Raw genomic sequence first — 43,156 nt, forward strand, 5'->3', positions numbered from 1 at the left:
GAACAGCTCATCAGCCGGCACCTGCTGCACCGGACACCCGAGTTGCCGCACCCGGCGGAGCTGCCCGAGTACGACTGGAACCAGGTCGACGTCACGGACGCCGGCGCACGCCGGACGCCTGACGCGCGCTCCCGGGCGGGACTTCTTCCGGCGCCGGACGAGGACCCGTGGGAGCGCACCCTCGGGCGCCTCCCGGCGACGGCCCCGGCCCCGGTCACGCTCAGCGAGGTCACCCGCAAGCTCGTTCACAGCCGCCTGACCGAGAGCAGCGCCCTGTCCCGCCAGCGGGAGGCGGTCGGCCTGGTCCTGCGGGGCGAGCTCCAGGAAGCCGCCCAACTGCTCTCCGGCGTCACCCGGTTCTGTGAGGAGACCTTGGGCCCGGCCCATCCGACCACGCTCGCCTGCCAGTACTGGCAGGCTGTGTGCCTGGCCCGGCTCGGGAACGCGAAGAAGGCGCTGGAGCTGTTCGCGCGGGTCAGCGCACACCACGGACACGGGAGGGGTACGGCGGATGCGTGACTACGAGCTACAGGTGGATCCGTACAGACCGGGACTGGGAGCGGAGAGCGAACTGCGGTCGCTGCTCCTCTGGTTGGGCGAGGACGAGACGCTGCGCCGCGAGGCACGCGGACGGATCCGCAGCAGCGCGGCGCCCCCGGCAGCGGAGGGCACGCCCATGGGGTCGCCCGGTTTCGACCTCCTCCAATTAGCCGTCGCCAGCGGCCTGTCCACCGGGTCCCTGGTCGTCTCCGTCCTCCAGTGGCAGGCGTCGCGCCGCCGGGCTCCCGCCCTCACCGTGCGCCGGGGCCCGTACGAGGTCACCCTCACCGGCGAGGAGGCGGACGACCCAGAGACCCTGCGCCGCATCGTCGCGGTGCTGGAGAACGGAAGCGGGGACGCGGACGGGGACCATGACGGGACTGCCTGACCCGGCGGCCTCGCGGGCGGTCCTCATCGGCAGCGCCGGATACCGGCACCTGGCAGCCCTCCCGGCCGTCGAGACCAATGTGAAGGACCTGGCCGCCGAGCTGTGCGACGCGACCATCTGGGGACTGCCCGAGCAGCACTGCACGCTCGTACTCGATCCCCAGTACCCCGCCGAGCTGCTCGACCCGGTCCACCGCGCGGGGGAGGAGGCCACCGACACGCTGCTGGTCTACTACGCCGGGCACGGCATGCGGGACGCGGCGACGGCCGACCTGTACCTCGCCCTCCAAGGCTCCCGCGAGCACATCGGCTACACCGCCGTCGCCTACCAGCACCTGCGGTCCGCCCTGCGCGACTCCCAGGCCCGGCGCAAGGTGGTGATCCTCGACTGCTGCTTCAGCGGCCGCGCCGCCAGCACCCTCGCCGGCGGGGAGGACGCCCTCGCCACGCAGGCCGCCGTCGAAGGCGCGTACGTCCTGACCGCCTCCCCGCGCGACCGGGTGGCCCTCGCCCCCGACGGCGAACGGCACACCGCGTTCACCGGCGAGCTGCTGACCATCCTGCGCGACGGGATCCACGAGGGACCCGAACTGATCGACCTGGACACCCTCTGCCGCACCATGGAGAACCGGCTGCGCGGCAAGAACCGCCCCCTGCCCCAGCACGCCCAGGAAATGGGCGTGGGCAGGCTGCAGCTCGTACGCAACCGGGCACGCGCCGCGCGCGGCACTCCGGCCGGTCCCGTCCTGCCCGCCGACGTCCGCTCCGCCATGGTCGTCGCCGGGCTCGGGCTCGCCCGCACGCTGCGCTCCGCGGGCCGCACCCGCGACGCGCTGCCCGTGCTGCGCCTCGCACTCCAGGAACGGGCGCCCGACGGGGAGGGAGACCTGCTCGCCGTGCAGCTCGAACTCTCCGACATGCTGGAGGAGACCGGACAGACCCGCGAGGCCATCGAGGTGCTGGAACAGGCCTTCCAGCAGGTGCACCGGTTCTACGGGCCCGAGGCCGTCCAGGTGTGCCGCCGGCTGGCCGCGCTGCTCCAGGAGTCCGGCAACCACATCCAGGCGTGCGAGGTCCTCGAACACGCGCTGGACCTGCTCCAGGACGGCAGCCGGGCGCTCCCGTGACGCGAAAACGGGCGGGCACCACCGGAAAGCCGGTGGTACCCGCCCGCACGCCGTCCGGGTGCACCCTGAGCGGCGAAGCCGCCCTGGCCTCAGCGGCCTCAGCGGCCTCAGCGGCCTCAGCGGCCTCAGCGGCCTCAGCCGCTCCGGCCGCTCCCGCCTCAGCGGTCTCAGCCGCTCCCGTCTCAGCCGCCGAACTCCTCCAGGCCCTTCAGCGCCTGGTCCAGCAGGGCCTGGCGGCCCTCCAGCTCACGCGCCAGCTTGTCGGCCTTCGCGTTGTTGCCCGCCGCGCGCGCCGCGTCGATCTGCTCGCGCAGCTTGTCGACCGCCGCCTGGAGCTGGCCCGTCAGACCGGCCGCGCGCGCCCGCGCCTCCGGGTTCGTACGGCGCCACTCGCCCTCCTCGGCCTCCTGCAGGGCCCGCTCCACCGCGTGCATCCGGCCCTCGACCTTCGGCCGGGCGTCCCGCGGCACGTGGCCGATGGCCTCCCAGCGCTCGTTGAGGGAGCGGAACGCGGCACGGGCGGCCTTCAGGTCCGTGATCGGGACGAGCTTCTCGGCCTCCTCGGCCAGCTCCTCCTTCAGCTTCAGGTTCTCCACCTGCTCGGCGTCGCGCTCCGCGAAGACCTCGCTGCGGGCCGCGAAGAACACGTCCTGCGCACCGCGGAAACGGTTCCACAGATCGTCCTCGGCCTCGCGCTGCGCCCGGCCCGCCGCCTTCCAGTCCGCCATCAGCTCGCGGTAGCGGGCGGCCGTCGGACCCCAGTCGGTCGACTTCGACAGCGACTCGGCCTCCGCGACCAGGTTCTCCTTCACCTTGCGGGCGTCCTCGCGCTGCGCGTCCAGCGAGGCGAAGTGCGCCTTGCGGCGCTTGGAGAAGGCCGAGCGGGCGTGGGAGAAGCGGTGCCACAGCTCGTCGTCCGACTTGCGGTCCAGCCGGGGCAGACCCTTCCAGATGTCCACCAGGGCACGCAGCCGCTCGCCGGCGCTGCGCCACTGGTCGCTCTGCGCCAGCTGCTCGGCCTCGACGACCAGCGCGTCCTTGGCCGCGCGGGCCTCGTCCGTCTGCTTCGCCTTCTGGGCCTTGCGCTCCTCGCGCCGCGACTCCACGGTCTGGACCAGCTTGTCCAGCCGCACGCGCAGTGCGTCGAGGTCGCCCACGGCATGGTGCTCGTCGACCTGCGTACGCAGGTGGGCGATCGCCGTCTGCGCGTCCTTGGCGGACAGATCGGTGGTCCGCACCCGCTTTTCGAGGAGGCCGATCTCGACCACCAGGCCCTCGTACTTGCGCTCGAAATAGGCCAGGGCCTCCTCAGGGGTGCCCGCCTGCCACGAGCCGACGACCTTCTCGCCATCGGCAGTACGCACGTACACGGTGCCCGTCTCGTCGACTCGGCCCCACGGGTCGCTGCTCACAGCGCCTCCTCCACCTGATGCCTGCGAGGGGTTCACCCCCTGGGCATCGTCCACAGTTTCCCGGGGCGGGCAGCGCCCGCCCTCCACAACGCCAACATAGGCGACCGCCGGGCCGGCTGTCCGCATCCCGCACGACGGAATATCGCCGCACGGGCGGGTGGCCGGCCGGGCCCGGGGGCCGCCTGCCCTTCCCGTCAGTTCTGCGTGACGGTGCCCTTCTCGATCTTGACCTCGGTCTTCGGGGCCCCGTCCTGGCCGCCGTCGGCCGTTCCGGCCTTGGCGACGTCCTCCAGGACCTTCAGGCCGGCCGCGTCGATCTTGCCGAACGGCGTGTACGAGGGGGCCAGCGGGCTGTCCTTGTAGACGAGGAAGAACTGGCTGCCGCCCGAGCCCGGCTGGCCGGTGTTGGCCATCGCCACCGTGCCCGCCGGGTAGACGACCTGCCCCTGCTCGTTCGGCTTGCCCAGCGAGTCCAAGTTCTCGTCCGCGATGGTGTAGCCGGGGCCGCCCATGCCGGTGCCCTCGGGGTCGCCGCACTGGAGGACGTGGATCCCGCCGGTCGTCAGGCGGTGGCACTTCGTGTTGTCGAAGAACTTCTTGTCGGCGAGCGACTTGAAGGAGTTCACCGTCTGCGGGGTCTTCGCCGCGTCCATCGCGAAGCTGATGTCGCCCGCGCTGGTCTTCAGGGCGAAGGTGTACTTCGCCTTCTGGTCGATGGCCATCTCCGGCGACGGGGACTGCTTGGGCGTGGGCGAGGCCGACGGGCTCGCGGCCGGGTCCGCCGCCTGGTCCTTCTTGTCCTTGTCGAAGACGCCGCCCACGATGAGGCCGACCAGCGTCGCCACGACCACGGCCACCGCCGCACCGATCACCGCCATGCGCCGGCGGGCCTTCCGGCGGGCCTCCTCACGGCGCTTCTGCTGCCGCTCGTACTTCTCCCTGGCGAGCTGTCGCCGTCGCTGATCGCTCGTGACCACCGGGTCGTCTCCTTGTGCGTGTCTGATACCGCTGTCCGGGCTGGGTTAGGCCGTACCGTATATGGGTTCGCTGTGTAATGAGCGGCGCCGGTAGGCTCTGAGCAGCAGCATTCCGATCTGCAGCCTCCCGCCGGACGACGATTGAGGACGAACGTGCTGATTGCCGGGTTCCCCGCTGGGGCTTGGGGTACCAACTGTTACGTGGTCGCCCCCGCCGCCGGCGAGGAGTGCGTCATCATCGACCCGGGCCACCAGGCCGTCCAGGGTGTCGAGGAGACGCTGAAGAAGCACCGGCTCAAGCCCGTCGCGGTCGTCCTGACCCATGGCCACCTCGATCATGTGGCCTCGGTCGTCCCGGTGTGCGGAGCACACGGCGTACCGGCCTGGATCCACCCCGAGGACCGCTACATGATGAGCGACCCGGAGAAGGCGCTGGGCCGCTCCATCGGGATGCCGCTCATGGGCGAGCTCACCGTGGGCGAACCGGACGACGTCCGCGAGCTGACCGACGGCGCCGCCCTGAAGCTGGCCGGCATGGACTTCTCCGTCGCGCACGCCCCGGGCCATACAAAGGGGTCGGTGACCTTCCGGATGCCTGAGCTGGCGGACGTCCCGCCGGTCTTCTTCTCGGGTGACCTGCTCTTCGCCGGCTCCATCGGACGCACCGACCTGCCCGGCGGCTCCCACGCCGAGATCCTCGAGTCGCTGGCCCGCGTGTGCCTGCCGCTCGACGACTCGACCGTGGTGCTGTCCGGCCACGGTCCCCAGACCACCATCGGCCGCGAGCGCGCGACCAACCCGTACCTGCGGGAGGTCGCCGCCGGGCTGGGAGACGGCACCGCCGCTCCACGACGAGGAATGTGACGAGAGTTTCGTGAGCACCTTCAAGGCCCCCAAGGGCACGTACGACCTGATCCCGCCCTACTCGGCCAAGTACCTGGCGGTCCGCGAGGCGATCTCCGGCCCGCTGCGGAAGTCCGGCTACGGATACGTCGAAACGCCCGGCTTCGAGGACGTCGACCTCTTCGCCCGCGGTGTCGGTGAGTCCACCGACATCGTGACGAAGGAGATGTACACCCTCACGACCAAGGGCGGCGCGAACCTCGCGCTGCGCCCCGAGGGCACCGCCTCCGTGCTGCGCGCGGCGCTGGAGGCGAACCTGCACAAGGCCGGCGGCCTGCCGGTCAAGCTCTGGTACTCCGGCTCGTACTACCGCTACGAGCGCCCGCAGAAGGGCCGCTACCGCCACTTCTCGCAGGTCGGTGCCGAGGCCATCGGCGCCGAGGACCCGGCGCTGGACGCCGAGCTGATCATCCTCGCCGACCAGGCGTACCGCGCGCTCGGCCTGCGCGACTTCCGCATCCTGCTGAACTCGCTCGGGGACAAGGAGTGCCGTCCCGTCTACCGGGAGGCGCTCCAGACCTTCCTCGGCGGTCTCGACCTCGACGAGGAGACCGTCCGCCGCGCCGGGATCAACCCGCTGCGGGTGCTCGACGACAAGCGGGCCGACGTACAGAAGCAGCTGGTCGGCGCGCCGATGCTGCGCGACTACCTGTGCGACGCGTGCAAGGCGTACCACGAGGAGGTCCGCGAGCTGATCACGGCCGCCGGTGTGGCCTTCGAGGACGACGAGAAGCTGGTGCGCGGACTGGACTACTACACCCGCACCACCTTCGAGTTCGTCCACGACGGCCTGGGCTCGCAGTCCGCGGTGGGCGGCGGCGGCCGCTACGACGGCCTGTCCGAGATGATCGGCGGACCGGCGCTGCCGTCGGTCGGCTGGGCGCTGGGCGTCGACCGTACGGTCCTGGCCCTCGAGGCCGAGGGCGTCGAGCTGGACATCCCGGCCACGACGGAGGTCTTCGCCGTGGCGATCGGCGCCGAGGCGCGGCGCCTGCTGTTCGGCGCGGTCACCGAGCTGCGCAAGGCCGGGGTCGCGGCGGACTTCTCGTACGGGGGCAAGGGCCTCAAGGGTGCGATGAAGGACGCCAACCGCTCGGGCGCGCGGTTCACGGTGGTCGCCGGTGAGCGCGACCTCGCCGACGGTGTCGTGCAGCTGAAGGACATGGAGTCCGGGGAGCAGGCGGCCGTGCCGGTCGCGGACCTGGTCGCCACCGTCCGGGCCCGCCTGGGCTGACCGGCAGCCGCCCCGCCCACCGGACCCGCAAACGCCGGGGAGATTCCGCAGTGCGGAGCTCCCCGGCGTTCGCGTCCGGCCGGTCGGCCCGGGCGATTCCGAGGAGGATCCGGCGCGCGTCCTTATCTCCGTCGAACGGTGGCCACACAGCCCGGTACGGCACAATGGCCCGTGCTTGATGACCTTGCAGATGTGGAGCGGGCGGGATGACGACACGAGGCACGGACGGGGACACCGCCCCGAGGACGATCGGGGGCAGCCGCGCGCTGGCCCTGCTGCTGGTGATCACGGGGGCGGCGGGACTCCTCGCCGCCTGGGTGATCACGCTCGACAAGTTCAAGCTGCTGGAGGACCCGAACTTCGTTCCGGGCTGCAGCCTGAACCCGGTCGTCTCCTGCGGCAACATCATGAAGAGCGACCAGGCGGCCGTCTTCGGCTTCCCGAACCCCATGCTGGGGCTGGTCGCCTACGGGATCGTGGTCTGCGTCGGCATGAGCCTGCTGGCCGGGGCCCGGTTCCGCCGCTGGTACTGGCTCACCTTCAACGCGGGCACCCTCTTCGGCGTCGTCTTCTGTGCCTGGCTGATGTACCAGTCGCTGTACAACATCAACTCCCTGTGCCTGTGGTGCTGCCTGGCCTGGGTCGGCACGATCCTCATGTTCTGGTACGTCACCTCGCACAACGTGCGCCAGGGCCTGCTGCCCGCTCCCGGCTGGCTCAAGGGCTTCCTCGACGAGTTCACCTGGGTGCTTCCGGTGCTGCACATCGGGATCATCGGGATGCTGATCCTGACGCGCTGGTGGGACTTCTGGACCTCGTAGGGGCGGCGGGGACTGTCGGTGGGCTCGCTTAGGCTTCCAGTGTGGAACCAGACCTGTTCACCGCCGCTGCCGAAGACCGCCGGGAGAAGGATCCCGCGAGCTCCCCGCTCGCCGTGCGGATGCGCCCGCGCACCCTGGACGAGGTGGTCGGCCAGCAGCACCTGCTGAAGCCGGGCTCACCGCTGCGGCGGCTGGTGGAGGAGGGTTCCGGAGGACCGGCCGGCGCCTCGTCGGTGATCCTCTGGGGGCCGCCGGGCATCGGGAAGACCACCCTCGCCTACGTGGTCAGCCAGGCCACGCAGAAGCGGTTCGTGGAGCTGTCGGCCATCACGGCGGGCGTCAAAGAGGTACGGGCGGTCATCGAGGGCGCCAAGCGGGCGGCCGGCGGCTACGGCAAGGAGACCGTCCTCTTCCTCGACGAGATCCACCGCTTCAGCAAGGCGCAGCAGGACTCGCTGCTCCCGGCCGTCGAGAACCGCTGGGTCACGCTGATCGCGGCGACCACGGAGAACCCGTACTTCTCGATCATCTCCCCGCTGCTGTCGCGTTCCCTGCTGCTGACGCTGGAGCCGCTGACCGACGAAGACCTGAGCGCGCTGATGCGCCGGGCGCTGACGGAGGAGCGGGGCCTCGGCGAGACGGTGACCCTGCCGGCGGACGCGGAGGCGCACCTGCTGCGGATCGCCGGCGGCGACGCCCGGCGGGCGCTGACGGCGCTGGAGGCCGGTGCCGGTTCGGCGATCGCCAAGGGGGAGTCCGAGATCACCCTCCAGACGGTGGAGGAGGCGGTCGACCGGGCGGCGGTCAAGTACGACCGGGACGGCGACCAGCACTACGACGTGGCGAGCGCGCTGATCAAGTCGATCCGCGGCTCGGACGTGGACGCGGCGCTGCACTACCTGGCCCGGATGATCGAGGCGGGGGAGGACCCCCGGTTCATCGCGCGGCGCCTGATGATCTCGGCGAGCGAGGACATCGGGCTGGCGGACCCCACGGCTCTGCCGCTCGCGGTGGCCGCGGCCCAGGCGGTGGCGATGATCGGCTTCCCGGAGGCGGCGCTGACGCTTTCGCACGCCACCATCGCGCTGGCGCTGGCCCCGAAGTCGAACACCGCCACGACCGCGATCGGCGCGGCGCTGGCCGATGTCCGGGCGGGGCTGGCGGGGTCGGTGCCGGCGCACCTGCGGGACGGGCACTACAAGGGCGCCGCGAAGCTGGGGCATGCCGTGGGGTACGTGTACCCGCACGATGTGCCGGGGGCGATCGCGGCTCAGCAGTACGCACCGGACGAGGTGCACGGGAAGCGGTATTACGAGCCGACCCGGTACGGCGCCGAGGCCCGCTACGCGGACGTGGTGGAAAAGGTCCGCGAGCGGCTCCGAGGCATGGGCGCCTGACCTGCGGTCCGCCGCCGGGGCGCCGGATTCCCGCCGGTCACAGCACTAGCGGCCCGCCGCCGCGAACAGGGTGTGCATCGCGCGGCGCAGGCCGCAGATGTCCGCCACCGGCTCCGGGAAGTCGAAGCGGGCGTCGAAGGAGCCGGCCGGGTCGCCGCTGAAGCGGATGCGCAGGCCCAGCCGGTCCAGCGCGAGCGGCACGGCCGTGAGCCCGTCGGCCTCGCGGGGGCCCAGCAGGCCGCACAGCTCGCCGATGCGGTCGCCATGCGCGGCGTGCAGGTGCTGGAGCAGCTCCGTCTCGTGCGCGACCATCGGGTCCGGCTCGGCGGCGGCCAAGTCCTCGGGGTCCACGTGCTCCGCGCCCCACAGGTCGTCCACCGAGATCTCGCCGACCTCCAGGCGCAGCAGCCTCCACCGGGCGTCGGCCGGCCGCGGCAGCTCACCCACCGGCCGGCGCTCCGCAAGCAGCGCGGCGCAGGCCGCGCGGTCGGCCCCGCGGACCGGCGTCAGCCACCCGGCCAGCCACGCACGGCCTCGGATACGATGGGGCACGGACACCGGCGCCACATCCGTGATCTCGATCACGGCGGTGAGGTCGTCGTCCTGGGCGTAAGCGGCTGCCCTGGCAGCTGCGGATTCCCCTGACACCAGGAGAATCACGTCCCCGTCCGGGGTGACGGTCCGTGCGGCCGGCATCCCTGTCCCGAACTCTCCCTGGTCACGAGACCGCATCTGGTCGAAAGCACCTGGCAGCGTGAGGGATACTGAGGCGTTGGACTCTACGAGGGTTCGTACGCGTTCGGCTCCGGTGAGCTGCCGAACGCCTTCCCTGGGACGCGGCTGACCTTGCTTATCGTCGTCGAAAGCAGATCCTGTTTCGTTTGGATCTGAACTTCGACGCGCACTGGGCAGGGGGATCCCATGTGGTCGAGACATTACGTCCTCCTCGCTAAGGTAAGCCTCACCTAACTTACATGGAGGTAGGTTCCACGTGAACCAGAAGCGACCCAAGGTCAAGAAGTCGCGTGCCCTCGGCATTGCGCTGACCCCGAAGGCCGTCAAGTACTTCGAGGCCCGCCCCTACCCGCCGGGCGAGCACGGCCGTGGCCGCAAGCAGAACTCGGACTACAAGGTTCGTCTGCTGGAGAAGCAGCGTCTGCGCGCTCAGTACGACATCTCTGAGCGTCAGATGGCCCGCGCGTACGACCGCGCCAAGAAGGCCGAGGGCAAGACGGGCGAGGCGCTGGTCGTCGAGCTCGAGCGTCGCCTCGACGCCCTGGTTCTGCGTTCGGGCATCGCCCGCACCATCTACCAGGCCCGCCAGATGGTCGTTCACGGCCACATCGAGGTCAACGGTGGCAAGGTCGACAAGCCGTCGTTCCGTGTCCGTCCGGACGACGTCGTGACCGTGCGCGAGCGCAGCCGCGAGAAGGTTCCGTTCCAGGTTGCCCGCGAGGGTGGCTACGCAGGCGAGGGCGAGACCCCGCGCTACCTGCAGGTCAACCTGAAGGCCCTGGCCTTCCGCCTGGACCGCGACCCGAACCGCAAGGAAATCCCGGTCATCTGCGACGAGCAGCTCGTCGTCGAGTACTACGCCCGCTGATGCAGGCGTAGCCCTCACAGGCTGGTGGAAACCCGCCGTCCCCTTCGGGGGGCGGCGGGTTTCCACGTTCCACGGCCCCGAAAGCGAACGGCGGAATCCGGCTGCGCGCGCCCCCGCTACGCCGGATCCGGCTGGTCCGCCGCCGCAGCCGCTCCGCGCCGCCCGTCGACTCCAGCCACCCTGCCCCGTACATCCGTACGGTCTCCAGCATCCGGTAGCCCACTCCGGCCGCCGTCTCCTCCTTGAGGAGCAGGGACTGCGCCAGGAGCTCCCCGACCAGGTCCAGCACCTCCGCCACCGGCAGGCCGTGCCCCGCGCACACGTACTCGGCGGCGTCGAGGTCGAACTGCCCGGCGAACACCGACAGCCGCGCCCGCAGCAGCCGCTCCGCCGCCGTGCACAGCTCGTGGCTCCAGTCGATCGCCGTACGCAGCGTCCGGTGCCGGGGGAGCACCCCGCGCGCGCCGCCCGTCAGCAGCGCGAAGCGGTCCAGGACCAGGAGCAGCCGCCGCCCCGCCAGATGCTCCGCCAGCACCGTCCGCGGCGGCCGGGTGGTGTGGTCGGTCCGCCCGAACGCCTCCGCGAGCGCCGGCTCCAGCAGCGCCGGATCGCGTACGGTCGCCAGCTCGGCCAGCCATACCCCGTCGCAGTAGCGTTCCTGCGCCCGCTCCGCGGCCGACCGGGCCGCCGCGAGCACCAGCCGGGATTTGCCCGCTCCGCCCACGCCGGTCACCGTGACCAGCCGGGAGGACTCCAGGAGCCGCCAGCCCGGCCGGTTCGGCACCCCGCCCGACGAACGCGCCCAGCTCCGAGGGAAGATTGCCGAGGTCGGCGGATCGAGGCGGTCTCTGTCACACGGGTCACGGAGGGTACTGGTCCGGAAGTGCTGCGTACAAGGCGGTCAGATCCGTCCCCGAATTCGGGTACGGCCGGGGATCTCCGGCGCGATAGGGTCGGAGGACGAATCTTCAGTGCAGTCCAAGTACAGACAGAGAGCGGTGTGACGTGTCCGGTGGAGAGGTGGCCGGGATCCTCGTGGCCGTCTTCTGGGCCATTCTGGTCTCCTTCCTCGCCGTGGTGCTGGTGAGGCTGGCCCAGGTGCTCAAGGCGACCACCAAGCTGGTGGCGGATGTGACCGACCAGGCCGTCCCGCTGCTCGCCGACGCCTCCACCACCGTCCGCTCCGCGCGCACCCAGCTCGACCGGGTCGACGCCATCGCGAGCGACGTCCAAGAGGTCACCTCCAACGCCTCCGCGCTCTCCTCCACCGTGGCCTCCACCTTCGGGGGACCGCTGGTCAAGGTCGCGGCCTTCGGCTACGGCGTCCGCAAGGCGCTGGGCAAGGCCGATGAGGCGCCCGCGAAGACCACCCGGCGCAGCGTGATCGTCGGCCGTACGGTGCCGGCGGCCAGGCGCCGGAAGCAGAAGGGCTGAGACCACCGATGTTCCGCCGAGCCTTCTGGTTCACCGCAGGCGCCGCCGCAGGCGTGTGGGCCACCACCAAGGTCAACCGGCAGCTGAAGAAGCTGACGCCGGAGAGCCTCGCCGCCCAGGCCGCCGACAAGGCCGTGGAGGCGGGCCACCGCCTCAAGGATTTCGCCCTCGACGTCAAAGCGGGAATGACGCAGCGCGAGGACGAGCTGAACGATGCACTGGGACTCCACCAGGACCCCGACCGGCCCGACAACGTCACCGCTCTTCCCGGGGCGCGGCGGCCGCGGGCCATCGAGCACGACCAGCACGACAAGACCACCCCCCGACCGAAGTTTTCGTACAACCGGAATGAGGACCACTGATGGAGTCGGCTGAAATCCGCCGCCGCTGGCTGAGCTTCTTCGAGGAGCGCGGTCATGCCGTTGTCCCTTCGGCGTCGCTCATCGCGGACGACCCGACTCTGCTGCTGGTCAACGCGGGCATGGTGCCCTTCAAGCCGTACTTCCTCGGCGAGACCAAGCCGCCGGCCCCCCGCGCCACCAGCGTGCAGAAGTGCGTCCGCACGCCGGACATCGAAGAGGTCGGCAAGACCACCCGCCACGGCACGTTCTTCCAGATGTGCGGCAACTTCTCCTTCGGCGACTACTTCAAGGAAGGCGCCATCAAGTACGCCTGGGAGCTGCTTACCAGCTCCGTGGCGGACGGCGGCTACGGTCTTGAGCCCGAGAAGCTCTGGATCACCGTCTACCTCGACGACGACGAGGCCGAGCAGATCTGGCGCGAGAAGATCGGCGTCCCCGCCGAGCGCATCCAGCGCCTGGGCAAGAAGGACAACTTCTGGTCCATGGGCGTCCCCGGCCCCTGCGGCCCGTGCTCGGAGATCAACTACGACCGCGGCCCCGAATTCGGCGTCGAGGGCGGCCCCGCCGTCAACGACGAGCGGTACGTGGAGATCTGGAACCTGGTCTTCATGCAGTACGAGCGGGGCGCCGGCGACGGGAAGGAAGACTTCCCGATCCTCGGCGACCTTCCGTCGAAGAACATCGACACCGGTCTCGGCCTCGAGCGCCTCGCCATGATCCTGCAGGGCGTGCAGAACATGTACGAGACCGACACCCTGCGCGTGGTCATGGACAAGGCCACCGAGCTGACCGGCGTGCAGTACGGCGCGGCCCAGGGCACCGACGTGTCCATGCGCGTGGTCGCCGACCACATCCGCACCTCCGTCATGCTCATCGGCGACGGCGTCACCCCCGGCAACGAGGGCCGCGGCTACGTGCTGCGCCGCATCATGCGCCGCGCCATCCGCAACATGCGCCTCATGGGGGCCACCGGCCCGGTCGTCCAGGAACTCGTCGACGTCGTGATCAACACGATGGGGCAGCAGTACCCGGAGCTCGTCACCGACCGCGCCCGCATCGAGACCGTCGCCCTCGCCGAGGAGGCCGCCTTCCTCAAGGCCCTGCGCGGCGGCACGAACATCCTCGACACCGCCATCACCGAGACCAAGGCCACCGGTGGCACGGTCCTCGCCGGCGACAAGGCGTTCCTGCTCCACGACACCTGGGGCTTCCCGATCGACCTCACCCTGGAGATGGCCGCCGAGCAGGGCCTCTCCGTGGACGAGGACGGCTTCCGCCGCCTCATGAAGCAGCAGCGGGACCAGGCCAAGGCCGATGCCAAGGCCAAGAAGACCGGTCACGCGGACATGTCCGCCTACCGCGAGATCGCCGACGGCTCCGGCGCCACCGAGTTCACCGGCTACGCCACCACGCAGGGCGAGTCCACCATCGTCGGCCTCCTGGTCAACGGCGTCTCCTCGCCCGCCGCCTCCGAGGGCGACGAGGTGGAGGTCGTCCTCGACCGCACCCCCTTCTACGCCGAGGGCGGCGGCCAGCTCGCCGACCAGGGCCGCATCAAGCTCGACTCCGGCGCCGTCATCGTCGTCCGCGACGTGCAGCAGCCGGTCCCCGGTGTCTCCGTGCACAAGGGCTCCGTCCAGGTCGGCGAGGTGACGGTGGGCGCCTCCGCGTACGCCGCCATCGACGTGCACCGCCGCCGGGCCATCGCCCGCGCCCACTCGGCCACGCACCTGACCCACCAGGCGCTGCGCGACGCGCTGGGACCGACGGCCGCCCAGGCCGGTTCCGAGAACTCCCCCGGCCGCTTCCGCTTCGACTTCGGTTCCCCGAACGCCGTCCCCGGCACGGTCCTCACCGACGTCGAGCAGAAGATCAACGACGTGCTCGCGCGCGAGCTGGACGTCACCGCCGAGATCATGAGCATCGACGAGGCGAAGAAGCAGGGCGCCATCGCCGAGTTCGGTGAGAAGTACGGCGAGCGCGTGCGCGTCGTCACCATCGGCGACTTCTCCAAGGAGCTGTGCGGCGGCACCCACGTCGGCAACACCGCCCAGCTGGGTCTGGTGAAGCTGCTCGGCGAGTCCTCCATCGGCTCCGGCGTGCGCCGCGTCGAGGCCCTCGTCGGCGTGGACGCCTACAACTTCCTCGCCAAGGAGCACACGGTCGTCGCCCAGCTCCAGGAGCTGGTCAAGGGCCGTCCGGAGGAGCTGCCGGACAAGATCGCCTCCATGCTCGGCAAGCTGAAGGACGCCGAGAAGGAGATCGAGAAGTTCCGTGCGGAGAAGGTCCTCCAGGCCGCCGCCGGTCTCGCCTCCAACGCCCAGGACATCCACGGCGTCGCCCTCGTCGTGGGTACGGTGCCGGACGGCACCGGCGCCGACGACCTGCGCAAGCTGGTCCTCGACGTCCGCGGCCGCATCCAGGGCGACCGCCCGGCCGTCGTGGCCCTCTTCACCGTGGCGAACGACCGCCCGCTGACCGTCATCGCCACCAACGAGGCGGCCCGCGAGCGCGGCCTCAAGGCCGGCGACCTGGTCCGTACGGCCGCCAAGACCCTCGGTGGCGGCGGTGGCGGCAAGCCGGACGTGGCTCAGGGCGGTGGCCAGAACCCGGCCGCCATCCCCGAGGCCATCGCCGCGGTCGAGCGCCTCGTCGTAGAGACGGCCTGACAGATGACACTGCGCCGCGGCCGCCGGCTCGCCATCGACGTGGGGGACGCCCGGATCGGAGTCGCCTCGTGCGACCCCGACGGGGTGTTGGCCACACCGGTGGAGACCGTTCCGGGACGGGACATTCCGTTCGCCCACCGGCGGCTGCGGCAGCTCGTCGAGGAGTACGAGCCCCTCGAAGTCGTGGTCGGCCTGCCCCGCTCGCTCAGCGGGCGGGAGGGGCCGGCCGCGGTCAAGGTGCGCGCCTTCGCGAACGAACTCGCGAAGGGCATCAAGCCCGTGACGGTCCGTCTGGTGGACGAGCGGATGACCACGGTCACCGCGGCCCAGGGACTGCGGGCCTCCGGCAGGAACGCGAAGAAGGGCCGCTCGGTCATCGACCAGGCAGCCGCAGTGGTCATCCTTCAGAACGCTCTTGAGACCGAACGGGTATCAGGTAATCCGCCCGGTGAGTGCGTCGAAGTGGTTGTCTGATCGCGATACGGTAACGTTCCGCGCGATGAGACGGCATTCGAACAGCCGTCGCCCACGGAAGCCGGAATCCGTGGCCTTCGTCTCGCGGCTCTAGGGGACCAATGACTGAGTATGGCCGGGGCCGAGGCTCCGAACCGTGGCACCCCGAGGACCCCCTGTACGGGGACCAGGGGTGGACCGGGCACCAGACCCAGCAGGGCCAGGCGCCCTACGGCGGCGATCAGCAGCAGTACCCGCAGGAGCAGCAGTACCCGCAGGAGCCGCAGTACCAGCAGCAGCCGCAGCAGCCGCAGCCGCAGTACCCCCAGCACCCGCAGTACGTCGAGCAGCAGCACCAGGGCTACGCCCCGCAACAGCCGGTGTACGACAGCCAGGGCTGGGACACCGGCCAGGGCCAGTACATGGGAGCGGTGCAGACCGACCCGTACGTCGCCGCGGACGCGTACGCCTCGCAGCCCATCCCCGTGTACCCCGGCGATGCCCCGGACCTGTACACCACTGAGGACGCCTACCCGCCTCCGCAGCCCCCGGGCCGGCGCCACCTGGAGCCGGAACCGGTCGAGGAAGTGGACGAGGAGTCCGAGGACTCGTTCTTCGCCGGCGGCGGCGGCGGCGGTGGCCGCGGCGACGACGACGGCGACGGCGACGAGCCCGGTGGCGGCCGCCGCTCCGGCCGCTCGAAGGGCGGCAAGCCCAAGAAGCGCAGCGGCACGGCCTGCCTCCTCGCCGCCGTCGTGATCATCGGCGTGGTCGGCGGTGGCGGCTACTACGGCTACAGCTACCTCAAGGCGAGGTTCGGCGCCGCGGAGGACTTCGCGGGCGAGGGCACCGACGAGATGGTCGACGTGGAGATCCCCAAGGGCGCGGGCCTGGGGCAGATGGGCCGGATCCTCAAGGACGCCGGCGTGGTCGCCAGTGCCCAGGCCTTCGTCGATGCCGCGAACGCCAATCCCAAGGGCAAGTCCATCCAGCCGGGTGTCTACCCGATGAAGAAGAAGATGTCGGGCGCGGCCGCCGTCGCACTGATGATCGACCCCAGCAAGCTGAACGTCATCACCATCGGCGAAGGCTGGCGCAACGCCAAGGTGTACGAGGCGATCGACAAGAAGCTGGGCAAGCCGGAGGGCACCACCCGGGACATCGCCCAGCGCGACGCCAAGAACCTCGGACTGCCCGCTTGGGCCGGGAACAACCCGAAGCTCATCGACCCGCTCGAGGGCTTCCTGTACCCGGCGCGCTACGACCTCAGCAAGGACAGCACCCCCGAGTCCCTGCTCAAGCAGATGGTCAAGAACGCGACCGACAAGTACACGGAGCTCGGCATCGAGACCAAGGCCAAGGAGCTGGGCCTGGAGAACCCCCTCCAGGTGGTCACGGTCGCCAGCCTCGTCAACGCCGAGGGCAAGAACCACGAGGACTTCCGGAAGATGTCCGAGGTCGTCTACAACCGCCTGAAGAAGACCAACGACGTCACGAACCAGAAGATCGAATTCGACTCGACGTACAACTACATCAAGGGCAAGAGCGACATCAACTTCTCCATCAAGGAGGCGAGGGCGCTCGACCACCCCTACAACACGCACTACGTCAAGGGCCTGCCTCCCGGCCCGATCGGGAACCCCGGCGCGGACGCGCTGAGCGCTACGCTCAACCCCGACCACGGCGGCTGGATGTTCTTCGTGTCGGTCGACGGCGACAAGACGACCTTCACCAAGACCTACGAAGAGCACCAGACGCTGGTCGCGGAGTTCCTCGAGCGGCAGAAGCAGAAGAACGGCGGGTAGCAGGACATGTCACGGATACGGGCCGCGGTGCTGGGTTCGCCCATCGAGCACTCCCTCTCACCGGTGCTGCACCGCGCCGCCTACCGTGAGCTCGGCCTCGACGACTGGTCGTACGACCGCTTCGAGATCGACGAGGCCGCGCTTCCGGGGTTCGTCGGCGGCCTCGGCCCCGAGTGGGCCGGGCTGTCGCTGACCATGCCGCTGAAGCGGGCGATCATCCCGCTGCTCGACGGCATCAGCGACACGGCCGCCTCCGTCGAGGCGGTCAACACGGTCGTCCTCACCGAGGACGGCCGCCGCCTGGGCGACAACACCGACATCCCCGGCATCGTCTCCGCGCTCCACGAGCGCGGCGTGGAGAAGGTGGCGTCCGCCGCCATCCTCGGCGCCGGCGCCACCGCCTCCTCGGCGCTCGCCGCGCTCTCGCGGATCTGCACCGGCGAGGTCACCGCGTACGTCCGCTCGCGCGCCCGCGCCGACGAGATGCGGCAGTGGGGCGAGCGGCTCGGCGTCGCCGTCCGGACGGCCGACTGGTCCGAGGCGGCCGCGGCGCTGGCCGCGCCGCTGGTGATCGCGACCACCCCGGCCGGTACGACGGACGCCCTGGCCCCTTCCGTGCCGGACGCTGCGGGCACCCTCTTCGACGTCCTCTACGACCCGTGGCCGACCGCCCTCGCCGCGGCCTGGGGCCGGCAGGGCGGCAAGGTCGTCGGCGGACTGGACCTGCTGGTCCACCAGGCCGTGCTCCAGGTCGAGCAGATGACCGGCCGCACCCCGGGCCCGCTGTCCGCCATGAGGGCCGCCGGAGAGCGGGCACTGGCCGCCCGTTAGGCTTCCCGCCTGCGGATTCGATCACGGGGGCGGCATGGAACAGACGGGTACCGACCAGATGCTCGCGTCGAAGTGGGACCTCCCCTTCGTGCTCGGCGGCATGCTGCGACTGGCGTTCGCCAACCTGCCCGACTGGGTCAAGCTGACCGTCTTCGGAATCATCGGTTCCGTCGCCGTGTGGACGGCGGTCACCTGGCTCCGAGAGCGCGGCCGAAGGGGCACCTGACGGACAAGGCGTCCGATAGCTGGACCGGGGCCCGGTATACCGGTCCGGACATGGGAGGATCAGGTACGGCGGGTCCGGGCCGCGCACTCCCCCAGCTACCGCTGGGAGGTGCCCCCAGATCGCGCCGTGGCTTTAGCAGGCGCGAGCATGAGGAGCATCGTTGAGCAGGTTGCGTTGGCTGACCGCCGGGGAGTCGCACGGACCGGCGCTGGTAGCGACGCTGGAGGGCCTTCCCGCCGGCGTCCCGGTCACCACCGAGCTGGTGGCCGACCACCTGGCCCGGCGCCGGCTCGGCTACGGCCGCGGTGCCCGGATGAAGTTCGAGCAGGACGAGATCACCTTCCTCGGCGGCGTCCGGCACGGGCTGTCGCTGGGTTCGCCCGTGGCCGTCATGGTCGGCAACAGTGAGTGGCCCAAGTGGGAGACCGTCATGTCGGCCGACCCGGTCGACCCCTCGCTGCTGAAGGACACCGGCCGCAACGCGCCGCTGACCCGTCCCCGCCCCGGCCACGCCGACCTCGCCGGGATGCAGAAGTACGGCTTCGACGAGGCCCGGCCGATCCTGGAGCGCGCCAGCGCCCGTGAGACCGCCGCCCGTGTCGCCCTCGGCGCCATCGCCCGGTCCTTCATCAAGGAGGTCGCGGGCATCGAGATCGTCTCTCACGTGGTGGAACTGGCCGCGGCCAAGGCGCCGTACGGCGTCTACCCCACCCCCGCCGATGTCGACAAGCTCGACGCGGACCCGGTGCGCTGCCTCGACGCCGACGCGAGCAAGGCGATGGTCGCCGAGATCGACCAGGCCCACAAGGACGGCGACACCCTGGGCGGTGTGGTCGAGGTGCTCGCCTACGGCGTGCCCGTCGGCCTCGGCTCCCACGTCCACTGGGACCGGCGCCTCGACGCCCGCTTGGCCGCCGCGCTCATGGGCATCCAGGCCATCAAGGGAGTCGAGGTCGGCGACGGCTTCGAGCTCGCCCGCGTGCCCGGCTCCAAGGCGCACGACGAGATCGTCTCCACCCCCGAGGGCCTCAAGCGGACCTCCGGCCGTTCCGGCGGCACCGAGGGCGGTCTGACCACCGGCGAACTGCTGCGCGTACGGGCCGCGATGAAGCCCATCGCGACCGTGCCGCGCGCGCTGGCGACCGTGGACGTGGCGACCGGTGAGGCGACGGTGGCCCACCACCAGCGCTCCGACGTCTGTGCCGTCCCGGCCGCGGGCATCGTCGCCGAGGCCATGGTGGCCCTGGTCCTGGCCGACGCGGTCGTCGAGAAGTTCGGCGGCGACTCCGTCCCCGAGACCCGGCGCAACGTCCAGTCGTACCTCGACAACCTGCAGATCCGGTGACGGGCGGACCTCTGGTCGTCCTCGTCGGCCCCATGGGGTCCGGCAAGTCCACGGTGGGGGCGCTGCTCGCCGAGCGGCTCGGCGTCCCCTACCGGGACACGGACGCGGACATCATCGCGGCCCAGGGCCGGGAGATCTCCGACATCTTCATCGACGAGGGCGAGCCGTACTTCCGTGAGCTGGAGCGGCAGGCGGTCGCCACCGCCGTCGCCGAGCACACCGGAGTCCTCGCCCTCGGCGGCGGCGCCGTCCTCGACGAGGGCACCCGCACGCTGCTCACCGGCCTCCCCGTCGCCTATCTGTCGATGGACGTCGAGGAAGCCGTACGGCGCGTGGGCCTCGGCGCCGCGCGCCCGCTGCTCGCCGTCAACCCGCGCCGCCAGTGGCGCGAGCTGATGGACGCCCGGCGCCCCCTGTACACCGAAGTCGCGCGCGTCGTGGTGGCCACCGACGACCGCACCCCCGAAGAGGTCGCCCAGGCGGTCCTCGACGCTCTGGAGTTGAAGGACGTATGACAGACCAGGTGACGCGGATCCACGTCGGCGCGAGCGCCGGCCATGACGCGTACGACGTGCTCGTCGGCCGGCAGCTGCTCGGCGAGCTCGGCTCCCTGATCGGTACAAAGGCCCAGCGGGTCGCCGTGATCCACCCCGAGGCGCTGGCCTCGACCGGTGAGGCACTGCGCGGCGACCTGGCCGAGCAGGGCTTCGAGGCGGTCGCCATCCAGGTGCCGAACGCCGAGGAGGCCAAGACGGCCGAGGTGGCCGCGTACTGCTGGAAGGCGCTCGGCCAGTCCGGCTTCACCCGCACCGACGTCATCGTCGGAGTCGGCGGGGGAGCCACGACCGACCTCGCGGGCTTCGTCGCCGCCACCTGGCTGCGCGGGGTGCGCTGGATCGCCGTACCGACCACCGTCCTGGCGATGGTGGACGCGGCCGTCGGCGGCAAGACCGGCATCAACACCGCCGAGGGCAAGAACCTGGTGGGCTCCTTCCACCCGCCGGCCGGCGTGCTCTGCGACCTGGCCGCGCTGGAGTCGCTGCCGGTCAACGACTACGTCAGCGGCCTCGCCGAGATCATCAAGGCCGGATTCATCGCCGACCCGGAGATCCTCGACCTGATCGAGGCCGACCCGGCGGCCGCGCGCACGCCCGAGGGCCCGCACACGGCCGAGCTGATCTGCCGCTCCATTCAGGTCAAGGCCGACGTGGTCTCCAGCGACCTCAAGGAATCGGGCCTGCGGGAGATCCTCAACTACGGCCACACCCTCGCGCACGCCATCGAGAAGAACGAGCGCTACAAGTGGCGGCACGGAGCGGCCGTGTCCGTCGGCATGGTCTTCGCCGCCGAACTCGGCCGCCTCGCGGGCCGCCTCGACGACGCCACCGCAGACCGCCACAAGGAGATCCTCGCCGCCGTCGGCCTGCCGCTGACCTACCGCGGCGACCAGTGGCCCAAGCTGCTCCAGACCATGCAGGTCGACAAGAAGTCGCGCGGCAACCTGCTGCGCTTCATCGTCCTGGACGGGCTGGGCAAGCCCACCGTCCTGGAGGGCCCCGACCCGGCGCACCTGATCGCCGCGTACGGCGAGGTGTCCGCGTGAGCCGCAAGGTGCTCGTCCTCAACGGCCCTAACCTGGGGCGGCTGGGGTCGCGCGAGCCCGATGTGTACGGGGCCACCTCGTACGCCGGGCTGGTGGAGAGCTGCCGTGCGCTGGGCGAGGAGCTCGGCTTCGACGTCGAGGTCCGCGAGACCAACGACGAGGGCGAGCTGATCCGCTGGCTGCACGAGGCGGCGGACGGCAAGATCCCCGTGGTCATCAACCCGGGGGCCTTCACGCACTACTCGTACGGGATGCGGGACGCGGCCGCGCAGCGCACCGCGCCGCTCATCGAGGTGCACATCTCGAACCCGTACGCCCGCGAGGAGTTCCGGCACACCTCGGTCATCGCCTCGGTGGCGACCGGGACGGTGGCGGGCTTCGGCATCGGTTCGTACCGGCTGGCGCTGCGCGCGCTGGCGGACGAGATCTCCCTCTGACGCCTGGGCCGACGCCCTGCCCGGCGGTGCTGGTGGACCGCCGGGCCTCCGGGGTCATATAACGTTCTCGCATCAGTCGCCGGAACGAGACGGAGTGGCAGCGGATGCAGCAAGGAGTGGGAGGCGGGAGCGCGGGCTGGGGGCAGTCGGGACCCCGTCCGGCGGCGCCTCCGCAACCGCCGATACCTCCGGCGCAGGGCTGGCCGGGGACGCCGCCGCCCGGGCACCAGGCCGGGCCGCCGTCCCACGCGGTGACGCCCGTACCGGAGGCCACCGGCCACATTCCGCTGCCGCCCGCGGTGCCGGGCACCGGGGCGGCCACCCTCGCGGTCCTGCTGATCGGCCCGGCCGGTGCGGGGAAGACCACCGTGGCCCGGCACTGGGCCGGCACCCGGCCGGTGCCGACCGCCCACATCAGCCTGGACGACGTCCGCGAGTGGGTGTGCTCGGGCTTCGCCGACCCGCAGGCGGGCTGGAACGAGCACTCCGAGGCGCAATACCGCCTCGCCCGCCGCACCTGCGGCTTCGCCGCCCGCAACTACCTGGCGAACGGGATCTCCTGCATCCTCGACGACGCCGTCTTCCCGGACCGGCCGGTGGTCGGCCTGGGCGGCTGGAAACGGCACGTGGGCCCCACGCTGTTGCCGGTGGTCCTCCTGCCCGGCCTTGAGATCGTCCTGGAACGCAACGCGGCCCGCTCCGGCAACCGGCGGCTCTCCGACGAGGAGGTCGCCCGGATCCACGGGCGGATGGCGGGCTGGTACGGCTCCGGCCTGCCGATCATCGACAACTCGCACCTGGACGTCGAGGGCACGGCGCGGGCCCTCGACGAAACGCTGGCGCGGGCGCTGGCCTAGCGGGGCCCCGCCGCTGCTGGGGCTTCGCCCCGGACCCCGCGCCTCAAACGCCGGCGGGGCTGCGGTGGTGTCCCCGGGGCGGGGTCTTGGCCGCCGGTCCGGTCCGCGGGGTCCCTCCGGGACGTCTCCTCGGCTCGCGCACCAAGCCCGGCTTCGACATGTTCAGGGTGGTTGCGCGCTCGTCCTGCGGGGACGTCCCTGCGCGCCCCCGCTCCCCCCGCGGGCAAATATCCCGGCCCGGCGTACGGGGGAGTCGATGTACACCCGCGCCCGGGCGGGGACGGAGTGGGGTTTGGGGTGGGGACACGTAGGAGGGTCCCCGCAGGACGAGCGCGTAACCACCCTGCACAGCCGGGACGGCCTTGGTGCGCGAGCCGAGGAGACACTCCGGAGGGGCACCGCCCCGAGCCCCACTCCGTCCCCGCCCGGGGACACCACCCCAGCCCCGTCGGCGATTGAGGCGAAACGGTGCGCGGCGGAGACCCGGCGCCGGCCTCGTCCGGACGCGCTCACCAGGACGGATGCGCGAGGCACTCGTACGCTCGAAGACATGTCAGACGTGTACGCCGCCCGCCGGGACATGCTTCGCGACCGCTGTGCCGCCGCGGGGAACGCCGCCGCGCTGATCACGCGTCCGGCGAACGTCCGCTACCTCTCCGGGGCCTCCCCGCTCGGCGCCGTCCTGTTCGTCGGGCCCTCCGAGGACGTCATGTTCTGCGGCAGCGCACCCACCGGCGAAGCCGAGGAGGGGCGCCTCGACGACCGGCTCAGGGTCTCCGTGCTGGCGAGCCCCGGCGGGGACCCGGCCGTCGCGGCCGGGGACATGGCCGCCGCGCTGCGGGCCGACTCCCTCGCGGTGGAGGAGCACCACCTCACCGTGGCCCGGCACCGGGCCCTGCGCTCCGTGGCACCCAAGCTCCGCCTCGCGGACCTCGGCACCGCCGTGGAGCAGCAGCGCCTCGTCAAGGACGAGGAGGAGATCGCCTGCCTCCGGATCGCCGCCGAGATCGCCGACCAGGCCCTCGGTGAGCTGCTGGAGTCCATCCTCGTCGGGCGCACCGAACGCCACCTGGCGCTGGAGCTGGAGCGGCGCCTCGTCGACCACGGGGCGGACGGGCCCGCCTTCCCGACCTCCGTGGGAACCGGCCCGCATTCCGGCCGCTCGCGGCACCGGCCCTCCGACCGGCGGGTCGAGGAGGGCGACTTCCTCTCCGTCTGCCTCGGCGCCAACTACCGCGGCTACCGGTGCGAGATCGGCCGGACCTTCGTGATCGGCACCACCCCCGCAGGCTGGCAGATCGAGCTGTACGACCTCGTCTTCAACGCCCAGCGGGCCGGGCGGGAAGCCCTGCTGCCCGGGGCCGCCTACCGGGACGTGGACCACGCGGCGCGGTCCGTACTGGACTCCGCAGGCCACGGGGAAGCCCTCGCTCCGTCGACCGGACACGGCGTCGGTCTCGAAATCGACGAGGACCCGCAGCTTGCACCTACGGCAATGGGTAAACTGGACGCTTGCGTGCCGGTCACCGTCGAACCGGGGGTTCACCTCCCGGGCCGGGGAGGTGTCCGGATCGATGACACGCTCGTCGTGCGCCCCGAGGCGGACGGCGGTCCCGAGCTACTCACCATTACGACCAAGGAGCTGCTCGCGCTCTAGTCCGCTCCGCCGGACTGTGCGCGCACCCGTGGTCTTCCAGTGCAGGAGATTCCGCAACCGTGGCTTCCACGAACGACCTCAAGAACGGCATGGTGCTGAAGCTCGACGGGGGCCAGCTCTGGTCCGTCGTCGAGTTCCAGCACGTCAAGCCCGGCAAGGGCCCGGCCTTCGTGCGTACCAAGCTGAAGAGCGTCATGTCCGGCAAGGTCGTCGACAAGACCTTCAACGCCGGCACGAAGGTTGAGACTGCCACGATCGACCGGCGTGACATGCAGTTCTCGTACATGGACGGCGAGTACTTCGTCTTCATGGACATGACCACCTTCGAGCAGCTGATGGTCGACAAGAAGGCAGTCGGCGACGCCGCGAACTTCCTGATCGAGGGCTTCACCGCCTCCGTCGCCCAGCACGAGGGCGAGGTGCTCTACGTCGAGCTCCCGGCCGCCGTCGAGCTGAAGATCGAGCACACCGACCCGGGCGTCCAGGGCGACCGCTCCACCGGTGGCACCAAGCCCGCCACGCTGGAGACGGGTTACGAGATCCAGGTCCCGCTCTTCGTCACCACCGGCGAGACGGTCAAGGTCGACACCCGCACCAGCGACTACCTCGGCCGGAAGAGCAACTAACCCGTGGCTGCTCGGAGCAATGCGCGCAAGCGCGCTTTCCAGATCCTGTTCGAGGCCGACCAGCGCGGGGTGCCCGTGCGCGAGGTCCTCGCGGACTGGATCCGCCACGCCCGGTCGGACGACCGGCAGCCGCCGGTCAGCGCCTTCACGATGGATCTCGTCGAGGGTTATGCCGACAAGGTGAACCGGATCGACGACCTGATCGTCACCTACGCCGTGGACTGGGAACTCGACCGGATGCCGGTCGTGGACCGCAACATCCTGCGGCTCGGTGCCTACGAGCTGATCTGGGTGGACGACACCCCGGACGCCGTGGCCATCGACGAGGCCGTGCAGCTGGCCAAGGAGTTCTCGACGGACGAGTCCCCCTCGTTCGTGAACGGGCTGCTGGCCCGGTTCAAGGACCTGAAGCCGAGCCTGCGCCGGGGCGAGTAGCCCCCGGCCGTTCGGCGCGTACGGAGGGCCCGCAGCGCACGAAGAACCCAAGATGCGCTGCGGGCCCTCCGTTTGCGTCCGGCCGCGCGGCCCGGCGGCCGCACGGCGTCGGAACGCGAAACGGCGGGTGCCGGGAAGCCTCTTGGGCTCCCGGCACCCGCCGGTAACGTTTCTGCTGATCCTGGGACCGGGGACTAGATGTCCTCGTGGGCCACGGCGCGACGCGCATCCGCGTCCAGCACGCCCCAGTTGATCAGCTGCTCGGTCAGGACCGAGGGGGACTGGTCATAGATGACGGCCAGGGTGCGCAGGTCGTCCTGGCGGATCGACAGCACCTTGCCGTTGTAGTCGCCTCGCTGGCTCTGGATCGTCGCCGCGTACCGCTGGAGCGGGCCGGCCTTCTCGGCGGGCACGCCCGCCAGGCGCTCCAGGTCGAGGCGCAGCTTCGGCGGCGGCTCGGCCGCCCCGCCGGGCGTCGTACCCGGCAGCAGCTCCTGCACCGGAACCCCGTAGAAGTCCGCCAGCTCGGCGAGGCGCTGGACGGTCACGGCGCGGTCCCCGCGCTCGTAGGAACCGACCACCACGGCCTTCCAACGGCCCTGCGACTTCTCCTCGACACCGTGGAGGGAGAGGCCCTGCTGGGTGCGGATGGCGCGGAGCTTGGCCCCGAGCTGTTTGGCGTATTCGCTGGACATAACGCTCCCGGACGCTGTGACGCTGTGACTACATGGCTGACATGCGGCTCCGCCGCGCGGCTGGTAACTCACTGTGAGGTTACGCAGCGTTACTTGGATGCGTCAAGCCGAATGGTCACCATCGCCCCCTCGGGAACGGCCTCCACAGCCCCGTGGGGAGTCCGCGCGCACCAGGCGGGTTCGGGCTCACCGGCATCCCCTGGTACCGTGTGAGACGTACATCAGACGTCCTTTAAGGTCCGTCCCGTGAGGCGGAGAAGGAGGTCCTTTTCATGGACACCCAGCAGAACACCGATGCCGCGCGCTCCGTTCTCGAAGCGCAGGACATCGCCCGGGTCCTGACCCGGATCGCCCACGAGATCGTCGAACGCGCCAAGGGCGCCGACGACGTGGTGCTCCTCGGCATCCCCACCCGCGGTGTGTACCTCGCCCGCCGGCTGGCCGCCAAGCTCGAAGAGATCACCGGTACGAAGATCCCGGTCGGCTCCCTCGACATCACCATGTACCGCGACGACCTGCGGATGAAGCCCGCCCGCGCGATCGGCCGCACCGAGATCCCCGGTGACGACCTCGACGGCCGCCTCGTCGTCCTCGTCGACGACGTCCTCTTCTCCGGCCGCACCATCCGCGCCGCCCTCGACGCCCTCGGCGACCTCGGCCGCCCCCGCGCCGTGCAGCTCGCCGTCCTCGTCGACCGCGGCCACCGGGAACTGCCGATCCGCGCCGACTACGTCGGCAAGAACCTCCCCACATCGCTGCGGGAGACCGTGAAGGTCCAGCTTCAGGAGGAGGACGGCCGTGACGCCGTGCTGCTCGGCCAGCGGACCGCCCAGGCAGCCGGGCAGTAGCCCCTACGCACCACCGGGCCCCCGCGGGGTCCGCGCCGAAGCCTGCCCCGCCCGACGCGGCCGCCCCCTGTCGGCGCCCTGTCCGGCTGCCCCGTTCGAAGCCCTGCCAGCCAGCCTGCCCTCCTGACCTACGGAGCCATCCAGATGAAGCGCCACCTCATCTCGGCCGCCGATCTCACGCGCGACGACGCCGTCCTGATCCTCGACACCGCCGAGGAGATGGCCCGGGTCGCGGACCGGCCGATCAAGAAGCTGCCCACGCTGCGCGGGCTCACCGTCGTCAACCTCTTCTTCGAGGACTCGACCCGCACGCGGATCTCCTTCGAGGCGGCCGCCAAGCGGCTCTCCGCCGACGTCATCAACTTCTCCGCCAAGGGCTCCTCCGTTTCCAAGGGCGAATCCCTGAAGGACACCGCGCTGACCCTGGAGGCCATGGGCGCCGACGCGGTCGTCATCCGCCACCACGCCTCCGGCGCCCCCTACCGGCTCGCGACCTCCGGCTGGATCGACTCCGCCGTGGTCAATGCCGGCGACGGCACCCACGAGCACCCCACCCAGGCCCTGCTGGACGCCTTCACCATGCGCCGCCGCCTCGTCGGCCGCGACGCCGGCCTCGGCAAGGACCTGAACGGCCGCCGGATCACCATCGTCGGCGACGTCCTGCATAGTCGCGTCGCCCGCTCCAACGTCCAGCTGCTCCACACCCTCGGCGCCGAGGTCACCGTCGTGGCCCCGCCGACCCTGGTCCCGATCGGCGTCGAGAGCTGGCCTTGCGAGGTCTCGTACCACCTCGACGAGGTGCTGCCGAAGTCCGATGCGGTGATGATGTTGCGTGTGCAGCGCGAACGCATGAACGCCGCCTTCTTCCCGACCGAGCGCGAGTACTCCCGCCGGTACGGGCTCGACGGCGACCGCATGGCGAAGATGCCCGAGCACGCCATCGTGATGCACCCCGGCCCGATGAACCGCGGCATGGAGATCACCGCCCAGGTCGCCGACTCCGACCGCTGCACGGCCGTCGAACAGGTCGCCAACGGCGTGTCCACCCGGATGGCCGTCCTGTACCTGCTGCTCGGAGGCTCCGAGCCCGCCGTCACCACCGCCCCCGCCGCCGCCCGTACCGAGGAGAGCAAGTAACCATGAGCAAGATCCTTATCCGTGGCGCGAAGGTACTCGGCGGCGAGGCGCAGGACGTCCTGATCGACGGCGAGACCATCGCCGAGGTGGGGCAGAACCTGTCCGCCGAGGACGCGACCGTCATCGAGGCCGAGGGCCAGACCCTCCTCCCCGGCCTCGTCGACCTCCACACCCACCTGCGCGAGCCCGGCCGCGAGGACTCCGAGACCGTCCTCACCGGCACCCGCGCCGCCGCCTCCGGCGGCTACACCGCCGTATTCGCCATGGCGAACACCTTCCCCGTCGCCGACACCGCCGGCGTCGTCGAGCAGGTGTGGCGCCTGGGCAAGGAATCCGGCTACTGCGACGTGCAGCCCATCGGCGCCGTCACCGTCGGCCTGGAGGGCAAGCAGCTCTCCGAGCTGGGCGCCATGCACGACTCCGCCGCCCGCGTCACCGTCTTCTCCGACGACGGCAAGTGCGTCGACGACGCCGTGATCATGCGCCGCGCCTTGGAGTACGTGAAGGCCTTCGGCGGCGTCGTCGCCCAGCACGCCCAGGAGCCCCGCCTCACCGAGGGCGCCCAGATGAACGAGGGCGTCGTCTCCGCCGAGCTGGGGCTGGGCGGCTGGCCGGCCGTCGCCGAGGAGTCGATCATCGCCCGCGACGTCCTCCTCGCCGAGCACGTCGGCTCCCGCGTCCACATCTGCCACCTCTCCACCGCCGGCTCCGTCGAGATCGTCCGCTGGGCCAAGTCCCGCGGCATCGACGTCACCGCCGAGGTCACCCCCCACCACCTCCTCCTCACCGACGAGCTCGTGCGCTCGTACAACGCGGTCTACAAGGTCAACCCGCCGCTGCGCACCGAGAAGGACGTGCTGGCCCTGCGCGAGGCGCTGGCGGACGGCACGATCGACATCGTCGCCACCGACCACGCCCCGCACCCGCATGAGGACAAGGACTGCGAGTGGGCCGCCGCCGCCATGGGCATGGTCGGCCTGGAGACCGCCCTCTCCGTCGTCCAGCAGACGATGGTCGAGACCGGACTGCTCGACTGGGCGGGCGTCGCCGAGCGGATGTCCTTCGCCCCGGCGCGCATCGGCGGCCTGGAGAACCACGGCCGTCCCGTCTCGGCAGGTGAACCCGCGAACCTGACCTTGGTCGATACCTCGTACCGTGGTGTCGTGGACCCCGCGCACTTCGCCTCCCGCAGCCGCAACACGCCTTACGAGGGCCGTGAGCTGCCGGGGCGCGTCACTCACACCTTCCTGCGGGGCCGGGCAACGGTCGTGGACGGGACGCTGGCGTGACACCTGCAGTAATCCAACTGGCCGCCGAGGCCGCCGAGCGACAGTCGGCGGAGGTGACCAGCTTCGGCGCCCGCATCGCGTGGGTGATCGGCCTGGCCGTCTTCATCGCCTTCGTGTACTGGCTGATGCGGCAGGGCTGGAAATGGCGCGGTGCCCTGCAGAGCGACCTGCCGGAGCTCCCCGCCGCCCCCGACGGTCTCCCCGAGCACCGGCTGGCCCTGACCGGCCGGTACCACGGGTCCACCACCGCCGGGCAGTGGCTCGACCGGATCGTCGCCCACGGTCTGGGGGTGCGCAGCCGGGTGGAGCTCACGCTCACCGACGCGGGCCTCGACGTGGTCCGACCGGGTGCCACCGACTTCTTCGTACCGGCCGCGCAGCTGCGCGGCGCCCGCCTCGACAAGGGAATCGCGGGCAAGGTACTCACCGAGGGCGGTCTGCTCGTCGTCACATGGGCGCACGGCGACAAGCTGATCGACTCCGGATTCCGCTCGGACCGCGCGGCCGAACACGCCGCCTGGGTCGAAGCCATCAACCTCATGAACCAATCCATCACGACGGAAGGCGCCGAACGATGACGACCTCCACCAGGGGAGCAGACAAAACTCCCGCCGTACTCGTCCTGGAGGACGGTCGGATTTTCCGTGGCCGCGCCTACGGCGCCCACGGGGAGACCTTTGGAGAGGCTGTGTTCTCCACCGGCATGACCGGCTACCAGGAGACCCTCACCGACCCGTCGTACCACCGCCAGGTCGTCGTGATGACCGCCCCGCACGTGGGCAACACCGGCGTCAACGACGAGGACCCCGAGTCCTCCCGCATCTGGGTGTCCGGCTACGTCGTACGCGACCCCGCCCGCGTCCCCTCCAACTGGCGCTCCCAGCGCTCGCTGGACGAGGAGCTCGTCAAGCAGGGCGTCGTCGGCATCTGCGGCATCGACACCCGCGCCCTGACCCGCCACCTGCGCGAGCGCGGCGCCATGCGCGTCGGCATCTTCTCCGGCAACGCCATCTCCGACGACGGCATGCTGCTCGCCAAGGTGCGCCAGTCCGCCGAGATGGAGGGCGCCGACCTCGCCGCCGAGGTCGCCACCAAGGAGACGTACGTCGTCCCCGCCATCGGCGAGAAGAAGTTCACCGTCGCGGCCGTGGACCTCGGCATCAAGGGCATGACCCCGCACCGCATGGCCGAGCGCGGCATCGAGGTGCACGTGCTGCCCGCGACCGCCACCGTCGAGGACGTGTACGCGGTCAACCCGGACGGCGTGTTCTTCTCCAACGGCCCGGGCGACCCGGCCACCGCCGACGGCCCCGTCTCCGTCATGCAGGGCGTCCTGGAGCGCAAGACGCCGCTCTTCGGCATCTGCTTCGGCAACCAGATCCTGGGCCGCGCGCTCGGCTTCGGCACCTACAAGCTGAAGTACGGCCACCGCGGCATCAACCAGCCGGTCCAGGACCGCACCACCGGCAAGGTCGAGATCACCGCGCACAACCACGGCTTCGCCGTCGACGCGCCCCTCGACAAGGTCTCGGAGACCCCCTTCGGCCGCGCCGAGGTCTCCCACGTCTGCCTGAACGACCAGGTCGTCGAGGGGCTCCAGCTGCTCGACCAGCCGGCCTTCAGCGTCCAGTACCACCCCGAGGCGGCTGCCGGCCCGCACGACGCCGCGTACCTCTTCGACCGCTTCACGTCTTTGATGGAAACCGCCCTGATGGAGGCCGAGCGTGCCTAAGCGCACCGATATCCAGTCCGTCCTGGTCATCGGCTCCGGCCCGATCGTCATCGGCCAGGCCGCCGAGTTCGACTACTCCGGTACCCAGGCCTGCCGCATCCTCAAGGCCGAGGGCCTGCGAGTCATCCTGGTCAACTCCAACCCCGCGACGATCATGACCGACCCGGAGATCGCCGACGCCACGTACGTCGAGCCGATCACCCCCGAGTTCGTCGAGAAGATCATCGCGAAGGAGCGCCCCGACGCGCTGCTCCCCACCCTCGGCGGCCAGACCGCGCTCAACACCGCGATCTCCATGCACGAGCAGGGTGTGCTGGAGAAGTACGGCGTCGAGCTCATCGGCGCCAACGTCGAGGCCATCAACAAGGGCGAGGACCGCGACCTCTTCAAGGGCGTCGTCGAGGCCGTCAAGGCCAAGATCGGCTACGGCGAGTCCGCCCGCTCGGTCATCTGCCACTCGATGGACGACGTGATCGCGGGCGTCGAGACCCTCGGCGGCTACCCCGTCGTCGTGCGCCCCTCCTTCACCATGGGCGGCGCCGGCTCCGGCTTCGCCCACAACGAGGAAGAGCTGCGCCGCATCGCCGGCCAGGGCCTCACGCTCTCCCCGACCACCGAGGTGCTCCTGGAGGAGTCCATCCTCGGCTGGAAGGAGTACGAGCTGGAGCTGATGCGCGACACCAAGGACAACGTGGTCGTCGTCTGCTCCATCGAGAACTTCGACCCGATGGGCGTCCACACCGGTGACTCGATCACCGTCGCCCCGGCGATGACGCTCACCGACCGCGAGTACCAGCGGCTGCGCGACATCGGCATCGCGATCATCCGCGAGGTCGGCGTCGACACCGGCGGCTGCAACATCCAGTTCGCGATCGACCCGGCCGACGGCCGCGTCATCGTCATCGAGATGAACCCCCGCGTCTCGCGGTCCTCGGCGCTCGCCTCGAAGGCCACCGGCTTCCCGATCGCCAAGATCGCCGCCAAGCTGGCCATCGGCTACACGCTCGACGAGGTCCCCAACGACATCACCGAGAAGACGCCGGCCTCCTTCGAGCCGTCCCTCGACTACGTCGTCGTCAAGGCCCCGCGCTTCGCCTTCGAGAAGTTCCCGCTCGCCGACGCCACCCTCACCACCACCATGAAGTCGGTGGGCGAGGCCATGGCCATCGGCCGCAACTTCACCGAGGCCCTTCAGAAGGCCCTGCGCTCCCTGGAGAAGAAGGGCTCGCAGTTCACCTTCGTCGGCCCCGTCGGCGACAAGGACGAGCTGCTCGCCACCGCGGTCCGCCCGACCGACGGCCGCATCAACACCGTCATGCAGGCCATCCGCGCCGGCGCCACCCAGGAAGAGGTCTTCGAGTCCACGAAGATCGACCCCTGGTTCGTCGACCAGCTCTTCCTCATCAAGGAGATCGCGGACGACCTGGCCGCCGCCGACAAGCTCCACCCCGAGCTGCTCGCCGAGGCCAAGCGCCACGGCTTCTCCGACGCCCAGATCGCCGAGATCCGCGGCCTGCGCGAGGACGTCGTCCGCGAGGTCCGCCACGCGCTGGGCGTCCGCCCGGTCTACAAGACGGTCGACACCTGCGCCGCCGAGTTCGCCGCGAAGACCCCGTACTTCTACTCCTCGTACGACGAGGAGAGCGAGGTCGCGCCGCGCGAGAAGCCCGCGGTCATCATCCTGGGCTCCGGCCCGAACCGCATCGGCCAGGGCATCGAGTTCGACTACTCCTGCGTCCACGCCTCCTTCGCCCTCAGCGACGCCGGCTACGAGACCGTGATGGTCAACTGCAACCCGGAGACCGTCTCCACCGACTACGACACCTCCGACCGCCTGTACTTCGAGCCGCTCACGCTCGAAGACGTGCTGGAGATCGTCCACGCCGAGTCGCTGGCCGGCCCGATCGCCGGTGTCATCGTCCAGCTCGGCGGCCAGACCCCCCTGGGCCTCGCCCAGGCGCTGAAGGACAACGGCGTCCCCATCGTCGGCACCTCCCCGGAGGCCATCCACGCCGCCGAGGACCGCGGCGCCTTCGGCCAGGTCCTCGCCGACGCCGGCCTGCCGGCCCCCAAGCACGGCACCGCCACCACCTTCACGGGTGCGAAGGCCATCGCCGACGAGATCGGCTACCCGGTCCTCGTCCGCCCGTCCTACGTGCTCGGCGGCCGCGGCATGGAGATCGTCTACGACGAGGCCCGCCTGGAGTCGTACATCGCCGAGTCCACCGAGATCAGCCCCACCCGGCCGGTCCTGGTCGACCGCTTCCTCGACGACGCCATCGAGATCGACGTCGACGCCCTCTACGACGGCACCGAGCTCTACCTCGGCGGCGTCATGGAGCACATCGAGGAAGCCGGCATCCACTCCGGCGACTCCGCCTGCGCCCTGCCCCCGATCACCCTCGGCGGCTACGACATCAAGCGCCTGCGCGCCTCCACCGAGGCCATCGCCAAGGGCGTCGGCGTCCGCGGCCTGATCAACATCCAGTTCGCGATGGCGGGTGACATCCTCTACGTCCTGGAGGCCAACCCGCGCGCCTCGCGGACCGTGCCCTTCACCTCGAAGGCCACCGCCGTCCCGCTCGCAAAGGCCGCCGCGCGCATCTCGCTCGGCACCACCATCGCCGAGCTGCGCGCCGAAGGCATGCTGCCGAAGACCGGCGACGGCGGCACCCTGCCGATCGACGCGCCGATCTCCGTCAAGGAGGCCGTCATGCCGTGGTCGCGCTTCCGCGACATCCACGGCCGCGGCGTGGACACCGTCCTCGGCCCGGAGATGCGCTCCACCGGCGAGGTCATGGGCATCGACGCCGTATTCGGCACCGCCTACGCCAAGTCGCAGGCCGGCGCCTACGGCCCGCTGCCCACCAAGGGCCGCGCGTTCATCTCCGTCGCCAACCGCGACAAGCGCTCGATGATCTTCCCGGCGCGCGAGCTCGTCGCCCACGGCTTCGAGCTGCTCGCCACCTCCGGCACCGCCGAGGTGCTGCGCCGCAACGGCATCAACGCCACCGTGGTGCGCAAGCTCAGCGAGGGCGAAGGCCCGAACGGCGAGAAGACCATCGTCCAGCTGATCCACGACGGCCAGGTCGACCTGATCGTCAACACCCCGTACGGCACCGGCGGCCGCCTCGACGGCTACGAGATCCGCACGGCGGCCGTGGCGCGCAGCGTCCCGTGCCTGACCACGGTCCAGGCACTCGCCGCGGCCGTCCAGGGCATCGAGGCGCTGGGCCACGGCGACGTGGGCGTGCGCTCCCTCCAGGAGCACGCGGAGCACCTGACCGCGGCCCGCGACTAGCAGCCCGTACGAGGTAGGGGGACACCGGTTTCGCTGATGCGACGGGTGTCCCCCTTCTCATGACCGCACGGAGGAGCCTCCCCCGATGTACAAACTCTTCTTCAACCTGGTCTTCAAGCGCATGGACCCGGAGCAGGCCCACTACATGGCCTTCCGCTGGATCCGCCTCGCGGCCCGCACGCCCGTACTGCGCACCTTCATCGCCGCCTGGCTCGCCCCCCGCTACAAGGAGCTGCGCACCGAGGCGCTGGGCCTGCGCATGCACGGCCCCTTCGGGCTGGCCGCCGGCTTCGACAAGAACGCCGTCGCCATCGACGGCATGTCGATGCTCGGCTTCGACCACATCGAGATCGGCACGGTCACGGCCGAGGCGCAGCCGGGCAATCCCAAGAAGCGCCTCTTCCGCCTCGTCCCGGACCGCGCGCTGATCAACCGGATGGGCTTCAACAACGAGGGCTCGGCGGCCGTCGCGGAGCGGCTGGCGGCCCGCGAGGCGGTCTTCAGGACGGTGGTCGGCGTCAACATCGGCAAGACCAAGGTCGTGCCCGAGGACGAGGCGGTGGCGGACTACGTCGCCTCCACCGAGCGCCTGGCCCGCCACGCCGACTACCTCGTCGTGAACGTCTCCTCCCCGAACACCCCGGGACTGCGCAACCTCCAGGCGACGGAGTCGCTGCGCCCGCTGCTGACGGCGGTCCGCGAAGCCGCGGACCGCACGGTGACCGACCGCCGGGTCCCGCTCCTGGTCAAGATCGCCCCGGACCTCGCCGACGAGGACGTCGACGCGGTCGCGGACCTGGCGCTGGAGCTGGGCCTGGACGGCATCATCGCGACGAACACCACCATCGCGCGCGACGGCCTGGGGCTCCGCTCCGACCCGTCCCTCGTGAAGGAGACGGGCGGGCTGTCCGGCGCCCCCGTCAAGCAGCGCTCCCTGGAGGTCCTGCGCCGCCTGTACGCCCGTGTGGGGGACCGGCTGGTCCTCGTGGGTGTCGGGGGCATCGAGAACGCCGAGGACGCCTGGCAGCGGATCCTGGCCGGCGCCACGCTGATCCAGGGCTACAGCGCCTTCATCTACGAGGGCCCCTTCTACGCCCGCGCCATCCACAAGGGCCTGGCCGCGCGCCTGGCCGCCAGCCCGTACGCGACGCTCGCCGAAGCGGTGGGCGCCGAGACCGCCGAGACCCGAAAGGCCGCGCAGTGACCGTGACCCCCTTTGGCACCCGCCTCCGCGAGGCGATGGACTCCCGCGGCCCGCTGTGCGTGGGCATCGACCCGCACGCCGCCCTGCTGGCGCAGTGGGGCCTGAGCGACGACATCGCGGGCCTGGAGCGCTTCTCCCGTACGGTCGTCGAGGCGCTGGCGGAGTCGGTGGCGGTCTTCAAGCCGCAGGCGGCCTTCTTCGAGCGGTTCGGCTCGCGGGGCATCGCGGTGCTGGAGCAGACGGTGGCGGACGCGCGGGCGGCGGGCGCGCTGGTCGTGATGGACGCGAAGCGGGGTGACATCGGCTCGACGATGGCGGCGTACGCCGAGACCTTCCTCTCGCCGTCCTCCCCGCTCTTCTCGGACGCGCTGACGGTTTCCCCGTACCTGGGCTACGGCTCGCTGAAGCCGGCGGTCGACCTGGCGCGGGAGTCGGGTGCGGGTCTGTTCGTGCTGGCCCTCACCTCGAACCCGGAGGGTGCGGAGGTCCAGCGGGCGGTCCGTGAGGACGGCCGGTCGATCGGCGCGACGATGCTGGCCCACTTGGCGGCGGAGAACCAGGGCGCCAGCCCGATGGGCTCCTTCGGAGCGGTGGTCGGCGCCACGCTGGGCGACCTGTCCTCCTTCGACCTGGACATCAACGGCCCGCTGCTCGCCCCGGGCATCGGCGCCCAGGGCGCGACGGCGGCCGACCTGCCGGCGGTCTTCGGCAAGGCGGTGCGCAACGTGGTCCCGAACGTGTCGCGCGGCGTCCTGAAGCACGGCCCGGACGTCTCGGCCCTCCGCGCGAGCGCGGCCGCCTTCGCGCAGGAGATCCGCGAGGCCGTCTCCGCATAGCCGGACCCCGGGCGCAGCCCCGACTGCCTGCCCGGCCATGCCAAGCTCGCGGCCGAGGTGATCCGCGTCACGGCCCTCGGCGCCGCGCACCACGCGGGAGCGGCCACCGCACACCGATTCGGTGCGTTCAAGGACCCCCGCCGGACACGCACATCGCACGGCCTGACGAAATTCGAACGTCTTTCACCGGACAAAACAGGGGTACTTTGTCCGTGATGTACGTTTCAGTGGAGGCTGACCAGGACTTTTCGTCCGTTCTCGCTGACTGGAGCGGCCATGGCCGCTAGTCTCCGACCAGAGTGAACGCGCAGCGAACGAGTTCCATCGCTGTTCGGGAGCTCGCCTGGTGTGGTGCCTTTGGGTTCCCCACCGGTCCGTATCCGACAGTTCGACATCCGAGGTGACGTAGGCGTGGCTCTTCCGCCCCTTACCCCTGAACAGCGCGCAGCCGCGCTCGAAAAGGCCGCCGCGGCTCGCCGGGAGCGGGCCGAGGTGAAGAATCGACTCAAGCACTCCGGCGCCTCGCTCCAAGAGGTCATCAAGACAGGCCAGGAGAACGACGTCATCGGCAAGATGAAGGTCTCCGCCCTACTGGAGTCCCTGCCTGGCGTGGGCAAGGTGCGCGCCAAGCAGATCATGGAGCGCCTCGGCATCTCCGAATCCCGGCGTGTCCGAGGTCTCGGCTCCAACCAGATCGCCTCTCTGGAGCGTGAGTTCGGCACTCCCGCCGGCTGACGCGCCGGCTCACGTGCTTCCGGCGTTCTCAGGCAGTCCCGGGAACCTGGATAATCGCTTTATGGCAGCAGAGGTTCGTCCGCGGCTGACCGTGCTCTCCGGCCCCTCGGGGGTCGGCAAGAGCACGGTCGTCGCGCATATGCGCAAGGTCCACCCCGAGGTCTGGCTCTCGGTGTCGGCCACCACCCGCAAGCCGCGGCCCGGTGAGCGACACGGAGTCCAGTACTTCTTCGTCAACGACGACGAGTTCGACAAGCTGATCGCCAACGGCGAGCTGCTGGAGTGGGCCGAGTTCGCGGGCAACCGCTACGGCACACCACGCGGCGCGGTGCTGGAACGCCTCGAAAACGGCGAGCCGGTACTGCTGGAGATCGACCTCCAGGGCGCACGGCTCGTACGCGAGTCCATGCCCGACGCCCAGCTGGTCTTCCTGGCCCCGCCGAGCTGGGACGAGCTGGTCCGCCGGCTGACCGGCCGGGGCACCGAATCGGCCGAGGTCATCGAGCGCCGCCTGGCGACCGCCAAGATCGAGCTCGCTGCCGAATCCGAGTTCAACACCACCCTGGTCAACACCTCCGTCGAGGATGTGGCGCGCGAGCTGCTAGCCTTGATGGAAGTTGTCTGATCGTTGATCGATCGTTCCGATTTGATCAATGCCTGATCTTTCACCCATCTTCGGAAGGTAGAGCGTGTCCTCTTCCATCACTGCGCCCGAGGGCATCATCAACCCGCCGATCGACGAGCTGCTCGAGGCCACGGACTCGAAGTACAGCCTCGTGATCTACGCGGCCAAGCGCGCGCGTCAGATCAACGCGTACTACTCCCAGCTCGGCGAGGGCCTGCTGGAGTACGTCGGCCCGCTGGTGGACACCCACGTCCACGAGAAGCCGCTTTCGATCGCGCTGCGCGAGATCAACGCGGGTCTGCTGACCTCCGAGGCCATCGAGGCCCCGGCTCAGTAAGGCACGGTAATTCCTTTCACCACAGGCCCGGCAGAACATCTGCCGGGCCTGTGGTGTGTCATGGGTAGGTACGACGGATGTGCGGATGCGCGGATGTGCCGAAGAAGGGGAGTGCGTGGTGGGTAAGCCGAAGGTCGTGCTGGGGGTCAGCGGCGGGATCGCCGCCTACAAGGCGTGCGAGCTGCTGCGCCGGCTGACCGAGTCCGGGCACGAGGTACGGGTGGTGCCGACGGCCGCGTCGCTCCAGTTCGTCGGCGAGGCCACCTGGGCCGCCCTGTCCGGGAACCCGGCCTCCACCGAGGTGTGGGAGACCGTCCACGAGGTGCCCCACGTACGCATCGGGCAGGCGGCCGACCTCGTCGTCGTCGCCCCGGCCACCGCCGACATGCTGGCCAAGGCCGCCCACGGGCTGGCCGACGACCTGCTCACGAACACCCTGCTCACCGCACGCTGTCCGGTGGTCTTCGCCCCCGCCATGCACACCGAGATGTGGGAGCACCCCGCCACCCAGGAGAACGTGGCCACCCTGCGACGGCGCGGAGCCGTCGTCATCGAGCCCGCGGTGGGCCGGCTCACCGGCAAGGACACCGGCAAGGGGCGGCTGCCCGACCCCGAGGAGATCTACGAGGTGTGCCGCAGGGTCCTGGCGCGCGGGGTGGCCGAGCCGGACCTCGTCGGGCGGCACGTGGTGATCAGCGCCGGCGGCACGCGCGAGCCCCTGGACCCGGTCCGCTTCCTGGGCAACCGCTCCTCGGGCAAGCAGGGCTACGCGCTCGCCCGTACGGCCGTCGCGCGCGGGGCCCGGGTCACCCTCGTGGCGGCCAACACCGCGCCGGCCGACCCGGCCGGCGTGGACGTCGTACGCGTGGGGACGGCCGTACAGCTGCGGGAGGCCGTGCTCAAGGCGGCCGCGGACGCCGACGCCGTGGTGATGGCGGCGGCCGTGGCCGACTTCCGGCCCGCCGAGTACGCGGGCGGCAAGATCAAGAAGAAGGACGGTCAGGAGCCCGCCCCGGTCGTCCTCGTCCGCAACCCCGACGTCCTCGCGGAGATCTCGGCCGACCGGGCCCGCGAGGGGCAGGTCGTGGTCGGATTCGCCGCCGAGACCGACGACGTCCTGGCCAACGGCCGCGCCAAGCTCCGGCGCAAGGGATGTGATCTTCTCGTCGTCAACGAGGTCGGCGAGGCCAAGACCTTCGGTTCCGAGGAGAACGAGGCCGTCATCCTCGCGTCAGACGGGTCTGAGACCCAGGTCCCCCATGGTCCGAAGGAGTCGTTGGCGGACGTCATTTGGGATCACGTGGCCCCCCGACTGCCCGCGCGACGCGCCTGACCCGGATCCCTTCTCATGGTCACTTCCGTAGGCCAGAATGAGGTGCCGCAGGTCACACCTGATTCACAGGGCGAGACGGGTGGTCCGGCGAACGGTGGCGACCGATAAACTGCACTCGGAACGTGATCGGGCGCAGCCTCCGGTGTGGTTCCGCCAAATGATCAGCCAGCAGCCGCTGCAACCCCCAGGGAGCGTTGTGTCCCGTCGTCTGTTTACCTCGGAGTCCGTGACCGAGGGCCACCCCGACAAGATCGCTGACCAGATCAGCGACACGATCCTCGACGCACTCCTCACCGAGGACCCGACCTCGCGTGTCGCGGTGGAGACCCTCATCACCACGGGTCTCGTGCACATCGCGGGAGAGGTGACGACGAAGGCCTACGCGCCGATCGCGCAGCTCGTCCGCGACAAGATCCTCGAGATCGGCTACGACTCCTCCAAGAAGGGCTTCGACGGCGCCTCCTGCGGCGTGTCGGTGTCCATCGGCGCGCAGTCCCCGGACATCGCGCAGGGCGTCGACACGGCCTACGAGACGCGGGTCGAGGGCGATGAGGACGAGCTCGACAAGCAGGGCGCCGGCGACCAGGGCCTGATGTTCGGCTATGCCTGCGACGAGACCCCCGAGCTCATGCCGCTCCCGATCCACCTCGCGCACCGGCTCTCCAAGCGGCTCTCCGAGGTCCGCAAGAACGGGACCATCCCGTACCTGCGCCCCGACGGCAAGACGCAGGTCACCATCGAGTACGACGGCGACAAGGCCGTCCGCCTCGACACGGTCGTCGTCTCCTCGCAGCACGCGTCCGACATCGACCTCGACTCGCTGCTCGCGCCCGACATCCGCGAGTTCGTCGTCGAGCACGTGCTCGCCCAGCTGGCGGACGGCGGCATCAAGCTCGAGACCGAGGGCTACCGGCTGCTGGTGAACCCGACCGGCCGCTTCGAGATCGGCGGCCCGATGGGCGACGCCGGCCTGACCGGCCGCAAGATCATCATCGACACCTACGGCGGCATGGCACGCCACGGCGGCGGCGCCTTCTCCGGCAAGGACCCGTCGAAGGTCGACCGCTCCGCCGCCTACGCGATGCGCTGGGTCGCGAAGAACGTGGTCGCCGCCGGTCTGGCCTCGCGCTGCGAGGTGCAGGTCGCGTACGCCATCGGCAAGGCCGAGCCCGTCGGCCTGTTCGTCGAGACCTTCGGCACCGAGAAGACCGACATCGCGAAGATCGAGGACGCCATCGCCGAGGTCTTCGACCTCCGCCCGGCCGCCATCATCCGCGACCTGGACCTGCTGCGGCCCATCTACGCCCAGACCGCCGCCTACGGCCACTTCGGCCGCGAGCTGCCGGACTTCACCTGGGAGCGCACGGACCGCGTGGACGCGCTGCGCGCGGCCGCCGGCCTGTAAGCACCACCGCCTGAGACGAACGGCCCCGGACCTCGGTCCGGGGCCGTTCGCGCGCCTGCCGCCCGTCCGCCATCCGCCGTCCGCCGCCCGCGAGAATGCCGGTGCGCCGCACGCAGGCCGCGGCTACGCTGACGCAGCCTCCCGGTGCGAAGGCGACGGATACATCTGGAGCGGGTGGGTCGTCCCCGTGTCGAAGGAACCCCACCGCCGCCGATGAAGACCTCGGGAGCGCCGCCGGGCCCGTCCGCTGTCGGTGGGGTTTGTAAGAATGCGGTGTGAGCAGTGCGAACGAGTCCGAACAGCGGGGCGGGGACGGCAGTCCCGGCGGCCCGCCGGAACAGCTCGCCCTGATCCGGGAGATGGTCGCCGAGGCGAAGGCCAAGGCGCCCAAGGCGAAGCCCCGCACCTGGCGCGGGGCCGCCGTCGCCGAGGAGCTGCCCGTCGCCCGCGTCCTCGTGAACAAGGGCGTACTCCACCTCGACCGGCTCTTCGACTACGCGGTTCCCGCCGAGCTCTCCGAGTCCGCCCAGCCGGGCGTCCGCGTCCGCGTCCGCTTCGGGGCGGGCTCCCACCGTGTGCACGGCGGCCGCCGCGAGGGCGGCGGGCTCATCGACGGCTTCATCGTCGAGCGCCGCGCCGAATCCGACTACAACGGAGCCCTCGCCGCCCTCGCCCAGGTCGTCTCGCCCGAGGTGGTCCTCGGCCCCCGCATGCTGGCCCTCGCCCGGGCCGTCGCCGACCGGTACGCCGGCAGCCTGGCCGACGTGCTCCAGCTCGCCCTGCCCCCGCGCAATGCCCGCGCCGAGGCCCAGCCCTCGCCCGAGCCGCTGCCCCCGCCGGCCGCGCCCGAGCCCGGCGGCTGGGAACGGTACGGCGCCGGCCCCGCCTTCCTCCGCGCCCTGGCCGGCGGCGGCACCCCGCGCGCCGTCTGGACCGCCCTGCCCGGGCCCGGCTGGGCCGACGAACTCGCCCGCGCCATGGCCGCCACCCTCGCCTCCGGACGCGGGGCCCTCGCCGTCGTCCCCGACGGACGGACCGCCGGCCGCGTCGACGCCGCGCTCACCGCCCTGCTTGGCGAGGGGCGGCACGCGCTGCTCACGGCCGAATCGGGCCCCGAGAAGCGCTACCGCCAGTGGCTGGCCGTGAGCCGGGGCTCCGTGCGCGCCGTCGTCGGCACGAGGGCCGCGATGTTCGCCCCCGTCCGCGACCTCGGGCTGGTCGCCATCTGGGACGACGGCGACTCCAGCCACAGCGACGACCACGCCCCCTTCCCGCACGTCCGCGAGGTCCTGGAACTGCGCGCGGTCAGCGACAGCTGCGCCTTCCTCGCCGGGAGCACGAGCTGCACCGTCGAGGCCGCCCAGCTGGTCGAGTCCGGCTGGGCGCGGCCGCTGGTCGCGAGCCGCGAGACGGTCCGGGAGTGCGCCCCCCGGATCCGTACGGTGGGCGACGAGCTGCTGGCCCGCGACGAGGCGGCCCGCGCCGCGCGACTGCCGAGCCTGGCGTGGGAGACCGTACGGGAGGGCCTGAAGACCGGGCCGGTCTTGGTGCAGGTGCCGCGGCGCGGCTACGTGCCCCGGCTGGCGTGCGAGCAGTGCCGGACGCCGGCCCGCTGCACGGTCTGCGCCGGGCCGCTGGAGGCCCCTGACGCGAGGGACCTCCAATGCGGGTGGTGCGGGCGGGCCGAGCCGGCCTGGCACTGCGAGGAGTGCGGGTCCTTCCGGCTGCGGGCCCGGGTGGTCGGCGCGCGGCGGACCGCCGAGGAGCTGGGGCGGGCCTTCCCGGCCGTGCCCGTACGGACCTCCGGGCGCGACCACGTCCTGGACGAGGTGCCGGACCGGCCGGCGCTGGTGGTGTGCACCCCCGGGGCCGAGCCGGTCGCGGCGGGCGCCGGGTACGCGGCGGCGCTGCTCCTTGACGGCTGGGCGATGCTGACCCGGCCCGACCTGCGGGCGGGCGAGGACGCGCTGCGGCGCTGGATCGGGGCCGCCTCGCTGGTACGGGGGGACGGGCAGGTCGTGGTGGTCGCCGAGCCGACGCTGCGGCCGGTCCAGGCGCTGGTGCGGTGGGACCCCGTCGGGCATGCGGTCCGGGAGCTCGCGGAGCGGGCCCAGCTCGGCTTCCCGCCGGTGTCCCGGATGGCGGCCGTGGCCGGGCGGGGCGAGGCCGTCGAGGCCTTCCTGGCCGGAGCGGGGCTGCCGCCGGACGCGGAGATCCTGGGCCCGGTGCCGATGCCCGGGCGGCGGGGTGAGGGCTCCCCGGGGGAGCGGGCGCTGGTCCGTGTCCCACCGGGCAGTGGCGCCGCGCTGGCGGCCGCGCTGAAGGCGGCGCAGGCCGCTCGGCTGGCGCGGGGGGTTCCGGCGTCGGAGGCGGTCCGGGTCCGGATCGACCCGCCGGACATCGGCTGAGCCGGCCGCCTGCGGCGAAGCCCCGGGGTCGGCACGCGGCACCGCCGTTCACCGCTGCGCGGGACCTCCCCCACCCCGCCCCTTCCCGAAACCGGGGCTTGCGACCCCGGCCCCGTTACCTTTTTCGTGG

General features: G+C 71.2%; 41 protein-coding genes and 1 pseudogene (1 of these 42 running past the window's edge). 37 read left to right on the forward strand and 5 right to left on the reverse strand.

Annotation, left to right across the window (positions count from 1 at the left end):
- The 3 genes in view from J7E94_RS24180 to J7E94_RS24190 are tightly spaced (each overlapping or abutting the next) and all read left to right on the forward strand, a layout consistent with a single transcriptional unit that may run on beyond the window.
- Positions 1 to 519: the end of a serine/threonine-protein kinase gene (locus J7E94_RS24180; protein ID WP_215018854.1), read on the forward strand. Its footprint begins 804 nt before the window's first position; 519 of the gene's 1,323 nt are visible here — the last part of the coding sequence; its start codon lies beyond the left edge, outside the window; its stop codon occupies positions 517 to 519.
- Complete coding sequence (locus tag J7E94_RS24185) at positions 512 to 928, forward strand: hypothetical protein (protein WP_215018856.1); 417 nt, start codon at positions 512 to 514, stop codon at positions 926 to 928. The genes J7E94_RS24180 and J7E94_RS24185 overlap by 8 nt, the downstream gene beginning before the upstream one ends.
- The gene (locus J7E94_RS24190) at positions 912 to 2,054 is read left to right on the forward strand and encodes a caspase domain-containing protein (protein ID WP_215018858.1); all 1,143 of its coding nucleotides are present in this window, start codon (positions 912 to 914) and stop codon (positions 2,052 to 2,054) included. Before J7E94_RS24185 ends, J7E94_RS24190 begins: the two co-directional genes overlap by 17 nt.
- Before the next feature lie 182 nt (positions 2,055 to 2,236).
- On the opposite strand, the gene J7E94_RS24195 is transcribed toward J7E94_RS24190, so the two are convergent.
- Positions 2,237 to 3,466 carry a DUF349 domain-containing protein gene (locus tag J7E94_RS24195; protein WP_215018860.1) on the reverse strand — a complete coding sequence of 410 codons (1,230 nt, stop codon included), beginning with the start codon at positions 3,464 to 3,466 and terminating at the stop codon, positions 2,237 to 2,239.
- Between the two features lie 194 nt (positions 3,467 to 3,660).
- A complete protein-coding gene (locus J7E94_RS24200) occupies positions 3,661 to 4,443 on the reverse strand; it encodes a peptidylprolyl isomerase (protein ID WP_215018862.1) in 783 nt (260 codons plus the stop codon).
- Between the two features lie 153 nt (positions 4,444 to 4,596).
- Here J7E94_RS24200 and J7E94_RS24205 point away from each other — a divergent pair, with 153 nt between their 5' ends.
- The 4 genes from J7E94_RS24205 to J7E94_RS24220 all read left to right on the forward strand — a co-directional run bounded on the left by J7E94_RS24205 (position 4,597) and on the right by J7E94_RS24220 (position 8,798).
- Complete coding sequence (locus J7E94_RS24205; RefSeq protein WP_215018864.1) at positions 4,597 to 5,307, forward strand: MBL fold metallo-hydrolase; 711 nt, start codon at positions 4,597 to 4,599, stop codon at positions 5,305 to 5,307.
- A gap of 10 nt (positions 5,308 to 5,317) precedes the next feature.
- Positions 5,318 to 6,580, forward strand: coding sequence for a histidine--tRNA ligase (gene hisS, locus J7E94_RS24210; RefSeq protein WP_215018866.1), 1,263 nt, complete (start codon positions 5,318 to 5,320; stop codon positions 6,578 to 6,580).
- A gap of 206 nt (positions 6,581 to 6,786) precedes the next feature.
- Positions 6,787 to 7,401, forward strand: a complete 615-nt coding sequence (locus J7E94_RS24215; RefSeq protein ID WP_215018868.1) for a vitamin K epoxide reductase family protein — start codon at positions 6,787 to 6,789, stop codon at positions 7,399 to 7,401.
- 41 nt (positions 7,402 to 7,442) lie between these two features.
- Complete coding sequence (locus J7E94_RS24220) at positions 7,443 to 8,798, forward strand: replication-associated recombination protein A (protein WP_215018870.1); 1,356 nt, start codon at positions 7,443 to 7,445, stop codon at positions 8,796 to 8,798.
- 45 nt (positions 8,799 to 8,843) lie between these two features.
- On the opposite strand, the gene J7E94_RS24225 is transcribed toward J7E94_RS24220, so the two are convergent.
- Positions 8,844 to 9,734 carry a DUF2470 domain-containing protein gene (locus tag J7E94_RS24225; protein ID WP_374224493.1) on the reverse strand — a complete coding sequence of 297 codons (891 nt, stop codon included), beginning with the start codon at positions 9,732 to 9,734 and terminating at the stop codon, positions 8,844 to 8,846.
- A gap of 55 nt (positions 9,735 to 9,789) precedes the next feature.
- Between J7E94_RS24225 and rpsD the strand changes: the two genes are divergently transcribed.
- Positions 9,790 to 10,401, forward strand: a complete 612-nt coding sequence (rpsD, locus tag J7E94_RS24230; protein ID WP_150520470.1) for a 30S ribosomal protein S4 — start codon at positions 9,790 to 9,792, stop codon at positions 10,399 to 10,401.
- Between the two features lie 136 nt (positions 10,402 to 10,537).
- Here the strand turns inward: rpsD and J7E94_RS24235 are convergent.
- Positions 10,538 to 11,207 (reverse strand): annotated as a pseudogene (locus tag J7E94_RS24235) (hypothetical protein); the annotation flags it as partial.
- Positions 11,208 to 11,406: 199 nt separating this feature from the next.
- Between J7E94_RS24235 and J7E94_RS24240 the strand changes: the two are divergent.
- The 15 genes from J7E94_RS24240 to nusB all read left to right on the forward strand — a co-directional run bounded on the left by J7E94_RS24240 (position 11,407) and on the right by nusB (position 25,141).
- Complete coding sequence (locus J7E94_RS24240; protein ID WP_215018874.1) at positions 11,407 to 11,835, forward strand: DUF948 domain-containing protein; 429 nt, start codon at positions 11,407 to 11,409, stop codon at positions 11,833 to 11,835.
- An 8-nt stretch (positions 11,836 to 11,843) separates the two neighbouring features.
- Entirely contained in the window at positions 11,844 to 12,197 is a 354-nt protein-coding gene (locus J7E94_RS24245) for a DUF6167 family protein (protein ID WP_215018876.1), read from the forward strand.
- A complete protein-coding gene (alaS, locus tag J7E94_RS24250; protein ID WP_215018878.1) occupies positions 12,197 to 14,866 on the forward strand; it encodes an alanine--tRNA ligase in 2,670 nt (889 codons plus the stop codon). The genes J7E94_RS24245 and alaS overlap by 1 nt, the downstream gene beginning before the upstream one ends.
- Positions 14,867 to 14,869: 3 nt before the next feature.
- Complete coding sequence (gene ruvX, locus J7E94_RS24255; RefSeq protein WP_215018880.1) at positions 14,870 to 15,340, forward strand: Holliday junction resolvase RuvX; 471 nt, start codon at positions 14,870 to 14,872, stop codon at positions 15,338 to 15,340.
- A 101-nt stretch (positions 15,341 to 15,441) separates the two neighbouring features.
- Positions 15,442 to 17,124 (forward strand): endolytic transglycosylase MltG, encoded by a 1,683-nt coding sequence (gene mltG, locus J7E94_RS24260; protein ID WP_215018882.1) that lies wholly within the window; start codon positions 15,442 to 15,444, stop codon positions 17,122 to 17,124.
- A gap of 6 nt (positions 17,125 to 17,130) precedes the next feature.
- Entirely contained in the window at positions 17,131 to 17,955 is an 825-nt protein-coding gene (locus J7E94_RS24265; protein ID WP_215018884.1) for a shikimate dehydrogenase, read from the forward strand.
- Between the two features lie 34 nt (positions 17,956 to 17,989).
- Positions 17,990 to 18,181, forward strand: a complete 192-nt coding sequence (locus tag J7E94_RS24270) for a hypothetical protein (RefSeq protein WP_215018886.1) — start codon at positions 17,990 to 17,992, stop codon at positions 18,179 to 18,181.
- Positions 18,182 to 18,341: 160 nt separating this feature from the next.
- Positions 18,342 to 19,526 carry a chorismate synthase gene (gene aroC / locus J7E94_RS24275; RefSeq protein WP_215018888.1) on the forward strand — a complete coding sequence of 395 codons (1,185 nt, stop codon included), beginning with the start codon at positions 18,342 to 18,344 and terminating at the stop codon, positions 19,524 to 19,526.
- Positions 19,523 to 20,041: a shikimate kinase gene (locus J7E94_RS24280; RefSeq protein ID WP_215018890.1), complete on the forward strand. Its 519-nt coding sequence runs from the start codon at positions 19,523 to 19,525 to the stop codon at positions 20,039 to 20,041. The genes aroC and J7E94_RS24280 overlap by 4 nt, the downstream gene beginning before the upstream one ends.
- Positions 20,038 to 21,129, forward strand: coding sequence for a 3-dehydroquinate synthase (aroB, locus tag J7E94_RS24285; protein ID WP_215018892.1), 1,092 nt, complete (start codon positions 20,038 to 20,040; stop codon positions 21,127 to 21,129). The genes J7E94_RS24280 and aroB overlap by 4 nt, the downstream gene beginning before the upstream one ends.
- Complete coding sequence (gene aroQ / locus J7E94_RS24290; RefSeq protein ID WP_215018894.1) at positions 21,126 to 21,566, forward strand: type II 3-dehydroquinate dehydratase; 441 nt, start codon at positions 21,126 to 21,128, stop codon at positions 21,564 to 21,566. Before aroB ends, aroQ begins: the two co-directional genes overlap by 4 nt.
- A 104-nt stretch (positions 21,567 to 21,670) precedes the next feature.
- Positions 21,671 to 22,423, forward strand: coding sequence for an AAA family ATPase (locus J7E94_RS24295; protein ID WP_215018896.1), 753 nt, complete (start codon positions 21,671 to 21,673; stop codon positions 22,421 to 22,423).
- Positions 22,424 to 22,973: 550 nt separating this feature from the next.
- Entirely contained in the window at positions 22,974 to 24,080 is a 1,107-nt protein-coding gene (locus J7E94_RS24300) for an aminopeptidase P family protein (RefSeq protein ID WP_215018898.1), read from the forward strand.
- Positions 24,081 to 24,139: 59 nt separating this feature from the next.
- Complete coding sequence (efp, locus tag J7E94_RS24305; protein ID WP_215018900.1) at positions 24,140 to 24,706, forward strand: elongation factor P; 567 nt, start codon at positions 24,140 to 24,142, stop codon at positions 24,704 to 24,706.
- A 3-nt stretch (positions 24,707 to 24,709) separates the two neighbouring features.
- Positions 24,710 to 25,141: a transcription antitermination factor NusB gene (nusB, locus tag J7E94_RS24310; RefSeq protein WP_030294584.1), complete on the forward strand. Its 432-nt coding sequence runs from the start codon at positions 24,710 to 24,712 to the stop codon at positions 25,139 to 25,141.
- 194 nt (positions 25,142 to 25,335) lie between these two features.
- On the opposite strand, the gene bldD is transcribed toward nusB, so the two are convergent.
- The gene (gene bldD, locus J7E94_RS24315; protein WP_215018902.1) at positions 25,336 to 25,836 is read right to left on the reverse strand and encodes a transcriptional regulator BldD; all 501 of its coding nucleotides are present in this window, start codon (positions 25,834 to 25,836) and stop codon (positions 25,336 to 25,338) included.
- A 272-nt stretch (positions 25,837 to 26,108) separates the two neighbouring features.
- On the opposite strand from bldD, the gene pyrR reads away from it, so the two are divergent.
- The 14 genes from pyrR to J7E94_RS24385 all read left to right on the forward strand — a co-directional run bounded on the left by pyrR (position 26,109) and on the right by J7E94_RS24385 (position 43,026).
- Entirely contained in the window at positions 26,109 to 26,684 is a 576-nt protein-coding gene (pyrR, locus tag J7E94_RS24320) for a bifunctional pyr operon transcriptional regulator/uracil phosphoribosyltransferase PyrR (protein WP_215018904.1), read from the forward strand.
- A 144-nt stretch (positions 26,685 to 26,828) separates the two neighbouring features.
- Complete coding sequence (locus J7E94_RS24325) at positions 26,829 to 27,821, forward strand: aspartate carbamoyltransferase catalytic subunit (RefSeq protein WP_215018906.1); 993 nt, start codon at positions 26,829 to 26,831, stop codon at positions 27,819 to 27,821.
- Positions 27,822 to 27,823: 2 nt separating this feature from the next.
- Entirely contained in the window at positions 27,824 to 29,110 is a 1,287-nt protein-coding gene (locus J7E94_RS24330) for a dihydroorotase (RefSeq protein ID WP_215018908.1), read from the forward strand.
- The gene (locus J7E94_RS24335) at positions 29,107 to 29,688 is read left to right on the forward strand and encodes a hypothetical protein (RefSeq protein ID WP_215018910.1); all 582 of its coding nucleotides are present in this window, start codon (positions 29,107 to 29,109) and stop codon (positions 29,686 to 29,688) included. Before J7E94_RS24330 ends, J7E94_RS24335 begins: the two co-directional genes overlap by 4 nt.
- Positions 29,685 to 30,842: a glutamine-hydrolyzing carbamoyl-phosphate synthase small subunit gene (gene carA, locus J7E94_RS24340; RefSeq protein WP_215018912.1), complete on the forward strand. Its 1,158-nt coding sequence runs from the start codon at positions 29,685 to 29,687 to the stop codon at positions 30,840 to 30,842. Before J7E94_RS24335 ends, carA begins: the two co-directional genes overlap by 4 nt.
- Positions 30,835 to 34,143, forward strand: coding sequence for a carbamoyl-phosphate synthase large subunit (carB, locus tag J7E94_RS24345; RefSeq protein ID WP_215018914.1), 3,309 nt, complete (start codon positions 30,835 to 30,837; stop codon positions 34,141 to 34,143). Before carA ends, carB begins: the two co-directional genes overlap by 8 nt.
- An 85-nt stretch (positions 34,144 to 34,228) precedes the next feature.
- Positions 34,229 to 35,347, forward strand: a complete 1,119-nt coding sequence (locus tag J7E94_RS24350; RefSeq protein ID WP_215018916.1) for a quinone-dependent dihydroorotate dehydrogenase — start codon at positions 34,229 to 34,231, stop codon at positions 35,345 to 35,347.
- 2 nt (positions 35,348 to 35,349) lie between these two features.
- A complete protein-coding gene (gene pyrF / locus J7E94_RS24355) occupies positions 35,350 to 36,183 on the forward strand; it encodes an orotidine-5'-phosphate decarboxylase (RefSeq protein ID WP_215018930.1) in 834 nt (277 codons plus the stop codon).
- Between the two features lie 411 nt (positions 36,184 to 36,594).
- Positions 36,595 to 36,918 carry an integration host factor gene (locus J7E94_RS24360; protein ID WP_008740406.1) on the forward strand — a complete coding sequence of 108 codons (324 nt, stop codon included), beginning with the start codon at positions 36,595 to 36,597 and terminating at the stop codon, positions 36,916 to 36,918.
- Between the two features lie 61 nt (positions 36,919 to 36,979).
- Entirely contained in the window at positions 36,980 to 37,543 is a 564-nt protein-coding gene (gene gmk, locus J7E94_RS24365; RefSeq protein ID WP_215018918.1) for a guanylate kinase, read from the forward strand.
- A 64-nt stretch (positions 37,544 to 37,607) separates the two neighbouring features.
- Positions 37,608 to 37,880, forward strand: coding sequence for a DNA-directed RNA polymerase subunit omega (gene rpoZ / locus J7E94_RS24370; RefSeq protein WP_004948662.1), 273 nt, complete (start codon positions 37,608 to 37,610; stop codon positions 37,878 to 37,880).
- Between the two features lie 118 nt (positions 37,881 to 37,998).
- Complete coding sequence (gene coaBC, locus J7E94_RS24375; protein ID WP_215018920.1) at positions 37,999 to 39,213, forward strand: bifunctional phosphopantothenoylcysteine decarboxylase/phosphopantothenate--cysteine ligase CoaBC; 1,215 nt, start codon at positions 37,999 to 38,001, stop codon at positions 39,211 to 39,213.
- Positions 39,214 to 39,409: 196 nt separating this feature from the next.
- The gene (gene metK / locus J7E94_RS24380; protein WP_215018922.1) at positions 39,410 to 40,618 is read left to right on the forward strand and encodes a methionine adenosyltransferase; all 1,209 of its coding nucleotides are present in this window, start codon (positions 39,410 to 39,412) and stop codon (positions 40,616 to 40,618) included.
- 275 nt (positions 40,619 to 40,893) lie between these two features.
- Complete coding sequence (locus J7E94_RS24385; RefSeq protein WP_215018924.1) at positions 40,894 to 43,026, forward strand: primosomal protein N'; 2,133 nt, start codon at positions 40,894 to 40,896, stop codon at positions 43,024 to 43,026.
- Positions 43,027 to 43,156: the final 130 nt, after the last annotated feature.

Source organism: Streptomyces sp. ISL-94, assembly GCF_018614075.1.
In the GTDB taxonomy this organism is placed as follows: Bacteria; Actinomycetota; Actinomycetes; order Streptomycetales; family Streptomycetaceae; genus Streptomyces.

What these genes read in the sequence shown, in the direction of transcription:
- J7E94_RS24185 (WP_215018856.1), top strand. Translation starts at nt 512, where the DNA reads ATGCGTGACTACGAGCTACAGGTGGATCCGTACAGACCGGGACTGGGA.
- J7E94_RS24190 (WP_215018858.1), top strand. Translation starts at nt 912, where the DNA reads ATGACGGGACTGCCTGACCCGGCGGCCTCGCGGGCGGTCCTCATCGGC.
- J7E94_RS24215 (WP_215018868.1), top strand. Translation starts at nt 6,787, where the DNA reads ATGACGACACGAGGCACGGACGGGGACACCGCCCCGAGGACGATCGGG.
- J7E94_RS24225 (WP_374224493.1), bottom strand. Translation starts at nt 9,734, where the DNA reads ATGTCTCGACCACATGGGATCCCCCTGCCCAGTGCGCGTCGAAGTTCA.
- J7E94_RS24245 (WP_215018876.1), top strand. Translation starts at nt 11,844, where the DNA reads ATGTTCCGCCGAGCCTTCTGGTTCACCGCAGGCGCCGCCGCAGGCGTG.
- alaS (WP_215018878.1), top strand. Translation starts at nt 12,197, where the DNA reads ATGGAGTCGGCTGAAATCCGCCGCCGCTGGCTGAGCTTCTTCGAGGAG.
- ruvX (WP_215018880.1), top strand. Translation starts at nt 14,870, where the DNA reads ATGACACTGCGCCGCGGCCGCCGGCTCGCCATCGACGTGGGGGACGCC.
- mltG (WP_215018882.1), top strand. Translation starts at nt 15,442, where the DNA reads ATGACTGAGTATGGCCGGGGCCGAGGCTCCGAACCGTGGCACCCCGAG.
- J7E94_RS24265 (WP_215018884.1), top strand. Translation starts at nt 17,131, where the DNA reads ATGTCACGGATACGGGCCGCGGTGCTGGGTTCGCCCATCGAGCACTCC.
- J7E94_RS24270 (WP_215018886.1), top strand. Translation starts at nt 17,990, where the DNA reads ATGGAACAGACGGGTACCGACCAGATGCTCGCGTCGAAGTGGGACCTC.
- aroB (WP_215018892.1), top strand. Translation starts at nt 20,038, where the DNA reads ATGACAGACCAGGTGACGCGGATCCACGTCGGCGCGAGCGCCGGCCAT.
- J7E94_RS24295 (WP_215018896.1), top strand. Translation starts at nt 21,671, where the DNA reads ATGCAGCAAGGAGTGGGAGGCGGGAGCGCGGGCTGGGGGCAGTCGGGA.
- J7E94_RS24300 (WP_215018898.1), top strand. Translation starts at nt 22,974, where the DNA reads ATGTCAGACGTGTACGCCGCCCGCCGGGACATGCTTCGCGACCGCTGT.
- bldD (WP_215018902.1), bottom strand. Translation starts at nt 25,836, where the DNA reads ATGTCCAGCGAATACGCCAAACAGCTCGGGGCCAAGCTCCGCGCCATC.
- pyrR (WP_215018904.1), top strand. Translation starts at nt 26,109, where the DNA reads ATGGACACCCAGCAGAACACCGATGCCGCGCGCTCCGTTCTCGAAGCG.
- J7E94_RS24325 (WP_215018906.1), top strand. Translation starts at nt 26,829, where the DNA reads ATGAAGCGCCACCTCATCTCGGCCGCCGATCTCACGCGCGACGACGCC.
- J7E94_RS24330 (WP_215018908.1), top strand. Translation starts at nt 27,824, where the DNA reads ATGAGCAAGATCCTTATCCGTGGCGCGAAGGTACTCGGCGGCGAGGCG.
- carA (WP_215018912.1), top strand. Translation starts at nt 29,685, where the DNA reads ATGACGACCTCCACCAGGGGAGCAGACAAAACTCCCGCCGTACTCGTC.
- J7E94_RS24350 (WP_215018916.1), top strand. Translation starts at nt 34,229, where the DNA reads ATGTACAAACTCTTCTTCAACCTGGTCTTCAAGCGCATGGACCCGGAG.
- gmk (WP_215018918.1), top strand. Translation starts at nt 36,980, where the DNA reads ATGGCAGCAGAGGTTCGTCCGCGGCTGACCGTGCTCTCCGGCCCCTCG.